The sequence below is a fragment of the Ewingella sp. S1.OA.A_B6 genome (genome assembly GCF_049889095.1).
Lineage (GTDB): Bacteria > Pseudomonadota > Gammaproteobacteria > Enterobacterales > Enterobacteriaceae > Ewingella.
In genome coordinates this window covers 230,687-288,357 of record NZ_JBLJFK010000004.1, presented here as the reverse complement: position 1 = coordinate 288,357, position 57,671 = coordinate 230,687, and the positions used below count along the sequence as shown (strand labels likewise).

The following is a 57,671-nucleotide window of genomic DNA, read 5'->3' as shown; positions in this document are numbered from 1 at the left end:
TCCTGGTAACCGCACAATGGCTTAACAGATATCTGCAGATCATCCTCAAAGACCGCTGACTCGGGCAGCTCGGTTTTACCACGGTACAGAAACTTGAGGTTATTACACAACCGGGGCTGTTGATCATCCGGTTAATAACTGAAGAGTAATTTACTGATATAAAGTAATGTCACGCCAACAAGGGCGGGATTTCTGTTTGGATTAAGCCAAAAGACTCGGGCAGTTTTTTAATGAATTCGCATTTATCTCCAGTATATTCTCTTGATATATCTTGGAAGATCTTCGTAATATTATTCCTATCGTCATCATTTAATGATTGCAACTCTGAGGCCATTTGTTCCATCATTTCTACCGCTAAATCTGGATCGAGTTGCCCCTCATCTGTGAACTCTAAAAATATAGCAAGATTAGCTATGATTTGTACTAGTTTAACACTGCTATTCTTTGACAACTTTCACCTCTATGTTTCTGATTCCTAAATCATCAAACATCTTTTGTGCTCGATTGGCCTGTGTTTGACTTCTTACTTCCCAGCGACCAGTCATTACATTATTTTTCAAAATATCAGATTGCCGTAATGCTTGATTTTTGGCTTTCTGAGTTGTAACAACAGATATTTTTCTATCTATCATTACATTTCCATCTATACCATCAAACCGAACAGGTTTGCTTTTCCCGTTGGCATCAATACGGTCAATGCTCGGAGCCTGCCCTTTCTGTGTTTCAATATTGGAATGAGCTTCCGATGCCGAATCATTATAATCCCTTGCCCTAGGGCTCATGCTTGCATTTTCATCAACCCATTTTACTTTTATCTCATCGCTGGCTTTGTTGATCAACTTCGATTCTTCAGCAACATCTCCTTTAGCCAGTGCTTTCTCTGCCGCTTTCAGTACACCTGCTGCAACACGCTCTCCCGGTATCAGGGAAGCGGCCACGTTGAGATAATCCAGTGCTGACTGTGCCTCCGCTGCACTTTTCATAGTACCCACCACTGGCACAAAATCTAAGCCAGCAATCGCAAAACCTTTCAGCAACTCATCACGATTTGCATCTATTATTGCTCCACAGGCTTCAGCACTCAGCCCGGCGCAGTTCTTCGCTTGAAATTCCTCCACGGCTTTTACAAGAGATTTTTGCGCTTTGTCGTACTTCTCTTCTTGCGACATTCCCGAGGCTTTGTTTTCGAAAATGTCGCTCAGCGCATTATTCTCCACGTTTAGGAAACCCAGCCAGTAAACCAGGGTTCTGATCTCAGTTCAAAATATCTACTGATACATTGCCAGTGTCGAAAAACTCTTTAAATATTCTGACAACAAGATCAAAGTCTTTTATTATTTGTCGCTCAGGCCAATAATCACCTAAAAGCAATATTTGCTCATTCGGTAGAGATGAATCCCAGTAAAAACGGACCTTATAGTCATCGTCAGTTTCTTCACCAAGAGTTAGTATATAATTGTCGTTCTGTGCTCTTACCTGAAGCATATCAGGTCCTATATTCCCGCCATCAAGGATATCAAGAGTCAGAGTTCCAGCATTACCTTTTAGTTTACTTAGGCATTCCTTAACCTCTTCCCATGAAGGAGATTTTTTTTTCCCGCCTTGACTATTAAGAGTCCATTTTAGGGATAAGTTCATTTCTATTTTTTCTCCTTGATGGATTTCATACCAGGCTGCCAATATAGGATCGTATTGGTTTTTTCTTCAACTATTGTTAAAGATTTCAAACCCGCTTTATCTGCCATTGCGGCAATATCACCTTTGCAAAAACCACATACAGGCTCTAATGATACGGTTAATGTCATATCACGGCCTTTCGTGATACCTTGTTCAAAAGCTTGCTGAATAACCCCAATTTCTGCATGAGCTGTCGCCATATTTCCATTTGGGAAGGTTCTACCTTCACTTTCAATTTTTGCTACAATCCTGCCGTTAATAAGTGTTGGTCGACTTGCATCACCAAGGAAAAAGTCAGGCCTACCGCCTTGGTTCGTATCAGCAAAGACTGTACCTGTTTGAGGGTCAGTCAACTCTGCCGTCACTTTAGGATTTGCAGAAGGTGTTCTGGGATCAAGAGGTTGAGAATTCTCTGCCCACCCAGTACCTTTATTTGGAGAAACAATACCTGTCTCTCCTTTCGATATAACGCTATTCCCAGCTACACCACCAAAGATTGCCGCAGTACCCAGCCCGAGATTAAGTGCACCTTCTCCGTACTTGCCGTCAATGACCTGACCAATGCCCGTTCCCGTCTGATAAGCCCCACCTACGGCTAATGCTCCACGAGCAATTGCACCCGGGCCTCCTGGTAAAGCCAGTAAAGCGTCAGTGCCAATAGCAGCCTGACCAGACTGAATACTGTACCCTTGCAGATAACGAACAGCTTCATTATAGGCCTGTACATTATTCGTAGACGCCATAAACGCTCCTCCACTAACAAGTACTTTTATAGCCTCAGCAGCCTTTTGCGGTGAATATCCGTACATTGTCTGTAATTCAAGACCATATTGGTTGAGTAAACCGGCTAGTTCTTGCTTTTGCTCGTCACTTAGTGGCTGACCTTGCTGGTATTTATCCAACAAAAGATTGCTGGCACGGTCTTCATTGGTCAACCTCACGATCGTCTGCGAAGCTTCTACCAGGTTCTTACCGGTTTTCTGGTCTTCGATCGCTTTATTCAGCGTTTCAGCTTTGTGTGGACTAAGGAAATTATTCTCAACTCAACCGACTGACTTATAAATAACCCCTCCAGATTTTTGTAAGCTGGGGGGGCAGTTATTTTAATCTCTTCCTATTCACTATATCCAAAAGCGTCTCAAGCTCTTTACCATACTCACTTGGTTCAAAGTCTTCAGTTATGCCATTTAGCATAAATTCATTTGAGATCAAGCCACATAGATCTTCGATCTCATTCGGTGTGAGCAAATTATTCATTATTTTCGATGCAATCATTGAATGATCTGAACCGCATAAAGTGGCGATTATTTGTTGATGACGTAGAGTTAAAATATTACTCATTTTGCTGTCCCCGATGATGATTTCGCCCAGCCAGTAACGACTTTACCTTCGGCATTGATAACAATAACTGCATCATTTCCTGTATATCGGAATGTAGGACCATATTTTGATGGAACATATTCAATCTTCAAAGGATTTGACCAAGCACTATTCAGCGCTGATTGACTTACCCCTATGCCTCCATCTCGACCAGCAACTTGATCTAATGCATGTTGTGAATAGCTAGTGATCTTTGTTGGTGCTTTAGCCCCTGCGGCTTGTTCAGCACTTAATTGCATATTCAGCCTTGCACCATTAAATGCACTTTCTGCCGGGCTACTAGGAATAGTCCCTTTCGCTCCAGTCGTCGGAACTTCCGGCGTTACTGTCTGGCCTGGTTTCGGTAAACTTCCCACACCCAGCGCACCATAGGCGGCATTTGATAATCCGTCCGCACCCGTCTTCAACAGTGACGCTTCCAACCAACCACACTTCCCGGCGCAGTTATCAATGATATCAGCATACCATTTTGCTGAGTCTTCATAGGCCCGGCCAACCATATTATCCTGTACCCGTAGCTCTGTATAAGCCGCTTCATTCAGGTCAATCGTCGCCCGCATTTGCGTCACACACGCACTGTCCCCCGCATCCCAGCAAGATTTCAGCTTCTGGATATTATCAGCCGATTCTTTGGCTAAATACTTCCTAACACCTTGTTCACAATCGGTATTTCCATCACAGGATTTCAACTTTTCGGTATACGCTTTTGGTCTTCCTTCGCTAAGGAAGTTATTCTCCACCGTCGTCTTACCCGACTGCGCACCTGTAACCGCATCAGCAGTGCTGTCTCCCGTCAGACCACCTGCAAGGCCCGCTGCTAATGTGGCCAACGCACTCACCGTTTGCTTCTCGGTCTCAGACAGCTCGCTCACCGGTTTGCCGTAAGCATTAAGCGCTATCATCCCCATCATTTCTGCCGTCGCGGCCCCCGCAGCACCCACCAGCGCGTTATTTCCCTGTGCCGCTGCCAGCGCCGCATTCACCGCGGCATGTGCCAGAACTTTACCTGCATCGTCAAGGCCGCTGCTGCCGATAATGTTCGCAATATAAGGTGCCGCTCCTCCCGCCGCCGCCCTGGCGATATCACCACCCGCCAGACCCTGCACCGCAGCGGTAGCCGCCTGGAGCGCCTGCTGAACCTTACCGCCCGTTCCGAATCCGCTGTCGGTGAAGGCCTGATTATAGAAATTCTGGTAAGCCTGACTGCTGATATCGTCGGTGGTGGGCTCTTTGCCCGGATTTGCTTTCCGCCACTCTGCTTCCGCCGTTTTTAGTTGGTCCGGTGAGACATCCTTCATTTTCTCATTTGCGGCTTTCGTCGCGATTATCTGCCCCTGCGTCCTGGCAATATCTATTGTCTGGCTGCCAATTTCCCCAATCAGCTGCGCCTCTTTCAGCCGGCTCTGCTCCTTCTCTTTATCAAAAATAGGGGAGAGGGTCTGGTTGGCGTGCTCGACGTCGCGGCTCAGCTCACCCACGTCTTGCTTCTGATTGTCCTTATCGCGGATTGTTATCGTGCCATCAGACACTGCGGCTTTGGTCGTGGAACTATCGCTTCCGCTGCCGTTAACGCCCACCAGCAGGCCGTTGGCCATATTCCCCACGAACTGCCCGCCGATGTTTCCACCCGAGCTAATCCCAACGCTTTGATGTTCGACTTCATATTCAGCGCTGTTTTTGATATCGCTGAACCCTAACGTACCGGTGTCGAGTTTGTTCAGGTTGCTGTCCGCCGTTGAGCCGATAACCGCACCGTTAAGCTGCGTATGCTCACCGACGGTGATATCAAAGCCGCCCTTACCGGCAAAGATACCCGTTTGCTCCTGCACACTCTCGTAAGTGCTGTGCATTTTGTCCCGGCTCAGGTTAAGCGAACCGCTGCCGCCGCTCATGCTCACACTGCCGCCTGCGCTGGCATTCTGCTGTTTTGAGTCGTACTTGTCGCTGTCCTGCTCGCTGGTCAGGGTCAGGTTACGGCCCACGTCCAGCGTGACTTTTTCGCCATTGGCCTGCGCACCGGTCAGCGTCGTGTCGCGACCGCTGCTGATGGTCAGGTTATTCCCGGCATTGACGGTGGTTTCATTATGACTGGTGCCGTTGCCGCTCTCGGAGCCTTTGCCTTTATTGGCGCTGGCGTTCAGGGATAATCCATTCGCCCCCTGACCGAAGTTAATGCCCACGCCCACTGACGCGCCGTGGCTTTCATTTTTGCCTTCAAGCGTCTGGCTGTTCAGCCCGGAGAAAAGATTCACGTCCCGCACAGCACTCAGGTCCACATCTTTCCCTGCCTGCAGCTGGCTGCCCTGAACGTTAATATCGGTTCCGGTCGCGTGAATGTTAAGGTTATTGCCCGCCGTCAGTGTGCTGCCCTGGCTCTGATTCTGCGTGCTGGTCTGCGTTGATTTTGAAGACTGGCTGCCGTACGAAAGGTTGACGCCTATCATGCTGCCTTCACTGCCGCCCGCTTCCGCCAGAGACGCCGCCTGCGCGGCCTGCACGCCGCTGAGTGCCGATTTCATTCCCTGCAGGGCGGCCAGACGACCGCTGCTTTCCGTACTGGCATCGTTGGCGCTCGACACAGCCGTATTAATTGCGCTGCCCACCGTACCGGACAGGGCGAGGGTCAGGCCGCTCTGTTTTTGTTCCAACGTATGCGTCTGCGAACTCTGGTTATCTGCCGCCAGAATGTTCACGCCTTTACCGATCAGGTTCAGGTCTTTTCCTGCCAGCACGTCTGAACCTTTCACGGTCAGGCCGTTACCGGCCGTCAGGTTAACATTGCCCTGTGTACTGCCGACGGTGCTGCCCGTGCTGCTCAGGGTTTTGCCATCGTCGGTGGTTTTCAGGCTGTTGGTTCCTATGCTCACGCCAATGCCACCGGTGCCGGAAAGGCCCGATTTTTTCTCGCTGTAGAGGTGTGATTCTTGCTGCGCAGTGGTAGCAGCGAGAATGCTCAGGTCATTGCCTGCGGCAAGGCTGACATCCTGCGTACCGACCACGTTGCTGCCTGTGACGGTCAGGTCATGCCCGGCCTTCACGTTTACGCTGTCTCCGCTCAGCTGGCTGCCGCTGGCGGTCTGGTTATTGAAGCTGTCCCGCACTTCGGTGGTGGTTTTGGAACCCAGGCTGCTGCTGCCCGTGGCTTTATAATGCTGATCGAAGGTCTCAGTATCGGTGCCGTGCTGAATGCTGATGTCATTGCCTGCGGCCACGCTGAGCTGCTGGCCGGCGGAGATATTACCTGCCGTCACATTCACATTATGTCCGGCGACCATTTGTACATCACCCGCGCCAATCACCTGACTGCCAACTTGCTTGCTGGTGGACTGGTGCAGCCAGTTATCTCCCCAGTTGAGGTTATCCGTGCTGCCGGTGGTCACCGTGTTTAGATTAAGATCACGGGCTGCCACAATGGACGTCGTACCGCCATCGCCGCTATTGATAACCTGCGCACCCGTCAGGTTGACATCGCGACCGGCCTGCAACGCGAGGGAGCCATCCGGCTGCTGAACGTAGAAACCGGCCACGCGGTCAATGGTGTTGCGGGCAAAGTCGCCACCCGCACTCTCTGCGCTGCGCGTGGTGGTGAGGGCGTTAATATCACGACCGGCAAGAACGGACAGACTATCGTTGCCTGAGAGCATGCCGCCCACGTTGTTGATGTCCGTGCGCGCCTGCACGGCGACATCATTCCCCTGGATAAGCCCGCCCAGGTTATTGATATTGTCCGCCAGGATTTGAGTGTTTTGCTGTCCGGTGATCTGGCCGCTGTTGGTCAGATCGCCGCTCAGGTTCAGACTGACATTTTTACCGGCCAGCAGTGCGCCGCTGCCATCCACATCGCCCGCCTGAACCATGGCGTACACCTGCGGAACAAGCACCTGCTGTGTACTACCATCGGCAAGCCGGAGGGTCTGAGCAACCATCCAGACCATGTCGCCGGTCATATGACTCATCTGTTCGGCGGTCAGCGCCACGCCCAACGTCAGGTTATATTTTTGACCAAAAGCGATGCCTTCATTCATCAACGCTTTGTACTGTTCTTCATCACTCTGCGCGCCATTAAGATAGCGCTGTCCCGTCAGGGCAATGACCTGTTCGCGGATAAGTCGCTGCTCGTAATACCCGTCGCCCAGACGTTTAAGCACATTGTCAGTATTGCGGGTAAAGGCATCCATCATGTAGTCGGAGCCCAGCCATTTTTTCTGGTCAGTAAAGCGCGGATCGGTTTCGACCAGATAGGGACTGGTACTTTCCGGATGCGTGCGGAACAGGCTGTTATCCGGCAGGCGGGTGTTTGGCCCGATGGCGCGAACAACGCTTTCCGAACCCCCAGTTTTCACTTCGAATGTTTTACCAGCGGGCAGGGTAACCGCGCCTGGCATGACCGTGATTAAACTGCCTGCATTGGGCCCCGAATTGGGCAGAATATTCAGGCTGTCTGCGCGTTGAATATTGCCGTTAATATCACCGTTCTGGTGATCCGTAATGCTCAACCCACTGCCTTGCCCCTGAGTATATTCCTGCACCGTGCTGGGTTTAAGGGTGATGGCCTGGATCACCGTCGGCGGTACATAATCTCTGGTATCAACGTTTGAAGAGTCGCCGCCTTTGCTTTGATGACGGGAATAGAAAATCGCTTTACCCACATCGTTTGTCTGCCGGTTTGCTTCAACCTCCACATTATTGACGGTGGTTCCCTGAAGTGCCAGTGCGCCGCCGGCCACAATCTGGCTTTTGTCGTTGAGTACATCATTGGCATTGATGCTGAGGTTGCCACCCGCAATGATCTTCGCCGGGTCTGTTTCTTTGACCCGGTCTTCCGTGATGGTGCGGGTGTAGGCGTAGTGGGTGAAGCGGTCACCGTCGGTGGTGTGACAGATAACGCCTTCAATACAAAGAATATTAACCTCATCCTGATAGATGTAGATGGTGTAATCTTTGTCGTTATAGCGCACGCCATTTTTCAGACGCGAGACCTCATACTCAGAAATGTCTTCCTGAGAAACCAGTACATTCTCCAGTGAGAAGTGGTCATTGATATTGTTGATGCTGGCAATGTTCAGCGCCATATCCCCCGCAGATTCGAGGGTCGCGCTGTGGTTGTTCAGCGTCGTGGCCTGACCTGTGGCCTGATAGTCACCATTGAGTGCGCCGCCGACGGCCATCAGACCGTCGCTGTAGATCAGTGCATGATCGCGGTTATTGATGGTAGTCGCGCCGATATCCAGCCGCTGCCGTGCCGCAATAGTCGCTGCCTGCCCATTCTCCGCCAGATTGTTCAGCGTGCCGGTGCCAATGGCCAGCGCGTCACCGTAGATGCGCCCGCTGCCGATATTACTGACGGTCTGTCCGTTGATGCGGGTGTAAAAACCGTCAATAAGCCCGTAGTTGGTGACCGTCTGCGCCGCATTCACCTGCGTGGTGCCTGCGTTGATTTCCGCCGCCGCGCCATTGAAGATGTTATTTGCCGACAAGGTGAGGGCGCTGCCAGCCTGGATCAATGACTGGTTGGTCAGATCGCCTTGTGTCGTCAGGCTCAGATTGTTATTGGCCTGGAGGCTGCCGGTGTTGAGGAAGTCTTGCGCCAGATTGAGCGTCAGGTCGCCCAGCGATAAGAGTTTACCGTCTCCGGTCATTGCGTCGCCGGACAGGCTGATAAGTTTGCCCGCCTCAATATCCCCGGCGCTGTTAATAATTTGCTGAGCCTGTGCGTCCAGATTGTTTTGCGAACTGAGCAGGCCGGTGCTGTTATTGAGTACGCCGCCGAGGTTCAGATTAAGGCCGTCATCGGCCAGCATTTGCCCGTTGCTGTTGTCCAGATCGGTGCCATTGAGAGTCAGCGTGTTGCCCTGGATCCCCAGACCGGCGGCGCGGGTATTTTGATTGAGCACTTGTACTGCGTTGAGGGTGACATTGGCTGCACCGTGAATGAGGCCTGCACCGTTATCAATCACCGATTGCGCCGCGCTGAGGACCATATCCCCCAGTGACTGGATTTGTCCCTGCTGGTTATTAATGTCGCCCGCCGTAAGACTCAGCGCACCTTTGCTGGCAACTTGCCCCTGCTGGCTGTTATCGAAAGCGGCAGTGGTGAGTGACATTGCACCGCCGGATGCCAGTAACCCATGCTGATTGTTGAAATTAGCAGTATCCAGTGACACCCGATTTTGTGCACTCAGCGTGCCGTCCCGATTATCCAAGGCAAAACCCTGCGTATTCCACTGGACGTTTTGCCCGGACTGTAATGTGCCCCATTGATTGTCCAGCGCGTGGCTCATGGCAACGATATCGCCCAGCGCCATAATCTGCCCCTGCTGATTATTTACATTCTCCGCATTGAGGGTCATTTGCCCGTTGCCAATCATCGCGCCTTGCTGGTTGTCCAGCGCACCGGCTTTTACGGTCAGATTGCCCTGGCTGGTGATGCCGCCCGTGCTGCCGCTGCGGTTGTTACTCAGGGTTGCCCCCTGCGTATCTATCAGCAGATTTTTAGCGCTCTGAATAAGCCCGCCGTCGTTGTTTTGCAGGCCGCGGTTGGTCAGTGAAAGATCGCCCAGAGCGGAGATCTGACCGCCATTATTATTGAGCAACGACGTTTGCAGCGAGGTATCGCCGCCAGCCACAACTTTGCCGCTTTGATTTTCAAATGCGCCGCTGTCAGCCGACAACGCCCCCGTGGCGACAATTTGCCCCGATGAGGTGTTATCGATGCGCTGGCCGTGGGTATTCAGCGTTAATGCTTCGCCGGACTGCAGTAAGCCCCCCTGATTGTTCAGCGCGCCGCTGCTCAGGGAAATAGCCTTATCGGCCAGCCATTTTCCCGCCTGATTATTCACATTGCCGGTGGTAGCCGTCAGCGATTGCGCCGCAATTTGCCCGTTGTGGTTATCAATGTCACCCGTCGCAAGCCGCATGCTGCCCGCGCTGATGATGCCGCCCTGAGCACCGCTGTCGGCATTGAGTACGGCTGCTCCCCGGCTATTGAGATTTAACTCATCCCCTGACTGGATAAGGCCGCCGCTGTTATCAACCGCGCCGCTCAGTGAGGTTAAACCCCCACCGGCGGCAATAATGCCTGCGCTGTTGTTGAGTGTACCGTCGAGCGTCAGTTGCAGGTTATTTTGGTCAGATGCAATCAGCCGCCCTTGCTGGTTATTCAGCTGCGCGGCGTTAAGCGACAATGTGCCTTTTGAGGTGACAGCACCATTCTGGTTATCGAACAGGCCGGTGACGTTCAGATTCATCGGCCCGCTGCCGCTTTGCGTCATCTGACCTGAGTGGTGTGAAACCGTATCGGCATTCAGCGTAATTCCTGCTGCCTGCGTCACCGCATTATCAAGGTTCAGTGCCGAACCGTTCAGGCCTAATGCACCGTTGCTGACCAACGTGCCCTGTGCGCCATCCATCTGGCCGGTATTCACCGTAAGCTGGCCGTCTCCGGCATGCAAAATTGTTCCCTGCTGGTTATCCAGCGTGGCGCTGGTTAAGGTCAGATTTTTGCTGTTACTGGCGAGTGTGCCTTCACGGTTGTTAATCCCCCCGGCATGAGAGAGCTGCAGGTCCTGTTGCCCCAGCTGCTGCACCGTGCCTTTCTGGTTCGAAAGGCGGTTCGCTGTCAGGTTAAGCTGATCGGCGGCGATCTTGCCACCGTCGTTATTGAGCATTCTTTCTGTGCTGGCTGTCAGCTGATGCGTGGCGGAAAGATTGGCGTTTGCTGTGCTGATATCACCGGTGCTGGCCTGCAACGTAATCGTGTCGCCATAGGTCTGGCTGCCGCTGAGATCAACGGACGTGGCACTGGCGTTCAGCTGACCACCGGCCATATTTTGCCCGCCTGCCTTTAATTCACCACGGCTGGTCAGCGTTAAATTCCCTGCAGATGTCAGCTTACCGTCGCCTGTGATACCGGCCGCGAGTATGCTTTGCGCGCCGCTGTTAATACCGGCAGCTGCAATGCGGGTGTCAGTACCTGCGGCAATAATGCCGGTGTTAATGAGGCTTGCCTGAGTCGTGATATTCGTATTGTTTGCCGCATAAACTTTCCCCTGGTTATCCACCGTCGACGATGCGGCCAGTTGGATATTTTGCGACGCATTAATTGCGCCGCTGTTGGTCAGCGTGCCGTCGGCATTGACCACCACATCACCGGCCGACGCGCCCAGCGCCCCGGCGTTATGTACACCGACGCCGGATTCCGTCCCCATCAGGCGAATTTTGTTGGCATACATGCCGCCAAGCTGCGAAACGTCAACGGCCAGTTGTGGGCGGACGCTGCCGTCATCCGCTTTTTTATCAATGCGCTGGTACGTTGCATCGACCTGATTACGCCCGGTCGTCACGTTCAGTTCCTTCGCCCAGATACCGGCGTTCACTTTAACGGCGCGGGAAATCAGGTCGGTGCTGTCCTGCTGGCTGCTGTCGAGCCCATTGCCCTGAATAACAATTTCGCCCCGGTCAACGTTGTATCCCGTCAGCTGACCATTACTCATCTGCACCTGACCGGTGGTCAGCGTGGCGCGGTTCGCGTTAATAAAGCCGCAGCCGTTACAGGTAATGCCCGAGGGGTTGGCAATCACCACCTGCGCCTTTCGCCCGGCGACTTCAATAAAGCCGTTCAGTTGGCTGGGGTCGCGTGCATTCACTTCATTGAGAATGACCTTCGCTTCGCCCTTTGCCAGCCACGGGTTGCCGTTAACCATTCCGGCAATTTGCGTTTGGGCGTTGGCGTGTGAGTTATTGAGCACCACGCCTTTTTTATCCACATCGAACTGGCTGTAGACATTGCGTGACACACCGGCCGCGCTGGGGGTCTGGATATTGACCTGCGGGGTGCCGTTGGCGCTGTTAATAATGGTGGGTTGCTGGCCGCCCGGCGCACTGCCATCAGCGACGATTCCCGCCTGCACCGGCTGGACAGCCCCCAGCGCAAGCAGCACGGCAAAACTCACGCCATGAACTTTACCAATCAGCTGGCTGAGGGTATGACCTGTCCCGGATGAAGACGACGACGCGCCTGCCCGGCCTGAACCGGCAATATCCGCCACGACCATCAACAGGCCACGCGCTTTGTTGAAAACAATACGGTAGAGATTCTTATTCATGACAGCGTCCTTGCTAAAAAATAAAGTTTTGCAGCGTTATGAAGTTTTGTTTTCTTCTTCCCCGGAGCCGATGCAGCACTGCAACCTTTTCAGGGAATAAGAAAATGAAACTCAACATCCCGGTATTAACCGGGATGTGTCAGGTTAGAAACGGTAGCCCACGCCGATATTGAACCCGTTAATGGCATGAGATTTATTGCCATCGTCGATGCTGGAACCTTCGTAACCAATATCGACAGCAACATTCTCAATCGGGTTAATCTGCACACCAGCACCATACATAAAGGATGTCTTGGACTGACTACCGTTTTGATCGCCCATATAACGGTAACTTCCTGACTCATAATTGGTCCAGGAAGAGGTGTAATCGACTTTGTTATAATTGAGTCCGAGCAGGCCATAGAGGCTGATATAGGAATTAAACCGGTAAGCGGGACCTACAGACAGGGAGTAATACTTAATGTCCACCTTGTTCTTGATAATATCTTTGGTCAGCTGATAAGAATAATCATCATTGCCGCTCATATACGTGAATGAACCGATAACGCTCAGCGGTGAATCCCACTCATAACGGTATTTGATGTTCACCCCGTTAAGGTTGTTAACATCTTGAATTTTACTGTGCGCATAGCCCAAAGTGACCGTTTGCTGACTTGCATGTGTCAGGGTACTCAAGCCGAGAAAGGCTGCAATCGCAGAGGTCATCAATAATGCTTTCATAAACAAATCCTTTTATTTCTGATGGTTAATAGTAGTTTCATAAAATTCCCGGCTCAGGCCAGGAAGTAAAGTGCCCTTATTTATCCGTATTTATCCGTTGGATATTCAGGAAGAGAAACAGATAATGGATTGCCCATACGCCAGGCAATGGCCTGTTGATGGCTGACACGGTCGCCTTTGAAATTGATGACTCGCTGGCCTTTTTCAGCCCCTCGGTGATAGAGCGCCCGGAAGCAGCGCTCGGGGAAAAGGGCATTCACCACCAGGCGACGCATGGCCATCGTCTCGCCAAAAGGGGCGATCCAGTCGCGGATCCACATTCGTTCGCCGCTGGCCCAGTCACGGTCCTGCACCCTGATCGCCGGTTGTGTCAGATATCGCCGCTCGGCAATATCGTCCAGCCACATCCAACTGAGGAAAAACAGCGGCTTCGTGTCGCGGCTGACTAAGGCATACTGCTGCCTTTTAATAATGGGCAGAAGCACCGTCGGCAGCGCATGAAGGGGTAAATCGCGATGCTGTGGTGAGTGCATCCATAACCAAACGGCAGCACCGAAAGCTTCAGCTTCGCTCATTTCCCCACCAATGATCATGGGTGAATGAACGTCATAGGGCCCTATTTGCATCCCCGCCTCTCAGTATTGCCAGTTGAGGTTAAAACCAAGTGAAACCGGATCGGTTTTGAAACCATCAGGTTTGGAGAATGGCACGGCGGCAAACAGGTCATAGCCTGTTTTAAATGCTGAACCGCGAATACCGATAGCGCCCCCGGCCAGGTGGTTACCCACCAGATATTGCGTGCCATTGCCGCCAACTTCACCGTAGTCAACGCCCAGATAAAGTTCCTGCGCAAGAACCGGCGTGGCCCAGGCGATATCATTGCGCACGAACCAGCCGCGGTCGGCATTCAGCGTGCGTTCGCCATCAAAACCGCGCACCGTCCAGCGGTTGCCAATAGCAAACTGATCCTGCGGCGTCAGTGGTGTATTACTGAACTGCCGCTGGTATTGCACGTTGTAATGGAATTTTTGATTAGCCAGCGTGAATGGGATATCGAGCTGAGACGAAATTTGTACGATTTTGCTCAGTGCCGTGGCATCGCCAAAATTTTCTTCAGGCGCAGGCATCGCACCGAACCAGCGGGTACCGCGCTGGTAACTGATGCCCGCATCCAACGTGGCCTGAGCAATATAGTGGCGATGCTGCAGACCCACGCGCCATGCCGAGGTGCGGCGACGCTGTACCTCGACTTCCGTATCATCGATGTAGTTTTTCGACTCGCGGGCCAGCACATCGTAACTCAGAGTGGTTTTCTGACTGCCGTTACGATGCAGAACGCGGCTTACCTGGAAATTGACGTTGTTGCTTTTGCCGCTGTAGCGGTAATCACTGTTTAGACCGGCCACCGTCTGGTGATAGTTATAGCTGTTGGCTGTCATGCCAAACATCCAGTAACCGACCGGTACGGAATAGTGGCCGGTGATATTATCCGAGCCTTTTCCGTCTTTACTGTCCAGGCTGCTGCTGCCGGAGAGATAGAACAAGTCGCTGAGCGAGAAGGGATTATCCAGTGACAGCGTCAGGCCCCCCTGATAGCGCCCGGTGCTGCGGGTACCAGAATCATCCAGTGAAGCGCCAACCCGCCACATGCGTTGCTGTTGCCAGTGCAAGGCAATACCACTTTCCCCCGGTTGGCTGCCGGGCAAGATTTCCATGTTGGCCTGCACTGTTGGCAACCGCTGTAAATTCTCCAGCCCCTGTTCGATGTCGCGCAGATCTAACAGCTTGCCTTCATGGGCGGGAAACGCGCTATATAGCCTGATGTAGTGACCGCTGTCCGGCGTCAGTTTTACCTGCCGGACATTACCCGGCACCACAACCAGTTTAAGTTCGCCACTGTTGAGATCCTGCTGCGGGGCCAGCACGCGGGTGGTGATGTAGCCGTGATCAATCAATCGGTTTTGCAATGTGCTCATCAGCAAGTTAATGCCTTTTCCACCCAGACATTTGCCTGCTGCTTGATTCGCGAGATGCTGTAATGGCAGCCAGTGTGGCAACGGATCCATGCCCGTCAGCGTCACCTGCGAAATAGCAAAACACGGTGTCTCAGTAGGAAAAGTGGTGCGGCCGAAACTGCTTGATGGCGGGGAGAGTCGAACATCGGGTTTTTGCGGGTTTAGCTGCTGCTCAAGCGCACGCTGCTGTTCTTGCTGGTGAATAAGCTGCCGGTCACCGGCGTTCAGGGCTCGTTCAGGGTTATTCCCCGCAATATTTGGCACCGCTGAGTTAATCAGCGGGGGCGGAACCTCCGGGGCGGCAAACAAAGGCAATGACCATAATGCCAGCAGGGCAAAACATGGGCGGAAACGCGCTAGACGCTAGATTAGCATGGTAAATCACTACATATCCTTATGTATGGAACGCAAAAACATCCGTTTTATGTCTTACTTACTTTCATAAATTTACACTTTCCGTACAAAATTTCAATGAAATGGCCAGGGACTATATAAAAATTTTAGAATTGAGATTGGTCGACCATTTCCCCCTTCGTGCGGATACCGGGCACCACACTGATCCCTGATGATGTGAGCGCTGAGGATTATGAAAAGGGTCCGCCATGAGAGCGGAGAATTTCTACCGGAATGAGTTATGTTCAGGAATGAAATGCAAAAAAAGAGTTCGAGTTTGCGATCCATTATCAAATTTTTGCTCTACATCTTAGTTTGCAACCTAATCAGATGTGGGGTCTCCTTCCGATCGGGGGGACCACGAGTCGGCCAATTAAAGAAGCGTAATAGTTAATTTCAACAGGAAAAAACCATCGTTGATACTGTTTACCCTGCGAGCCAGACTGACCTTAGATATCCTGTGCCTGAACGCCACTTTCAACCCAGACTGGTCATACGCATGATTTCGGTACAACCCAAAAAATGCCTGGTCTCCCTGAGCGCATGACGATACAGAAATAAACGAACCGCTTTATTAGACTTCAGCTCCGCCAGGCGAATTATTTCAGCAATGACATCGATATAGCTGTGTGCACGGATAGCCATAACGGTGTTGTACTGAGATGGCTTTGTACCCGTTGGTAGTGTCTGATTTTTGTACGGATTTTCGTTTGTGGGTACAAGTGCGGGTACAAGATCTAAGTGTTAATAATAAATCATATTGAAATCAGTTGGTTGATTGGCGAGTTCGGCCTTCGCACCATTAGTAAGTAAATAGACCTCAACTGAGGTCTTTTTTTATGCCTAAAATTCAGTAGATTAGCTGCTTTTAGCGCGTCATGGCTCAATCTGATTCTACGGACATCAACCTACATCAAGTACTCTCTGTTGGTACATGTGTTGGAATGCACTTGATGGTACACAGTCAAAACGAGCGGCTAACCTGCGCCCACACCCGAGGCGTGCGATCCACGTCGCTTTGTGCATCGGCATTACCCAGCTTCCATGCCGCGACCGCCATCAAATGCCAGTTGCCGGCAGACAATGTCGAGCCCACACCCGTAGCAGAAAGGCTGCGATGATTTTCGCCGTCAACCCACGTGTTTTTGTTAAGCCGCACTTCGCCATGGTCGACGAAGGTGAACAACTGCACGATCTCGGTCAGTGCGTAACGCAGTTCGGCGTTGGCCACATACCCCTGGTCGCCCTGTGCTTCGCCTTCTGGATAAGCCCGCACGCCATACGCGCCGCCGAGGCTGATTTTTTCAGAGGAATCAAGGTTGCCGTCAGCCCATTGGCCTTGGATCTGACCATAAAAACTGAGCCTATCCGTCAGGCGCTGTAGGCGCACGACGCTAGAATTGATCTTCTGAAAGGTGCCGCGAGTCTTGGCAGTTAGATCATCCAGCACTTTGTCTTGCGGATTATCCAGCGTCAGGCTGCCTTGGCTCCAGGCCAACGAGAATGCATTTGAACCGCCGCCCAAAAAATTGTCGCGGGCGTTGCCGTTGAGGCTGGCGGTCACGACACGCGAGTGTTTGTTACTTTTATAGTCGTAAAGATCGATGTCATCTTTTAAGCGTTTGTCATCGAATTGCAGTTGCGCAGTCAGGCTGAAATCCCGGAGGCGAATCAATGGCTGCTGCATAAACACGCTGGCAATCTTCGCGTTACCCGAGGCATCAAGATTGTTAAAGTTCCTGGCTAACTGATAATTCATGTACGAGTAAGCGACACCGACTTGCGTCGCCCACGGACCGATCGGCAACTGATATGCTGCCCGGAAGTAATGCTGATCTTCATCAGAGCCCATGATCCGCATGCTGGCCTGATCACCAATGCCTAACGGGCTGGCGAGGTTCAGCGTACTGCCCAGACGGTATTCACCGGTGAAGCGGTTACCATAGTTGTCCAGATCGACTTGACCCGAAACCATCGGCGCCGAGTGGGCATCGACCACCAGGTCGCTGGCACCAACGGCTGTGCCGGGTTTCAGCGTGGACTGGACTTCGACGCCGGGGATTTCCTGAAGCAACAACAGACTGCGTTCCAGGGTGCCCGCGCGCACCGCTCCACCGTTTTTCAGCGCGTGGAGCGGCGCAGCCAACGTGCCGTCGCTGATGCGCGAAGCGTTATTAAGCTTCACTTCGCCAAAATGACCTTCGAGGATGGCGATGGTGACGACGCCATTTTCCACGTCCTGGGCTGGCAAATAAGCCCGCGCCAGCGGGTAACCTTTCTGTCGATAAAATAGGGTGATACGCCCAGCCGCTGCCTGCAACTGACCAAAGCTGACCGTGCGATTTTGCAGGTCAGCCAGCAATGGCAGCAGATCGGCACTGTTGATCGCCTGATTGCCGCTCAACTTGAATTGCACGACCTGCATCGTTGGCCCGCGGGTCGTCGGGTTGGTGTCCGGCGTGTCGGGAAGGTTCAGTTCCAGCGTCTGGCGCGGCGGTAAAGCCGGCGGTTTAGTTTGGATCTCACGGATCGATTGACCAGCGTCCGGCACAATTTCAGCCTTGGCCGCACCTGCAGTTAACGTCAGGAGAGCCAGGGCAACTGGAGTAAGACGGATACGCATAAATCAAAGTCCTTCTGGAAGGCGCAAGCCTTGCTCAATTACGCTATAGAGGCTGTTGGACGGCAGCTGCACCGCCAGAGACGTGGTGGGGGTCGGCAATTTACGCAGAGGCTTGGTGGTCACCGCCGCTACGTTTTCGGGGGCGCTGAGCAATTGGTTTAGCGGTGTTACACCGATGTTGAACGTACCGTCAGTGAAAGCGATGGCGTAATTGCTGTTGTTTAGCGAGCCTTGTTCAATCCTGTATTGACCGACTGTTTCGCCAGCACTGCGCGTCAGATTGCCGTTGAGGTGGTCACCGTTAACCAGATTTTCATTGGTGATCCAAGTCAGTGCTGGGTCGCTGGCGTTGACGATTTTTCCAAGGTTGTTAGCGGTAACGACCAAGGCGCGGGGATCGACGATCCATTGGCCATCGGATGTTTGAGTCACGGTGTAGTTGCCATTGGTTAGGACGCCCTGCACGCTCAACACATGGGTGCCGACGTTGGTGGTGCCGCTAATGCCTGTGCTGCTCAAACCGCTCAATACCGATGCATCTTGGCCGTTGACCAAGCCGATGGCGCTTAGGGTCGGCTGGACATTGGTCGCGCCGTACGTTGAGCTGCCACTGCTGGCAGTGACCGTGACGTGTTTGGAATTGACGGTTAAGTTTCCGGGGCTTGCAAGTGCGACCAGGTAACCCCCCAGGCCGCTTAAAGTACCTTGGCTTGCCTGGATGGCGTAACTGCCTACACTCGCAATAGCCGCTGTTCCCGTCGAAGAAATCGCTAAAGTGCCGGCTACCACGTTAGCCAAGGTATCTGCTGCAAATGCTCCTGCAACACCTGCACTCACTCCAGACGTTGTATACGCAGATCTGACATCTACCGTGTCACCGTAGGTCTTGCTGACGTTTGCCGCGGTGTAGGTGACCGTCGGTTGATAGCGAAACACGTACCGGTTACCGATTACGGAGCTCGCTGGACGGATATTAATGTTGGCATTCCAGATAGCAGTATTGTTGCTGTTCAGCCCAGCAAAAGTATCGGTGGTTGGGGTATTGGAATAAATCACCCAGTGGTGTCCGGCGACCGTTGAGGCGGTAACGGCGTTACTGCCAGCGTTGTTGATAAAGGCACCCGTGGCGGACAGCACCACATCAGACCCGCTGACATGCTCGCCCAATGCGATGGTCAAATCACCTGCGACACTCACGGTACTGCTGCCGACAGCGCTCAGGGACTGGTCAAAAATGAAACCCCCAGCCTGAGTGAATTGCACATTATCGGTGGCGTTCAGACCACTGGCATTGAGGGTAAACAACTTGTGGGAACTGTCTACGCTGCCGCTGGCCGCGTTCAAATCAGTCAGCAGCGAGGACAGAGAGTTTTCATTGCCAATCAGTAGCAGCGTGTTAGCCGTCAGATTGATGTTACTGGTAGTCCCCGTAATACCCTGCGTGAAGGTATTAGCCAAACTGCCGCCGCTTTGCGCGTAGGTGAACACATCAGTGTTCGCCAAGGTGCCGGGCGCGAGCAGACTGTAGTAGTAACCCCCGGCGCCGATGGAGGAGGTACCGACTACCAGACCGTTAATCACGGTGGAGACCTGGCCAGCCGCATCGCTGTTTTGAGCGAAGCCGGAAATGGCTTGCGGTGTGCCGTTCGGATATTGGGATTTCAAATAGGGGTAAAGACCGCTGGCTGTGCCCCAAACGGTATTATCGAAAGAAGACGGTAATACGCCCTGTAACTGTGCGAGGGTTAAACCGGTGACACCAGAAATGACACCGCCGCCAATCCCAACAGTATTGCCACTGGTGACGCTATTCCAGTAAACGTTTGTCACCGTGCTATTGGCTTGATTGTAGCCAATAGCACCGCCAGCGTTACTGCCCGTCGCCCCCCGCACCTGACCGGTGGAATAACTGGAGAAAATAGCACTGTCGTTATAGCCTGCGACCCCGCCAACATTATAGTCAGCCTGGACATTTCCGAAATTGTAGCTATTTGCGAGCGAACTGGCAGTATCGTTAAGACCAACAACACCGCCAACAAAACTGTTGCCCGATATGTTGCCCGTATTGTAGCTGTTAGAAATTGAACCATGGTAGCTGTTGCCTGCTACCCCGCCAACACGCGTATTGCCCGACACGTTGCCGGTACTATAGCTGTCAGTGATGGTGGCGCTTTCGTTAGCGCCCACGACCCCGCCAACGTAGTCACCAATACCGCCATTTACGTTGCTGGAGCTGTGACTGTTTGTAACCAAGGCACTACCGTTATAGCCCGTTATTCCCCCCGTCCAACGGGTGCCCGTTACCGTGCCCATGCTATAGCTGTTTGCAATCGTCGAGTTATTTCCATTAAAGCCGGCGATCCCCCCGACCATCATGCCGGAGGATGACGTTGACACCGTGCCGCTGAAATAGCTGTTTAATATAGAGGAGGAACTCTCGTTCATAGAGACGATACCGCCGACGTAAGAGCCGCCGCTGATCGCGCCATTAACTACACCCAGATCCCGAACCGTAGCCCCCTGATTGTCGCCAAACAGCCCCGTGTTGTTTGCGTCCGGAGCCGTGATGGTCAAGTTCGATATGGTATGACCCAGGCCTTCAAAGGTGCCGGAGAAGGGCGAATCATAATCATAATTGCTCCCCACGAGTGCGTTCGTATATGTGACGCCACTGGCATCCTGGTTACGGGCCAGCGCGTAATGCCCTGCCAATCCGCCTGCCGCTGTTTGGTCTGTAATTGCGCCAGACGAAGCCGGATCCCCGTCGATTCCGTCGATGTCGGCCATGCTGTAAACCAGCGTGTAAGCCGAACCGTTGATGTTCAAACGCTGCCCAGTGCCTTTCGGTGCCGTGAAACTGGCCGAGACGCCTTTGGCAAACGTGAGATCACCGCTGCCACTGCTGGTGCCGTTGCTGTTGTTATTAGTCACCAGCACCAAGCCACCTGCACCGGTGACGGAGACGTTGGCATTGATCGCAATGGAGTGGAACGAGTCCAGCGTTAGGGTATTTGGCGAACTCCAGCTCAAGGCTGAATTAACGGAAATATCACCGAGGCCTGTTGCCGTGGAGGCAATGGTGCCGGTGGTTTGCAGGGTGACGTCGGTGTTCAGGAGAGCGGCGTTGATCGTGGCCGCTGAAGCGTCATCAACATTCAGGTCTTCAGGATCCACCAGCCAATTACCCGTTTTGCCTTTCGTCGCCGAGGTGCTCACCTGGATGCCAGTGAAGTCAACGCGATGGCCGGAGGTTTCTACGGATCCTCCGTCACCGCTTTGCGTACCGCCCCTGGCCGAGAAGTTGCCCTTGGCCACGGTCGTTCCGTTGGACCAAACTACGATGTTGCCGCCTTTTCCCGTGGTTCCGGCGTCAGCCTTGAGGCTGCTGCCAGCATCCACGCTGACACCTTGTGCGTTAGCCAGGGTGCCTTTGCCTTGAGCGTCGCCGCCGACCTTGATGCTGCCGCCACCGCTGGCACCTGAGACATTCAGAGTGGCAGATGTGAGCGCAATGTTCTGACCGGTGATTTGAATCGCGCCGCCCGACACCTGGGTTGAAGAGGCATCCAGGGTGCCGGCGACGTGCACCAGACCGCTGTCACTGCCACCGAGGGAGATCTTACCGTTCTTGTTCTGCAAGCCTCGCGCTTCAATCACACCGGTGTTGTTGACCACCGTCCTGAGCAGCGCATTGCTGGCCGCCGCGGTCATAATGACTTGGCCACCGTCGGCTTGAATCAACTGGCGGTTTTCCGCCAACGCATTCTTGGTCGCTTCATCGACCTGGACGTTAAGCAAGCCATCACCAGCGAAGTCCAACGTCACCGCATTGCCAGCGGCCAATGCTACGGTGCCCAGTTTCGCAACAATCACGCCCTGGTTGCTGACGGTGCCGCCGAGTAACACCACGGCTCCACCGTCGGCTGTGGTAATCGTGCCCTGGTTGATGACGCTGGCGTTGCTGCCATCACCTTTGAACGTGTACTTGCCGTTGGCAAAATCCTGGTTAGAGATATTGAGTGTCGAAGCCACCAACCCGCCGACACTGACGGAGGCGCCTTGACCAAACAGCACGCCATTGGGGTTGATCAAGAACACCCGGCCATTGGCGTTGAGTTGGCCCATGATCTTTGAGCCATCAGCACCGATCACCCGGTTCAGGGCAATCGAATCAGCGCCGGGCTGAACAAAGGTCACTTTGTTGTCTTTGCCAATATCAAAACTCTGCCAGTCAATCGCCATTTTTTGGCTGGACTGGTTGACCGTCAGTTGATGATCGGCCGCCGTGCCAATCTGACCGCTGCCGAGAACGACATTACCGCCAGTGGGCAAATCTGCGGCCATGCTGATAACCGGCATGAAGGAAATAATGCATGAGATAAGGGCAATGGCAAACGGTGGCGGCTTGACCACCCCGTTGAAGGGGGGGGGAATGATCATCAACCTGAATCGCACCGACGTCACTGCGTTTGCCACGGCGAGTGGCCAGCTCACTGACGACCACAAAGGCATTACTGCTGTGGTTCCAGATCACGCTGAAGATGCAATTCATATGTACGCCTTTCTTAAGTGGGTAGAAACACATGTTGACTAAGTGGTATCAGCGGCAGGGTTTGCGCTATTGCTGGCGCACATTGGAACGACAGGCGGTGCTGCCGCCTACATTAGAGATATCGGCAGGGATGAGGAGAATCTTTATCAATAAAAACGTTTAACGACGTGGCAGAGATTATATTTGCGAGTTGCGTCAAAGAGAGAGAGAAATCAGGCGGCTAAAACCTCTTGCAAATTTACCCCAGTCGGGATTTATGGCGAAAATGTGATCACTATTTTGGTGGTAGTGACCGGCTTTGTTGAATAAATCGGATTTAGACAAATGATCTCCCAGTCATTCACTTTCTCATGCAATCCGCACACTTTCTGGCATGCCTGCGCGCTCAGCGGATCGCCATATTGGAGCCGTCAGTTGTCATTGCGCATCAGATGATGCTTTGTTTTTCCGCCGTAGGTTTCACATTCAATCACCAACTGAATTAATCTCACATCAGGCCGACTGGCCAAAATCAGTGACAACAAGACCGTTACAGTAATATCTGCACCCATCAAACAAGCCCAAAAATTACCTGTTGAACTGTATAAAACATTAACCCGAGACAGAGGGGGTGAAATGACCAATCACACCATTGTTCGGACAGTTTTTGGTATTGGGCAGACATGTAAATCTTCCTGACGTATACCTTTTAAATCATAGAAATAAGTATAGCGGCTCAGGAGGAGGCGTCTCTCATACAGCACTGAGTGACACAGATCGCAAAGTGGAATGTCATACGTTCACAATCACAAGGCCGGTGAGTAGACTGAGTCATCACTGGCTTAATGATTAAGGATGAAGGGATGTCTACACGCGAAAAGATGAATATAGGCGAGCTGTATGCGGACATGGGGGAAGGGCTGCCGGAGGAGCGCCGCGCCGGAAAAGAGCGGGTGTACGATTACAACCTGACGCCCCCCTCGGAAGAAGAGAAACGTCAACGGATGCTGAAAGAGATGATGGGCAGCATCGGTGAGAACGGCTGGATTGAACCACCGCTGCGCGTGGCTTACGGCACGCATACGCACATCGGCAAGAACTTCTACGCTAACTTCAATCTCACGCTGGTGGATGACGCCACGGTGACCATCGGCGATAACGTGATGATCGCGCCGAACGTTACCCTCGCCACCGCCGGGCACCCGATCGACCCGGAAATTCGCATCAGCGGGCAACAATTCTCCCTGCCGATCGTGATTGAAGATAACGTCTGGCTGGGCGCGGGCGTGATTGTGAATCCGGGCGTGACCATTGGCCGCAACAGCGTGATCGGCGCAGGTAGCGTGGTCACAAAATCCATTCCTGCGAATGTGGTCGCGGCGGGTGTCCCGTGCCGCGTCATGCGGGCGATCGGACCGGAGGATCGTGAGGCGTTTTTGATATAAGAACGTTAATCGAGTGACGAACTCACATATTCGGCTTTCCGCATAGCATTACACCGTTGCCGACGTGAGGCTTTGTTGAATAAATAAGATTTAGATAACAGATCCTCCTGTCAGTCATTTTCTCAGACAATCCGTACACTTTCTGGCATGCCTGCATGCCTGCATGCCTGCATGTGTCATTTTGTCCAATGCACGGATCATGGCCATAACCTCGTGGTTACCAGCGCTGATGTTTACGTTGCTGGTGTTCTCACTCTTTATACAGCCTCATGCCTATGGCGCTGAGATGCTGGGCAAGTATAAAAAGCTACTGTATGTCCTGCCGCTGGCACTGCTTTTTTATTAGTTGCCATAAACGAATTTCATCCGAGCTGTCATCCTGGTTTAGCTCGTTTGCTTACAGATACGGAAAACAAATCATGCAGACAGAACCCTAAAACTAATAGTCCGTGCAGTTTTGGAAAGGATGCTATTTCAGTTGGACGGAAAACCTATTCCTGACAACCGAGGCGATATAACTACCCGACTGATGGAACATGTACGTGATAACCCTGGCCAACAGTCATACGAAGATAATTATTTTAGTATTCGATATTTTCAAAAGGGGACAGGGCATTTGACGTTTAAGTGCCCTGGTTTGATAGATAAGATGAATGACATTATCGCGAAACACTACCCCGGAATGTTAGCGCAAAGCATCTAATCCCAGCATTTCTAAAATCTGTTTTTCTTCAGAGAAATCACGTAAAATCTCAAAATCAGAAATCCACTAATTTATTGATTTTATGTCAAAATAAATTGTGTATGCAAGGTGGTGGTGTCTTAATTTACTTATAATTCAGATGGTTGAAATTGATTGGCGAGCCCGGCCTTCACCATTAGTAACGTATGAAAAAAAAGACACCCGCTGAGGTGTCTTTTTTTGCCTGAAATTTGGGTTTTCTGCCATTACCTTACTGGAAGCCCTTTGCTCATCACACGACTTTATTTAATCTTCAAAAAACGCTTCTTAAGGAAACGATCTCATGGCACTAGAACCCGCAATCGCCGAACTTGTTAACGAGTTTATCGCCGCTGGTCGTCCTTCATCGCGGGATAATACCTATGAAGAGCGCCGTGCCGGATATGTTGCCAGCATCATTCTGGCGGGGGATGTTGAGCGGAGGGTGAACGTTGAGGATGTGGTTATCGAGGGTATTTCATTGCGTGTGGTATCGCCTTTGAATGCCAAAGGTAGATTGCCTGCAGTTATCTATTATCACGGTGGCTGCTTCGTCAGCGGTGGTTTTGCGACGCATGATAATCAGCTTCGACAGCTCGCCTTTTTGAGCGGCTGCCGGGTGATTGCGGTGCAATATCGTTTAGCGCCGGAACATACTTATCCGGCTGCTCATGACGACGCTGAACTTGCTGCAAAACTTATCTGGTCACATGCCGATGCGTTGGGTGTTGACCGTAGCGGTATAACATTAGCTGGCGACAGTGCGGGCGGACATCTTGCTCTGATAACGGCCCTGCGCTTACGCGATGAGAGACAATGGTTACCCTTGCACCTTGTTCTGATTTATCCGATGCTCGATGCTACCGCCTCATCCGACAGCCATAAATATAATGGTGCAGATTATGTGCTTACCAGCGATACGCTGCTCAGCGGTTTTGAAGCCTACTTTCCTGAAACTGAATTAAGGCACCCGGAAGCCAGCCCGCTATGGCGAGATGACTTCACAGGTTTGCCGCCGGTTCACATTATCACCGCCGAATACGATCCGTTGTGTGACGAGGGCGAAGTACTGTTTGCCCGCCTGACGGAGCAGGGCGTCAATTGCAGCGCTCAGCGTTATCTCGGTGTGATCCATGGTTTCTTCCAGCTTGGCGGCATCAGCCAGACAGCGCGTAATGCGATGCGCGATATCGCCGGGCGGGTTAGATGGTTGGATATGCCGTGATATTTTTCACTTTTTCGATGGCACTATTTCACTGGTTATCCATTAATTTAATTCGCTGATAAACAGAGCAAAACATGGTATTGGTCTTTTTGCTAATGGCATAACTTAAATGCGATACCGAAAGATCGATAATTTTAAAGCGATAGACACTGACGCTAAATCAATCCCTTATGTGCTACTATTGGTTAAATAATGCTCTAAACGTACAAAAATGCCCGTTTTCCAAACCGACCCCAAGAAAGAAGTCGCATTGCTAAGGGAGGTTTTGGCTGAGAAGGATAAACGTAACGAAGACCTGAAACATGCCCTGTTACTGATCGTAGTCCAAGCTTCCGACGAAACCGGAATTTATCGCGCAACCGGCAGCGAAAAAATCGTGGCAACTCTGGAAAAAATAGTAACTTCAGCCAGTAAACTTCCTCAAACCAAAATCGCCGCTTTAATAACGAACCGGCAACGTCAAACTGCCGGTTTTGGAGAGAGCAAACAACTCCTTTTGCGCGTTGCGGCGGGGTTTCGCGATGAGTGCCTAGGCGGCGGTGCGCCTAAAAGGCGTATTAGGGGTTTGAAACCCTAATACTTAACCTGTTTCAGCATGGGAGTAGATTTTAATTTTCAATTAAAACATTATATTTAACTTCGTTTTAAATTGGAAAATTATTTACATTTGAATAATTTAGTTACTGTGATAAATCTATAACTTCCACACTATTAATTAGTTGATTTTGTATAACTTGAGCCAAGCTATTAGCCGTGTGCATTGATAAGTGATTATCATCAAAAGATATAGGGTATCCTTTATAAATCATATTACACACCAATTCACTGCATAAATTTTTTTCATAATGAAAGACTTGAGCATTGGGTGCTAATTTTACCTTGTCGAATGATTTACTGTTATATTTAAATGTTTTATTAATTAATACTCTTGAGTTTGCTAATGTATTTGGAATGTCTACGCCCGGAGAGGGTATCTGATCCAAAACTAATACTCTTTTACCTGATTTTAACAGCAAGGAAATTGTTTTTTGGAAGTCGTTATAAAACTCATTGGACTTATTGTTTTTGTCATATAAGTTATAATTAGCAGCTAAGATGACTGTTTTTATATTTTTTTTGTTTAAAATAAAAGTAATTACATTTTTATTGTGTGTTAAACACTCAGGTCTATCATCCGGATTATACCCTATTGCTGGAGGACACGCTGAGTAAGTTACTGCGTATAGTCTTGAGTATTTAGATAAAGAATTTGATATTTCAGCCCCATGGCTATCACCCCAAACAATTGTATTTGTGGTTTTCATTTCGTCGCCAAGAATACAATAACTAGAAGGATCTGGAATCCCTTTATTAAAGTGGCATTTTACTCTTGTTGGGCTGTAATCATGCGCGGACTTTAAAACATCCAACTGCCCGTCACTTAGTCGTTTAGGCCATCCCTTTAACGTTAAAACTAAAATTGAAATAAAGAATATGACAAGGTAGGAATAAATCGCATATGTGAATATTTTTTTTCTGGTATATTTTGTTTTATTTCTGAACTTAGATTCAATAAACTTAGTTGAAAGCCATGCTAGCAGAAAGGATAGGGCTATTACTCCAAAATTCCCTAGATGTGTATTTATAATGTATTTATCTCGGGAAAATACTATCAGAGGCCAATGCCATAAGTAAAGTGAATAAGATATTGAACCTATTAATACTAATGGCTTCGATGATAACACATTACCAATTAATGTTTCTTCTGCACTTAAAATTAATAAAGTGGCACCTAGCACTGGGACTATAGCTATGTACCCAGGGAAAATATCACTTGAAGTGAAGCTTGTAATTGAATATGTAATTAATATTACACCAATTATTGATAGTGTTTCATTGAGTGGTTTACTCTTGGGTTTTACAAAAAAACCGGCAGCAATTAACGCTCCAAAAGACAACTCCCAATATCTCGTTGGGAGCATATAAAAAGCCCCAGAGATGTGACTACTTGTGAAGTACGCACTCAAAGCGAATGATATAATGGTTGTTATTAATAGGATGTGCTTGAGATGTTTTTTGAAGTATTTAAACGTAAGAATAATTAATACTGGAAATATGATATAGAACTGTTCTTCTATTCCTAATGACCACGTATGCAGCAATGGCCTTTGCTCAGAGTTATTCGAAAAATAATCTGATTTTAGCCAGCTAACAATATTTGAAGAAAACAAAAGAGTGCCAATTATTTCTTTAGGTAAAAAATAATAATTATCTGGCGTTAGAAAGAATGGTGACGCAACTAAAATAAAAACCATGACACATATTAATGTCGGAATTATTCGCCTTATTCTTCTTTCATAAAATTCGAGTAAGCTATACGTCCCATTATTCATTGAATTTAGAAGTATAGTTGTTATTAAATAGCCACTAATAACAAAGAAAACATCGACGCCAACATACCCACCCTTGAAAAACTCATAACCTACATGAAAAAAAACCACTGGGATTATGGCAACTGCCCTTAGCCCATCAATATCACTTCTATATTTAATCTCACTCATTTATAAACTCCATTTTTACTATATCGTCAGCTATCTGCAATGAAAAATTTGGTTCATATTATTTTCCATCTAACAAAAATAATGTTAATGTATTTTAAATATTAAGTAATCATGTGTGAAATTGTCTACATAATGTATGGAGTTTGCATTTAATTTTTTCAGATAGTTAAGTGTTTTTTGAGTTTATTAAAAAATGAAGTGGGCTTTGTTTTGAAGGCACTGTTGTAAACAGGCTCATAAAACCGAACTTTCTCTTTGCCACCTCCGTTAAGTGTCAATGAAATTGTCGCTCCGGGTTAATTTATGCTGCCTGCTTTTCCCGCTCCGGATTGAGCGTGACGCTATCCTGCCATTGCCAGTTTCGCGTCTGCCGTGACCAGCGTTTCGGGTTTGCTGTCCTCGCGGCTTCATAGACTTTCTCCCGGCGGGCCAATAACGCCTTGTCCTCGCCCGTATGTCGCTGCTGCGGCATCACAAACCTATCCCACTGTGCCGGTGCTCTTCGTTATACCAGCGGGTAAATTTATCCACCCAGACTCGAGCATCCTTCACGCTTTTAAAGCCGGAGGACGGCCATTGAGGCACATATTTCAGCGTCCGGAACAACGACTCCACATACGCATTATCATTACTCACACGCGGTCGGCTGTGCGACGGTGAGATGTTCAGTTCCGTCAGCTTCACCTGCAGCATCTGTGACTTCATCGACGCACCGTTATCCGCATGCAGCACCAGCGGCTGACGGTAACAGCGCTCACGCAGAACCGTGCGTTGCATCAGCGCTGCCGCCAGTTCCCCACTTTCGGTTTCATGCACTTCGACACCGGTAATTTTTCGGCTGAACACATCTTCCACGGGGTACAGATAATACCAGCGGGCGCGCACCACCGAAGGTAACCAGGTGATGTCCCAGGTCCACACCTGACAGGGTCCGCAGGCGGTGAACGTGGTCGGCGGTTTTACCCGATTTGGCTTAACTTGCCGGCCACGGTGATGAACCTCCCTGTGGCGATGCAGCACACGGTAAAAGGTCGATTCACTCGCGAGGTAAATTCCGTTGTCCGCCAGTCGTGATATATTCCGGCTGGTGACAGAGGGCTCGTATCTGCTGCTTTTCTTCAACACTCAGGCGATTTGCGGGGGCCGGGCGAACCACATCCGCTCTGCGGTCTTCCGGGGATTTTTGCCACCGTTTCCCCGTAATAGTCGCTGAGCTTTTTTCGTGGGTAAGATCAAAGAACGCTTGTTTTCACTGGATTATTTGCGCGGGATAGAGCCCCTTTTTACGGTAGTATTCAGAGATTTCCGTTTCACTTAACGTGGCCGTTTCCACGATAACGGCCAGCCGCGCTTCGGCGGGCCATGGTTGACTGTTTTTGTCTGCACCTGGCACCGGTTTCCCCCCTGTTGTAGCCTGGTTGCGCCAACTATAAAGAGTCGCTTCCGATATGCCATCCCTCTGCGCCACGGCCGCGACGGTCATGTTGTAAGGAGGCAGCCATTTCGCTAATACGCTGGCTTTACGTTCTGAGGAAATACGTTTCATTTGTCACTCCATCGCCCTCTGGATCTATTTTCAGAAAGGGGTGACAACTATACTGACACTGAGGGATGGCTGGATATGCCATGATATTGTTCACTTTTTCGATGGCACTATTTCACTGGTTATCCAGCAATTAGCTGATAAACAGAGTAAACCATGGTATTGGTCTTTTTGCTGCTGCCCGTCTCATCCATACATTTTTAGTCGTGCCAGTTCCTTAGCTGATGCTAAATCTGCTTGCACCATCTCGATCACCAGATCCTGTAATGATGTTTCTGGTACCCAGCCCAATTTACTTCGCGCCTTGGTTGGGTTCGCCGGCACTTTGCATTTTTCCGCAGGACGGATATAGCGAGGATCAACAGCAACCACCACATCCCCCACTTTTAGCGCTGCCGCAATCGGACTGATAATTGCGGCAATCACACCTTTTTCATCCATACCCTTACCGACAAAACGGAGCTTTATACCTAACTCCAGTGCAGCAAACGTCACAAACTGGCGCACCGTATACTGTACGCCAGTGGCAATGACGTAATCCTCAGGTTCATGCTGCTGCAACATGGACCACTGCATTTTGACGTAATCCCGGGCATGCCCCCAATCTCGCAGTGCGTTAAGATTTCCTAAATGAAGGCATCGTTCTAATCCCTGAGTAATATTCGCGAGGCCAATAGAAATTTTACGGGTCACGAAATGTTCGCTGCGGCGCGGTGATTCATGATTGAAAAGTATACCGTTGCAGGCATACATCCCAAAAGTTTCACGGTAATTAACCACCGTCCAAAAATCGGAAACCAGCGCGACTGTTTCTGATTGACAGGGGGTAGATGTCACCATTTCATTGATGGTCAAACCGTTAACCACACCGCACAGTTCTGAAGGTGAAGCATGGTAGTAACGGGTTTTATGTTCTAACCCCTGAGAGCGTAGGGCTTCAAGTATTCTCAGGGCGCTGATGCCGTTCGCCGCCAAAGAATCGTGCGGGCGTATACACTCAGCATTGGGATGATTAAATCCGCCCAGATTATAAATTTCGTCTGGACGAAGGGTGGCTAATAAATCATTAAGACAGGAAGCATCAGATAAATTTTCATCGTGAATATGCAAATTGGGGGATTTTACACAGAATTTATCATTGACGAATTCCGAGTACTCACGCGCTACTAAAGGAGTATGTCGATTAATACCATGGACTGTATAGCCTTTTTTTAATAAAAGCTCAGCCAAATAAGAACCATCTTGTCCGGCTATACTGGTAATAAGTGCAACTTTAGACATGTATGACCCTTGGTTACAATTAAAAAACGTATCGCAACAGATGCACGATTAGAATTGTAAGGTTATTCGGAATAACTAGGTACAACCCAGATGTAAGATGTGAAATAGAACAATGTAATAAAGCGTTGTCGAATAATTTAATACGTTATTTTTTTGCGATCGATAAAATCATTCCATTTATCTTTGATATACTCATCCAACTCACTATGAAAACGTTCAGCAGAAAATCTCAATGCATTTTCGCGGCAATCTTTCGGAAGAATAGACTCTTTGATTATCTCGAATTTCTGGACAACCGCCAGCAGTGATGCAACCGTCTGTTCTAAAAAAAATAGTCCCGTGCAATGAGATTCTCCGTAGGGTCTTATCGTTTCAAGAACGCCACCTTTACCAAAAGCGATAACCGGTGTACCGCAGGCCTGTGCTTCTACCGGGGTAATGCCAAAATCCTCTTCAGCCGCAAAGACAAAGGCCTTTGCACGACGCATGTGATCCTGCATCACAGCATCAGACTGATACCCAAGAATTTTAATATTACTTCCTGCTTTGGCCTTAATTTTTGCCATTTCAGAACCATCACCGATCACAACCAGTTTCTTATCCGGCATTTGGCTGAAGGCTTCAACAATCAAATCGATACGTTTGTAAGGCACCATGCGGGAAGCGGTGAAATAAAAATCTTCTTTGTCTTCCTGCAAGGTAAAACGTTCGACATCGACGGGAGGATAAATAACATCAGCGTCTCGTCCATAAACTTTCTTTATTCTGCGGGCAATAAACTGTGAGTTAGCGATGAAGTGATCGACTCCGTTAGCGGTCCGGTAATCCCAAATTCTGATTTTGTGCAAAAACCATCGTGCCAGCTTACCTTTCAAACCCTTGTTTAAACCTGATTCACGGAGATACTGATGTTGAAAATCCCATGCGTAACGAATCGGAGAATGAACATAGCTGATATGGAGCTGATCCGGACCGGTCAACACACCTTTGGCCACGGCATGACTGCTGGAAAGTATTATGTCATGCTTCGTGACATCGAGTTGTTCAATAGCCAATGGCATTAACGGCAGATATTTTTGGTATTTGGTTTTTGCAAAGGGCAAACGCTGAATAAAAGAGGTCGTGGCGTTTTTTCCATGAAATGACTTTCTGGACTCATCTGACAAAAAATCCACTACGGAATAAATTTCAGAATCAGGGTATATTGTTATAAATTCTGCGATTACTTTCTCAGCACCTGCAAATGTCACCAACCAGTCAGCGACAATCCCAACACTCACACCATGTGACATAATGAAAACCTCATGATTTTTATTAATCTTTGCACAGAATTGACAGGATTTTTTTTGTTTGATCTTGCATTAATGCTACGTCAGCCCGAGACTCAACATTCAGACGTACAACAGGTTCAGTATTTGAACTGCGCAGATTGAAACGCCACTCCTTGAACTCAAGACTAATACCATCGGTATAATCAACTTGCAGCGCATCACTTTCATATACCGATAATACCCGACCGATCGCTTCTTTAGGTTGAAGAATAATACTATTAATTTCTCCGGAAGCTGGATAAGCCGTGATTCGGTCATTAATCATACTTCTCAATGACTGACCTTTAACAAGCAGCAGTTCAGCAACCAGCAGCCACGGGATCATGCCGCTGTCACAATAATAAAAGTCACGAAAATAGTGATGGGCACTCATTTCACCACCGTACACAGCATTTTCCAGACGCATACGCTCTTTAATAAAGGCATGTCCTGTTTTAGACATGACGGGTACTCCGCCAGCCTGAGTCACAATATCGATAGTATTCCAGCTTAAGCGAGGGTCATGGATAATTCTTGACCCGGGATTTTTTTCAAGAAAGGCATCTGCAAGCAACCCGACAATATAATAGCCTTCAATAAAATCGCCTGTATTATCGAAAAGAAAACACCTGTCGAAATCACCATCGAAAGCAATACCCATGTCGGCCTTGTGTTCGATAACTGCATCCGTAGTATCCTGTCGGCATTCAGGTAATAAAGGGTTAGGGATACCATTAGGGAAAGTACCATCAGGCTGATGGTGAATTTTAATAAACTCTACAGGCAGGCCTGCCTGTATGAAACGTTGTTCAATAGCATCAATGACATGTCCCGCAGCACCATTACCAGAGTTAAATACTAACTTAAGGGGACGGGAAAAGTGATCAAAGTTGATGTAACTGAGTAGTTTATCAATATAAGCATCCAGAACTGATGCCTTCTCATAAGTCCCACGTTTTGCTTCATCAATGGTTGCAAAATTGTTCGCTTCAGCAAGACGCTGAATGTCCCGAAGACCTGTGTCGCCGCTGATAGGTTTAGAATCTTCGCGAACCAATTTCATGCCGTTGTAATTCATTGGATTATGGCTGGCGGTGACTTCAATCCCTCCATCAAGACAGAGGTAGGAAGTCGCAAAATAAATCTCCTCTGTCCCGGTGACACCAATATCTACAACGTCCGTACCAGAGTCTTGTAAACCCTTTGCCAATGCAAGTTTCAATGCTTCACTGGTTAAACGGACATCACCGCCTAATACCATTTTCGTTGGTTTTAAATACTCGCCGTAAGCACGACCAATTCTATAAGCAATGTCTTCATTTAATTCCGTACCTAGCTCGCCTCTAATATCATAGGCTTTAAAACAGGTTAATTTATCTGACATATATCCTCCCCCGAGTTAACAACGGCCATAATGATCTTTAATATGATTGATGCTGTCTTTTCGCCAGTGAGTACAGGCTTTAATCGCCAGTGCTCGCAGTGGAATACGCACCGTACTTTCCAAGTAATACTATGAGCCGAGAAGAATAAAAATCGGCTGCTGTCGCTATCACGGATAGCATGTAAACCTTGTCATTTTAGATAAAGCTATTCTTCCTCGACGGGATAAATTTTCTGTTAATAACAGACTGCAATTTTCTTTCTATAAAGTAATAACTTAAAATTCCAATAACAACTGAGATGAAAATTGTCGCAACACCGGCAATGAATAAAATTGGTAGAGAGAAATTAAATGTTTTACATACAACACCATATCCCATGACAACAAAACCATGGCTTAGGTACAATGAATATGAAGCATCACCTAATACACTCAATACTTTATAGTTTGAACCTTTAGCGAAAAATAATAAAAATAGACCAACTGATAATAACCCCATGGCTATTTTCTTATATTCTTGCGCAACGCCACTGAACACAAGGAGATAAAAGCAAATAATACAAACAATGACAGATAAATAGATAGTGAGATTTTTAGAATAAAATTCTAGTATTCCACTTTGCCATTTATATATGGCCATTCCCAACACAAAAAAGTAAAAAATCTTAGAGGACATGAAAAAATCCAACGCAGGAAGCGTTGTGGCTGAACTCTTTCCAAGATAAATAACAAAGCTAAATATCAAAGCTAAGATGAATATAGATTGGTTTTTTTTTACGTTCATGAAAATTAGCGCTGTAAATAATAAGTAGTAGAACACCTCATATATTAACGTCCATCCTTGGCCAAGAACAGGATTGATTTTATTTGGAGTGCTATCAGAATATGGAAAAAGAAAGTATGATGCAATTATTTTATTTAAAGAGTAATCATGTTGTTTCAGCGCTAATCCAGAAAGCCAAACAATGATTAGCAATGTTAGCCATATCCAATATGCAGGGTAGATTCTCAATGCTCTTTTCTTTAAAAAAATCCAAGACGATTCTTTATTCCAGCTTTTATTGAAAGTGGTAAATGACATAATATAGCCACTAACAATAAAGAAAATATAAACACCCACCGTTCCTATTCCCTGGATATTGCTAAGTACGTCACCCGTTAACCCCGGGATATGGTGATATAGATTAAACTGTGTGATGGTGTGGTCGAAGATCACGAACAGTGCAGCCGTCGCTCTTAACGCTTGAATGCTATAATTTTTACTGGTGCTATCCCGACTATTTTTCATTTTAACCTCGATATAACAACTGTACACGAGAATATAAGGAAGGAAATATCTCGATTATTTTTTTAAAAATAAAGAATAGCCATGAATTGTATAAGTGATATATATATTGGAAGTATGACAATATGCTGGTGTTCATTGGTGTATAAGAACCATTTTTAGTCATTAAATAATGAAAGGTAAAGGATTAATCGGCAGGGGGATACAGGTCAATAAAATGTTATAAAACGCGACCAACACCAGTCGGATTCACTAATCAAACCATTATCATACTGACATTAATATTATTCGGAAAAAGTGATGTTATTTATACACTAATAGAACGTGTTAATTGAATTTAGTCATATATAGGCATTCATCATCAATGCCCATAGTGATCTTTAAACCTAACTATGTCATCTTCACCCAAATAAGAACCAGAGCCTATTTCAAGTAATTCCAAGGATATTTTTCCTGGATTTTCAAGCATATGAACAGCACCGATAGGTATAAATGTTGATTGGTTTTCAGTTAGAAGGAAAGTCTTATTTTCCAATGTCACCTCAGCGGTCCCTGATAGTACAACCCAATGCTCAGCTCTGTGAAAATGTTTTTGTAATGAAAATTTTCCACCAGGTTTTACTGTAACACGGTTCACATGATAGCGAGGAGTTTCTACAACTTTATCGTGATGACCCCAAGGACGATACGACTCGCGATGCAACTTATATTCACGCCGTTCATTGCTCTTAAGATATTCTACAATTTTTTTAACATCTTGAACTTGTGACTTATCTATTACCAGAACAGCATCTTTAGTGTTAACTACAACTAAATTATCAACACCAATTACAGCGACTAATTTTTCGTCGGTATTAATGTAGCAATTACTCGTATTATGAGTAAAAACATCACCAGTGATGCAATTACTTTTTGTATCTTTTGCGTTAACTTCCCATAAAGCTGACCATGAGCCAACATCATTCCATCCGGCATCTAGAGGAATTACAACACTTTGAGTGGTTTTTTCCATGACAGCATAATCAATAGACTCATCAGGACAAGCGAGGAAAGCCTCTTTATCAACGCGTATAAAGTCTTGGCAAGCGTCTTTTTCAATATTAGAGAAAGCATTCTGACAGGCATCGAGTATATCAGGGCGATATTTCGCTAATTCATCTAAGTATGTTTTGGCTCTAAAGATAAACATACCGCTATTCCAATAATACTCACCGCTTGAGATATAATTGTCAGCTGTTTCAAAATCCGGCTTCTCAACAAATCGGTGAACATCAAATGCCATTTTATCTTCACCCAGTGGCTCTCCACGCTGAATATAGCCATAACCGGTTTCTGGTCCGGTAGCAACAATGCCAAAAGTGACGAGTTTTCCTTGGTCGGCATAAGGGATGGCATTCGTGATTGCCTGATGAAATGCATTTTTATCTGCGATAACATGATCTGCTGCCAGTACAAGTAACAGTGGATTCTCACCATGAGTTGTTGCGCTAAGTGCTGCTAAAGCAATCGCTGGTGCAGTATTTCTTCCAACCGGTTCTAGAATAATATTGCCTGCAGCTAAATCTAGCTGACGCAATTGCTCTGCGGCTAAAAAACGATGTTGTTCATTACAAATGAGAATAGGTGGAACGATCTTTAGCCCATCAAGACGAGAGATCGTTTCCTGGAGCATAGATTTATCACCATTCAGGCGTAAATATTGCTTTGGGTAGAGTTCTCTCGACATTGGCCATAACCGACTACCGGTTCCGCCGGCCATCACTACAGGAATAATCATAAGTTCACTCAATGTATATACGTATTAATAATAAAATTCTACACATAAGATAATTATCTAATTAAAGTGTAAAATCTTGGCATTTTTTGATCAGATCGTTAGCAAACGGGACATGCAAATCTTTATTTTTAAGAACTGTTCTAATGTTAATTTTTTCGCCAGAAAATGAGAAGTTACACTTTGAGTTACCTGAACCATCAACATCGATACGATTGAAAAAATCGAATAAGCCATCGAAACGGCAGTTGTCGACTTTGGTTTTAAAGCCACCATTGACAAAAATAACGGGAGTCCCCATAGCTAAGCAGGGTAATGCAGTGTGAATTCTTGATGTAACCACAAATCGTGCGGACGATAATCGTTTTAAATATGTATCAGCCATTTCAAATCCAATATCTGCATTAATATACGGAACCATTTGGTCGATATATACAGCTCTATTCAAGACATCTTCATCAAAATATTTTTGCAAAACCTCACGTTTAATCGACAACTCTTTAATTCTACCATTAAGAATCCGTTTCCCTAATCGCAGTGGTTGTTTGAGAAGCTGCTTCATAGATAAAGAATCATGCATAATATCAGCAAAAATAACCTCGTCGCTGATATTTTTTCTTTTATAAGTGTGTCCAAGAGTGAGTGTCATGCATCCTGAGTAATAAGCATCAACACCTTTTGCACGAAGTAAATCTCTTGTGTGATTATCCCTACATCCAATAGGCTGATGCTTTTTAAAATGCTCGATAACTTCAGGTCTGAAAATGCGATCTATGATTGAAGAATTCAAATGAACAGATACATATAGTGGGTCAATTTTATTAGAGGGTGGAAAATTTTCTGGGTTTGCCATGTACCATGCATTCATAATCATCTTAATACTTTCATCATTATATAAATGCATACCTTCGCGAGTTACATGATGATTTACTTCTGGAAGGAATTGCTTGGCTGCAGTACTTTGAACATAATCTCCCAGATTTAAAAGGTTTTGTTCTTTAAATTTCCCACCTTCATATACAATAACACCATATTTGTTCATTTTTCACCTTAATAATTTAACTAAAGAGTTTTTTATATAAAAACTTGGTTTTCTGTTTGCAAAATGTCTTTTCATCATTAGAAATCACAATCATGTAGAAAAGAGAAATAATAGTAAAACTTGATATCAATAATAATACAAACAGTCCCAAAAAACTTTCAGGTAAAAACATGTTTGCGTAGTAAATTGAAACAAATGACAGTAATGAAACAAAAATTAATCGTGAAAGTATGTTAAAAACATATTCTTTCACGTTAAAGCTAATTAAGTATCCTAACATATTTAATCGATATGCTAATAAAAACACAGTACTACTAACCCGGGCCATCACCACGACATACAATGGACAATGGCTATAGACAAGTAAAAATGCGAGAGCTAAGTTGAGGAGTATGATTACACTGATTGTGATTTGATAACGTTTTAACTTACCCACAGCATATATAGCAGTAACAAATGGTCCGGAGATACAATCGATTAGAACATACAGGGTAACCACACGCACGAGTGATACTAAATATTCAGGTACAGTACCAAGCCAAACAGAGAGAACAAACTGTGTGTCAGCAAACAGAGGAACAACCGCTAACAAAACTAAAGCAAATGATAGCTTGCTTGACTGACCAATTAATTTTTTTAGATACTCTAAATCTCCCGCGGCATATGATTTAATGATTTGTGGGTTAAATGCGGTTTGAAAGTTCCCTGTAACTCGGTTAATTGCGGCTAAAACCTGGTCTGATAAACCGAGAGAAGCATTAGCAATGACACCAAAGAAGATATTTACTAATATTGCGATCCCTTGAGATAAAGCGACAACGCTCATGGAACCCATTAATGTCCAACTTGAAAAAGAAAACATTTCCCTTAAAATTCCCTTTTCTATTTTTAGATTTAATTTGCAAATATTAAATTTTTTAACACAGAATATAAAATAGCAAATAAAAATAAATAAATAGCCACATAAAACCAGAACACCGTAAGCTTTTAATTTGTCACTGAAGTCGAAGTAGGTTAATAGAAAAACAATAAACCAGCGTTGAAAAGCGTCCAGAATACCAATTTTTGCATAAACCTCCATACGCTCACAGGCTATTATTGAAGCAATATAGGGGGTTTGTACGATCTGTACCATCAATGCCAAAAGTGAAAATTGGAAAACCCAACTTACATCCTGGATTCTATCTGGCGGTATACTTAAATGAGTATTCACAAACCAAAGGCCAATTGTCTCACCAGCCAAAAATATAAATAGTGCAATGCCGACATGAACGAGGATGCTGGTATTAAATGCTTTGTTGGTCCAGGAAATATCATTCTTACCCAGACCCATGGAAAGAAAGCGTTGGGTTGCGAGTGTGGTGACATTCTGAATAAATCCGAAAAGAACGATCACGCCAGCGATAATACTATAAACACCGAGATCTTCAACACCTAAGGCATGAAGTAGAATTCGTGATGTATATAAAGAAACGACCATTATCATGATCATTCTTGAGTAAAGCATTAATGTATTTTTTGCTATTCTCTTATTGTTAGCGTTAGACAATTTCACTTACCTTTATATCTTGCGATAATGTAGTTAATAGGTCAATTATTTAATCAGCTCTAACATTTTTCGTGTTCTTTCGTGATAGGTAAATTGCTTCGCCAGTTCCAATCTCTTCTCTAGTGGAATGCTGTGGCCTAATAAAATGTTATCGACATCAGCGATAAAATCATCGTTAGTTAGGCTTATGCTCACGTACTCCTTAAAGTCTTGTATCGCTTTCAGATTGACAGAGACTACGTTTTTTCCAGCGGCAAGATATTCAAAAAACTTCATAGGGAACATACTGTCCGTATAAGAGTTAATCATATTAGGCAGCAAAGCCACATCGAAATACTTCAAATACACAGGTAACTCATTATAACTTTTAGGTCCAATAAGATGTATGTTTTTATGATTTTTCAATAAAGATATATCAGTCTCTGGATCTCCCTCACCGACTAATCCGATAAGCACAATTTGATAATCTGGTCTACTGGTGGCAATATAACTCAGAAGCTTGAAATTAACCTTATAACTACTTATTGCACCAATGAACCCCAAAATAGGCCCTTGGATATCTTTAATATCTGTTGGCCGAGGGAAATCCTCAGTTAAACTTCGATTAAAATGATTAAAATCTGCAACATTTGAATGATAGTATGTGTTCGAATTTATTTTTTTACGACTTTCATATAAATTGGGCGAAGTAACGAAAACAATATCTGCGTCTTTAATTAATTCACTTTCTGCTTCCTCTAAGATAGTAACCGGCATTCCTGGTTGTGCTTTTATTTCATCGACGCAGTGATAAATTAGAGTGTTATAGTCGCTGACATCGACTAAGCGTTTCGTTAAAGGATTATATGTCCACATCACTTTATCTTTAAATTTAAGATAACGAGTCCAGAAGTTAATCATGCCTTTTAAATATAATTTATTAAAGATTCTAATTATCTTATATTTGTTCCACGGAAGTGTAACAGGAGACCATACCCAAAGATTATCTCTTTTCTTCTTTGGGGCGGCAAATAGTTTAGATACTCGTTTGAAAACGCGTGACATGTCTTTTTTATTAAAGGACGGCGCTCTTAAACCAAGTGAGTCAATATAAAAAACCTTATAACCAAGACGGGATAATTCTACAGCCACATGTTGCTTATTAGTCCAAAACGGATTATCCCAATCAGCTGTAGAGAGTAATACAATGTCTTTATTTTTCATTATAGAATCCTATTCATTAAATTTCTTTAAACAACTCTCAAGATAATTCATTCAGTACTTTGCAAAAATCAGTTGTAAATATGTCCTCATTCCGGGAAAGAAGACGTTCAAGATTTTCATTGTATATAGATTTGGTGGCGTCTTTTCGCAGTTTTAATATTATTTTATTAGCCAGTGAATCAGGATTATTTGGTAAAAAAACATCATTCGTTGAGATGTAGTTCTTAAAACCAATAATGTCGGAAGCAATAATATCTTTATCTAATATAGCTGCTTCTAACAATACTAAAGGAACACCTTCAAATAGAGAGGGGAGAACGACTAAGTCACATTCATACATAATGCTTAATAAATCACTTCTATTACCCAGCATGAAAATGTTATGGCTAAGGTCGAGATTTTTAATTTTATTATTGATTAGGCTATCATCTGGTCCATCACCGACTATATAGCATAATATATTTTGAGGTGTTTTTTTACTAACAATTTTCAACGCTCTTACTAAGTCTAATTGTCCTTTCTGCTTGTTAAGCAAGCGTCCAGGGAGTATTAATTTGTAATAGCTTTTGTCATAAAATAATGGTGGAACATCTTCGACTTTAACTAATGGCTTTCGTTGGGCAAAATTTTCTACAACCTTGATTGTCGCGCTGCAATTTTCTCTTAACTCAATCGCCACTTCATTACTTATTGTTATAAATGAGTCTGGTAACCGATATAATGGAGAGCATAATAGATCCTTTATTGTACCACTCAACTTACCTGATCCCATTTCAATATGACTATGTACCATGGGGATGTAAGAAATAATACTCATTCTTGCAACTTTTCCAGCAAGGACGCCTATATTACCAGACTCTATTCGCCCCTGAGATACACATATTATTGGATATTTACCTCTCTTTTCTTTCAAATATTGAGCTAAAGAGTATATCCTGCTCCAGCGAAACCATATAAACAGTGATGAAAACTTTTGATCAAAGTTATCTATTAACTTAATTTCACTAAAATGACCGTTGCTTTTGGAGAATTTTATCGCAGCGTCATTAGTGCTGTTAACAATGAGAATGCATTCTTTTTGATGTGACCATGCACAAGCTGCTGTTAAAAACATTCTTTCCTGGCCACTGAATATTCTAGATTCACAATAGAAGATCATCGGCAGTCCTTCGATGTTATGATGCTTTTATATAGCTCATCGTATTTACGCGTAGAAACCGCTATATCAAAGTTTTCTAGTACATATTTTTCAGCATTATCGCGTATTTCATTATGAGGCATGTTGTTAAGTGCTTCACTAAGGCTCTTTTCCAGTTCCGGTACTGTTACAGCCTTACATAAGAAACCCGTATTCTTATCGAAAATTTTATCTGGAATACCACCTACTGGCATGGCGACAATGAGTGCACCATGTGTCATCGCCTCTAGTGTTGTAAGACTGCTTCCTTCATATCTTGACGGTTGGACAAAAATACTACTATTAGCAATAGCAGACTGTACCTCTTCATCCGATGCTCCCATGTGTACTTTCAACGGGATATTGTTTTTGTTGCTGTATTCAATGATTTTATCTTTCATTTTACCATTACCATAATGATCCCATGAAAAATGTGCATCAATTTTGTTTTTGGATTTTAATTTCCCCAAGGCTGCTGCAAGTAAGTCATAGCCTTTGTTATGCTCCATTCGGCCCACGCTTACAATACAAAGGCCTTTAGTCTCATTTCTTCTTTTAGCTTTCTTTTTTAATTTTTCAATATCAATTGTATTCGGAACTACATGGATTTTTTCTGGGGGAATTTTTAAATTATCTTCAACATTTTTTATCAAAATAGTATCTGTTGCTATTACAAAATCAGCGAGATGAGATTTTCTTAACAATGATCTGGTAAATAAGCGATTAGCCAGTCGTAAAATAGAACCAGAACCAAATTCCTCCATTCCATGAGGATTAACAACCGTTGCTTTATTATCGAGTAAGTTTTTTTTTAAAAAGGATAACGTTCCTGCTGATGCGCCATGAAAGTGAATGATATCTATATCGTCTTCCATGATTTTTATTTTGTTAGCTACATGCTTACACCATTGATAGTAGGCCAGTCCCATCGTCATGAGTATTTTATATTTATCCCAATAAGGCCAGCGAACATCAATGAAATTGATAAATGAGGGTATATTCCCTTTCACTTTATTACCTGGTGCAATCAGATGGATTTTATATCCCTTATCATGCATTTCATATATATGTTGATTGGCGGCTTTCTCCATCCCACCAACACCAATGCCAAATGAAATAGATCGTACAACGACTAATATATTTTTCATATTATTCTCTAAAGGAGTTTTATTTCAAAAATACATCACCACTTAGATTGTTTTTATCATAAATAACCGGCGTGGAACTATTGTTTTTCTTCATTAGATTTAGAGATTTTAATCGACCATTTTGTTTCAACTGATTTTCATTCCAGTTTATCTTATAGTTTTTATTACTTGCAGTGTCTTTCAACGAAACTGTCACTTGCCGGGTGTTATTATTCGTATTGACCGACACACCATCGATAATCATGTTTTTTAATGTATTATGCATATTAGTAAATGCTAAGGCTGCCTGCTTAGGATTAAAACTATTATCATAAAATCCGAAATTATGTTCTTGATTGTCTGAATCTGTTCCATCGTCACGTAAGTCGTACCACCAGACACCTTTAATATAAGGTTTTGATTTAGCAAGTATTGTATATTTCACAATAAAGTCTGCAGCTTGTTCCTGGCTCACTCCACCTAAGCCTGCATGTGTTGATACACCCATTTCTGTAATATAAATTGGGATGTCTTTATTGTTTTTAGGCTTAATTTTATTATAGAAATCATCAATTTTTTGTATATTTAACTCTGGGTTTCTCAATGATTTATCAGGATTAAGGAAGGAGTAAGGGTGGATTGAAATTCCGTCGATATAATTAAGGATCCCTTCATTTATTAGTTGATTGAACCATACTGTATCCGAAATATTCAAACGCCTGCCATTTGTGCTGATTGGGTTCAGTGAGCCAGCAAGGACTTTAGCTGTTGGATCAACTGATTTTATTGCAATGCTTGTTGCTTTAACTAATTGTAGATATACATCCGAAGGTGGAATATCACCTTTCCCTTTCATTCCGGTACCAACAGTCCATTCATTCCATACTTCATAGTATGGAACCTTACCTTTATAGCGTGCGGCTACCCATTTAGCATAGTCCGCAAATGCTTTAATATCTTGAGCACTAGTAGGGTATCCGCCATTGTTGTAATTCTTATTGCCATAGTCCAGTATAACTAATGGCGAAATATTATGGCTTTCTGCGGTTTTAATTAATGTATCATTGATTTCTAACTTCTTCGGAATTGAATAATGATTTTTTATAACTTCTATATCATTCCATGTAAGATCTTGCCTGAATGAATCAAACCCTGATTGCTTAATTAAACCAAGAATGCTCTCAGCAGACTTGCTATATTTATTTGCATGTATACCTATTCCTTGTATCTGGTCAGCAGCACTTACATTCATACTCAGTAATGCTGACAAAAAACACGGGAAAAAGGATATTTTCATTTTGCACATTTTCAGTTACCTCTGCATACAGGGTGTTATTTTTATACTTCCTTGTACTGATGTATTAGGTGAATTTCAAGCTTAATTTTTTGGAAAAAACAACACCAATGATCACTCCACCATAAACCGAGTAGAATGCTGCCTCGATGAGGTTTGACGTTATACCACCGGTTAGAATGACTAAAGCCATAATGAAAAATTGTTTACTATCTTTGGATGACTCAAACTTAAAATATAAAAATTTTATCATCCCGTAAAATACTAATATAACGCTCGCTATGCCAAATATAATATATAAGTACACGAAAATATTATCTGCAGAATTTGCCTCGGCGGGTGTAAAGTAATATGTTGGAACACCAATCGAACCAAACCCTTTACCTATGAAATATTGTGTTGAATTTTCAAGTAATAACATGGCGTTTGGCCATGTCTGATAAATTCTAATTAGCATTGTATTGGTCAGCATTCCCGTTGATACATTATTGATATTGAACATGCAATAATACGAAAACAGGCTTAGCAGTAGAAAAGTTATTTTTACTGTATATCTCGTAATCAAAGATGTACAGAATGCCAACATAAAGACAAAGCCGAGAGTAGCCATTGTTGTTTTAGTTGTTGTTAAGTAGATGAGATAACCTGACATTGCAAACAATGCAGCAAAACTGATAAGGCGCCTTTTACTAATTAAATAAAAACCAATAAAAGTACAGGTTATGATAACTAATGTGGCCGAACCAACAGAGGTACCAGTAAAACCTGGATTTCTCATCATTCCATCTGATATCCAATCGCGCGATACCACTTTGGTAACACCGCCAATTTCTTGTTCTGCACCAATCCATGCCGCACCAAATTGGTTTACATAAAATATTCCTGCCGCACAACTCAAAAAATAGAAAAAGTTGAATCTGGCATTATTAAAGAAAATACGTTCATACAGTACTGATGAGTAGAAAAATGCAAATAAAAACGGAACGAAAATGTACAGCCCAAAAACAGAACCAATGAGTGAATTATTAATAATACCTATTGCTACATATAGTAATAAGAAAACTAACAGTAGGACTATTTTCTTTCCATTTAAAACATCCGTGTATATTCTATATCCCAATAAAACAACCATCATCGCTATTGGCAGAAAACGGATATAAGGGAGGTATAATGTTAATGGGCCGGTAAAAGCTTTGATAAATATAAAGATATGAAATGTATACCACGCAATATTATCTACATTTATTCTTAATTTTTTCATATATTCTTTAGCCGGCTTAAATGACAATGTTTTGATGGTTAGATTAATTCTTAATTCTTGTCAGCATATGAATACCCATAGCCATTATATCCATATCCGTATCGACTACTCGCTCTTCTAACGATACCATTCAACACACAGCCTTTAACTTCAACATTGCTTTGCTCCAATTTTCTTATGCTAATATCTATTTCTTTCGCAGTGTTTTCTTCAAATCGAGCAACAAGCAATGTAGTACCTGAATAAGACCCAATAATAACTGCATCTGTGACAGCTAATACAGGAGGCGTATCAATGACAATAAGGTCATAGTTATCATTTGCCCATATGACTAACGCGTGCATTCGGGGATGCATTAGAAGCTCGGCAGGATTCGGAGGAATTGATCCTCTTGATATAAAATCAAAGCCTGACTCTTTTATTGCTTTAACTATGTTAGGCAGTCCTTCACGACCAGATAAGTAATCCGATAGACCACACTCTACGGGGACGCCTAAAACTCTATGAACGTATCCTTTACGCATATCCGCATCTATATATAATACTTTTTTTCCTGAATTTGCGATAGTGGCTGACAAGTTAGAGCTAATGAACGTTTTACCCGCCTTAGGGCTTGCCCCGGAAATCATTAACACCTTGTTTTTCGCTTCCATCATCGCGAAGTGTAAGCTAGTTCTTAAACCTCTTATTGCTTCTATCGAAATATCAGCTGGATTCGTTAAGAACAATAAACTGTTTTTTTCGTCAACTGTATTCCTTCTAATTCCTAATTGCCGGGCTTTGTTGTTATTTTTATTTAGCCATTCTGATATTGGAACGTTAGCGTAGACATTAATCCCCAGATTTTCTAACTCTTCAGAAGACTCAATGCCATGTCGCAATGAGATTTTTAGAATAATGGATCCTATTGCAATAAAACCACCAATAAACATCCCTATAAGGATGCCAAGTAACTTCCTTGGTTGAACAGGTTTAGGATCGGTAATCGCCTGGTCAATAATCCTTACATTACCGATAGCACTCGATTTAGAGATGCTGAGTTCTTGCTGGCGATTAAGCAACTGCATGTATACCGCTCTTCCTGATTCAACATCCCTGCTTAGCTTCAGGATTCCTTGCTGTGTCGATGGCATTGACGATACTTGTTTATTAAGTTTCGCTTGCTCATTCTCTAATGTCGCTCTTTTCTCGAGTAATGCTTTATAAGTCGGATGCTCTTTTGTATATAACTGTGAGATCTCTGCTTCTTTGAATGTTAATTCATTTAGCTGATTGTCGACATTGACTATTTGGTCTAATACAGACTTAGCCTCTAATGACAGATCAACCGAATTTTTCTGTTTTCTATAATCATTTAATTTGTCTTCAGCAGTATCAAGTTCCTGCCTAACCTCTGGCAACTGTCGATTTAAAAAGTCGAGACTTTTCGCATCTTGCGCAGCCTGGCGTTCAATATTCTGATTCAAATAATTTGTACTGATTTTATCTAATATTTTAGTAATTAGTGCTGGATTCTCACCTATTAATGTGAGGCTTAACATCCCGGAGTCTTTCCCTTGTTCATTTACTGCAAATGCTTTCGATAAATTATTAATTGCATCTAGTCTTGATAATTCTTTAACCTCAAACTCAGTACCTGCATCAGCGTTTATTTTAGAGACTAATAATGATATATACGGTTTATTTAAAATGACACCAACGTGGCCATCATATTTAAAACCTTCGCCTTCAACGGTGAATGTATTTTTATCAATGATGGTGACGACTACTGTATTTGAACCGATCACATCACTTGACAACTTCATATCAGAGATTGCCAAAGTCCCTTCGCTTTGACCGGTAAGTCTTGACCAGCCTTTGCCAAACAATGGGAAATAGCTCTGCTTTACAACATGTCGTAGGTCAAGTTGATCAACCGTTTTACCTAAAATCATTCGAGACTGTAATAGCGATATTTCAGGCGCTGACTGTGGAGCGGTATCAGGGAGAACCTGACTCAAACTACTTAATATGCTGTTTCCTTGTTTTTGCTCAACCTGAACGAGTGAACTCGCTTGATAAATGGGAGTTGAGAAAAAAACATAAATTATTGCAATAATCGTTGTAAACGACACTATTGCGATAATCATTTTCCAATGATCAACGAGTTCCCCAATGAGACGGCCGACATTGATCTCGTCTGAATCATTGAAAACAGTATTTTTGGTTACGCCAGATCCCATTTTTTTATCCTGATAATCATTTGTTCAATTTGCCAATCCAACTTTGACATGCGAGGTCAATAGTCCCGTACACAAACTCAAACGCTTCATAACTCTTGCGATAAGGGTCAGGTATCTCTTTTTGTCCTAACCAATAGCCCAAAAGCATGGTTTTACCCCTTGCTTCGGGCGCTATTTTTGAGATTTGCTCAATATGATCTTTTTCCATCACAAGAATAAGGTCATATTTCCTCGCTAAGGATGCACTGAACTGCTGTCCTACATGCCCTTCCAGCGATAGACCATTCTGCTCAGAGATTAAGCATGCGGTATCATCTGCCGCATGTCCGACTAATGCGCTGACACCGGCAGAATCTATTTTTTTTACTGGCAGATGATTTCTTAACAGTCTTTCAGCAATAGGGGATCTGCATATGTTTCCAGTACAAACAACGAGAATGGAATTAAACATATTCTCACCAGTTCCTGATATAGCGAACGTTTTCTGTCATATCATGCAGACCTGTGATGGTCGGCACCAGTTGTGAAATAACGCGATTCCAACGAACAACAGGGGCAGTGGTGACATAGACAATATCGTACGGTTGCAGTTGGAATTCAGTACTCAGCACCATCGCGGAGGCATCTTGTGCATTCAACTGATAGATATTTGCAATCTTGCCGGTTTTATCATTTTTCAACTGACGCACTACAAAGATACCGCTGGCATCACTCATTGCCTGCGAAATGCCTTCTGCATGGCCCAATGCTTCAGCCAGCGTCATACCACTGCGATCCATCTTCAGCGTCGCCTGCTTACCGACTTCACCCATTACAAATACTTTCAGGTCATCATTACGCGGAATAAACAGAATATCCCCGGGATAGAGCAATTTATTCTGTGTCAGGTCGCCCCTTTGCATCAGGGCATATAATGAGATTTTGGAATCCTGGCCGTTGTGGGTCAGCACGACATTACGCCAGTCGGCATCAGGAGCCAGGCCACCCGCGGCATTGATCGCATCCATTACGGTCAATGGAATATTGGTAATCGCCTGCTGGCCAGATTTCGCCACTTCACCCGTAATGTAGGTTTTTTGTGAGCGGAATGCCGCGATGCTGACATCGACCTGCGGGCTTTCAATATAGGTAGTCAGCCGGCGGCTGATATCTTTACGGATCTCGCTCAATGTTTTACCTGCAACCGCGACCTTGCCGATATAGGGATAGAATATAGTGCCATCTGCATTGACCCAGTTTCCTGTATCGCTGGCGCTGCGATATTGCCCTGCCGGCGTCGTCAATTCCGGGTGTTCCCACACTGTCACCATGAGCACGTCACCCACACCAACACGGTATTCATAGCGGCTGAGGAGAGCATCCAACTGCGGATTGGAACGGGCGGTAACAGGTACCGGACGCAGCTTGTCGATCAAACCTGGTGTCATCGGTAATACGTTAACCATTTTATCCAGATCAAAATCACTGTCCTGCGCTTTGATGATGTCTTTACCTGAAGTGCTAAGATCCTGTCCAGGTAGCACGCTACAGCCACTTAATAGCCCTAATGCAACGGCAATCACCGAAAATTTCAAATATTTTTTCGTCATAAGTTCATATCATCAATGAAGAAGAGAGTAATCTGTCAGTGTTAGTGTCAGTGAATGGTGCTAATAAACAGAAGTGGTCACTTTGATAAAGCGGGGCAATAAAGCCCGCTAGACAACCTCCGTTTTGGTAAAAAAGAAGAGCACATCAAGAGTTATCAAAAAACACCTGAACAATTTTATCCGTTTGAAATGAATATTATTCATTTCACTTATTTAATTGGAGAGACTCCAATAAATGAGTCATACACTCAAAACTATTTCACCCTGAGCTCTCACAATTGCAAGACTCCTTTTAACCCAAGGAGTCTATGTACGAAGCGAAGGGGCACACCTGATGCTTAAGGCATACTGCATTAATTTTTCATTGTATTTGAAGGGTTTTTTAGCGCCATAATATCCTGGGTAAAAAATGTAATAAGGTTGACGATATTTCAACTTAACCAGTAATAAAGGGACCAAAAGAGTCTGTATAATATTAATATGCAGTCTTACTAACAAAGCCTTTGAAGAATGTTAAGAATATAATCTCAAGATCCAACCAAATGCTCCAGCCACGAATATATAACAGGTCAAAGTCTACACGTTTTTGCATCTTGTCGAGTGTATCAGTCTCACCCCGGAAGCCATTAATTTGAGCCAATCCTGTAATGCCGGGTTTGACTTTATGGCGAAGCATATAGCCTTCGATCAGAGAACGATATTGTTCATTATGAGCGACCGCATGTGGTCTGGGGCCGACAACTGACATCTGACCGAAGAGTACGTTAAAAAATTGCGGTAACTCATCGAGAGAGGTGTTTCGCAGGAATTTCCCTAGCTTAGTGACCCGGGGATCATTTTGCTTTGCCTGTATCACTAATCCACCATTTTCCATGACCGTCATCGTACGGAATTTCCATACTATAATAGGCTTCCCATCCATGCCATAGCGAACCTGGCGGAAAATAGCCGGTCCCGGGGAGGTCAGTTTAATAGCACAAGCAATTATCACGAGTGGAACGGAAATCAACAGAAGGATAATAGATGAAACAGCGATATCTTCGATACGTTTGAACACCATGTTAATACCGTTTAATGGTGTGTCAAACAGCGGCACAACAGGTATTCCATTGATTTCTTCAGTGCGTGACTGGAGGATGTTGAATGTAAATACATCAGGAATCAGCAGTACAGAACAGGTCGTATCCGTGAGTTTCCGTACAATATTTTTTATTTTTAACTCATCCTTCATACTCATCGCAATATAGATGCGATCCAGTTTTCCGCCGCGTGCATCTTCAATAAGTTGGTCGAAATCTCCAGCGTAATTGATACCGGTGATACCCTCTAAAGGCTTTTCATCGTAAATGCCTGTCACAACGAAACCCATCCATGGTTCATCAATAAAACTACTGATGAGGTTAATGCCTGCGGGCATTGTACCGACGACTGCAACCCGTCGAACATTGTATCCCATCTTGCGTAAAAGACCGGATCCAACCCGAATGCCAATGCGACATAAAAAGAATCCAGCTAAAACGGCAAAATACCACTCAATGAAAATCTTGAAGCCTAAATAAAAATCACTTAAGACTGAAATTAATCCCAGAGTGACAATCAAGCTTAGTGTCCAGTTCTTAGAGATGAGAACCAACTCAGCAGACATTTTCACTCCACGCCAAGAGCGATAAAAATCTGTAATTCCGCCAATCATTTGGAATGCACCCAGAACGACCAATGCTGTCAGTACATGTTTATAGTTAAATGAAAGCTTGTTAAGTAAAATTACAATATACAGACTGAAGAATATTATTGAGATATCAGAAAACCGCTGAACCATTGAAATCAATGACGCATTGGCATTAGAGCGTGTGCGATTGTGTGGAGTTTTCATTCTGGTTTCACTCTTATTAGGGTTTTATTGAATGAATCATATTTAGATAAATATTCCCCCGGCAGTCACCTTTTCAATCAATCCAGCAACTCCTGCATATTCTGTAAAGGCGCAGTGTTGAAAATGGATTTTTTATCCCTCCACAACTAACAACAATAAACAACCCTGGTTAAATTAAAAAAAAAGGCTTTATTATAGTTAATGAAGTGGTGTCAGCATGGTTGTTTTTAATAATTAAAAATTTAGTTTTCAATATGGCTTCAGCTATTGTAGCGACGCTACCGCCCCTGGTTTACGGCTACCAATTTGCCAGAATAAGGGGAGCAATAGTCAGGGCGATAGAAAATCTTGCCATACTATGCAAGGTTGTTAGTTTTTCACTTTTATAAGCATGTGAAATTATTGTTATAATTTTTATTAGTTAGAAAAAAGCTTCAGTTAGCTTCTTCTGGTTATAAGATAGCCATAATAACCCCTGCATAGCTTTAATCTCGCTGCCCTTTAAATATTCTATGTGGCCATGATTCTCGACGCCGCATATAATGACGCCATTACAATAGGGCTTTAGGTGCTCAATAATTTTACGGAATGATAAGGTTCCCTGATGTTTCCAAAAAAAAATTTTACTTATTTTTATGTACTCAAAATTTTCATTCATGACGAGGGAAAGATTGGTGCTCCCTTCCCCAAAGTGATCTAGCCATAAAGTGCAGTATTTGCTAAGGGCATGAAGGACCGGGCGTGCATCCCCGGTCTTAAATTCCTCGAAATGCTCGTTCAATGTGAGTCTTATATAAGTGTGCTGTTGCAATATCTTTTGCATCGCAGTGTTACTCACGATATGCAGAGCAATTTCGTAATCGATAGCGATTGATAACAAAAAAGCATTATTAATAAAAACATCTTCGTTAACACAGGCGATAGTGACCTGGTCAAAGAATGCTTTGATTCTATCTTCTACAGCGAAAGAAGACTGGTCTTCTTCAGGTTCAAAATGGTGTTCATTTTTTTCTACTTTCTTCACCAATTCAAAACCTAGCATTCCACCCGCTACTGTGACTATGGGCTCAAAGATATATCCGGAATCATTTCTTTTAACCGATTGCATCCCTTACCCCATGAATAAAAATGTAAACATACTGACTGAAAAAATAGCAACAGGAGCCAGTCATACTATTTTCTTATGCAGTAACTCTATTTCCCACAGCATGTTTATGTAGAAAGAACAGAGCTGAACTGCTTTTGGCATCTACGCCTATTTTTCTTAGTGAGTTACATTTATGTACACTTATGGTCTTCACACTTAGCTTTAATATATTTGAAATGCTCTTAACTGAAAGGCCTAACATCATCATAACTAAGATTTTTTCTTCCATTTTTGTGATCTTGTAATTAAAAACATCTTCTTTATTCATTATGTTCTGAAGCTGTATAAACTGTTGTACTGCACTGACTAGCTCTGATAGCTCTCTCCTCTTCTTAAGGAACTTGAATTCTTTCTTAAGAAGAAACTCCAACATCAGCATGTCTATCTCAGAAGAAAATATAAGTATTCGTTCTGGGTCTACTATGTTGATACTCTCGTTCAAAAACTCGTAACACTGGTTAAAACACCCTCCAGATGGGTCAATGATCAGATAATCTTTTGTATACAAATTCACCTTGTCATCAGGAGCCAAAAAAATAATCTCGTTAACGTAAGGTAGTTTCTTAAATATGATTTCCTTTAACGCAAGCTTAGTGAACTGGCATTCACTCCAGATTATTAACCGAGGCATTGGACCGCCTAATAGTGTGGGTTTAAAAACACTCAGAGACTTCTCTAAGATGCATGGAGAAGAATTGAGCACTTTCAGAAAGATATAGAAAATGGAACTTTTTATAATGCTTGTTTCATATTTAATTGTTCTCCGTGGATGTATCTAGAATAATACGCAGCCTAAACTCTTCCAATCGTTTATCTCACTCACTATTACATTTAACAATAGGTTTTATCGATCGATTTACAATTTTCTATCGTTTTGTTCACACTTTTTACTAGGCGTAATCCTAATAAAAATCCTCACTCTCGGCGAAACTGTGAGCAATGTAACGCTTTAGCTTTATTGATCAATCAAATCTAGGCATTTTCTTATCTTGAAGTTTCTCATTTCAAGAGTTTTATCTTGTAGGTTATTGTTCTTTTTATTTCTATTAATGTGGGATTTTATGCTTACTTTTGTAAAAAAATAGATACATTTTTACGACAAATAAAAATGATAATGTTAAAACTAAGGAGTTTTCTGAAAATATTTATATTAAATAAAAGCTATTGGTTTTTTTAACGCATTTGTGATCTGCAATTGAACAACTGCATTCGCCCATTATTCTCTAGGGCAAGGACTAGTTCGATTATTTAATATTATTATGCTTTATTTTCAATGCTGTAATAAGGTTCTGTCAGGGTTTTACATATCGTAAATACTAAGCATGTTCTTAATTAAAAAAATCTGCTGAGGAATCAAGTTATTGTCTTTAATGTACTATTGCGTGAGCTGAAATTTTGGCGAAAAACAGAAACTAAGTATTATCTTATTGGCGTCAATTGCCGCTGAAAGAGTAAATGTTCCAGAATAGAGCGGAGAATCGCAGAGATACATGTCGTGGTGCAGATTACGTGTTTACTTACACCTACCTTGCACCGAGGCTTCGAAGCCTTCTTTCTTCAAACTGGACAGGCACCCAAAAGCCAGGCCGCTATTGCCAGATGATTTCCCAGTCTTGCCAGCGAATACCGTACGTGGCGTGACGAACTGCGTAACGCCATTCCGCGCTAACCTATCTCAAACTGGGTGGGATAGAATTTTTAAGATGATCGCCAGTGTGCAAAGGCAACCTGGATTACCATTTTCTATGATGTTTAATCCCACATCCCTCGTGAGTTATAAAGCCAGCTCCAGTGCTCTGGTTTTACCTATAGTAGCCTTAACGCAACAATGCATCTCCTTGCTGCTCGCATATCACGTCGTCTTCGGTAAAGGGCATCTCAAGCGCCCGATATAACACTTCCAGCCGTTCCCACAGAATAAAATTCAGCAGGTTTTTTGCTGGATCGAAGCTCAACGTGCAATCGGGTTGCTTGGTTAAAAGGGATTCATCGGAGCGTGATGTTTTATCACGGGAAATTTATTTAGAAACTTCTTTTTGTATTTTGTTTTTAAACCGGCATAGAGAGTAGAATCGATAACTCGAACTCATACTCTCTGGATAACAAGCACATGGCTGGTGTGAACCATTGGACTCGAGATCAACTTCTCGTCGCTTTCACTCTTTATAGTCAAATTCCCTTTGGAAGGCTGCATTCAAAAAATCGCGATATTATTCACTATGCAAATCTAATTGGCCGCACTCCCTCTGCATTAGCCATGAAGTTGGTTAATTTTGCCAGCCTTGACCCCTTTATTATTGAGTCAGGCCGTACTGGGTTGAAAGGTGTCTCTAATGCTGACCGTGCTTTGTGGCAAGAAATGACGGAAGACACCACGTCCTTCGGCGCACAATGCGAGCTAGCGATGGAAAAACTTGAACCGCCTGCGGTGGAAATGCAAGACAGTGAAGTTCATGATTTTAGCGGCAGAGAAAGAACGACAATCGTTAAGGCTCGCGTGGATCAGCAACTGTTCCGCAAAAACGTTCTAGCTGCCTACGAATATCGCTGCTGCCTGACCGAACTCGAAGAACCTGCCTTATTGATCGCAAGCCATATCCGTCCGTGGAGCCATGCTGTTGAACATCGCTTAAATCCGAGTAATGGTTTATGCCTTTCAAGTCTGCATGACAAAGCCTTTGATCGTGGTTTGATCTCGTTTAATGACAATCTAGAGATGCTGCTTTCGCCACAAATTAAGAAACTAAAAAGCACAATTTACATTGAAAATTTTGCCAATTATGAAGGGAAAAAACTTCGTCTGCCGCTCAGTTATCCACCTGATATAAGCCAATTAAAATATCACCGCAATAAAATATTTATCGCGGAATAATTAAGGGCGCAATCCTCGCGCCCTCCCAAATATTTAATTTGTTTTTCCTAAAACATCTCCCCCATATTCAGCTGTCCCATCAATAACGCGTTATCACTGTAATCCACTGGGACAGCAACGACGGCGGGGCCTTGTACGTCCATGGCGGCGCGCAGGGTACTTTCGAGGGTGTCGGAGGAGATGACGGCGAAGCCTTTGGCACCGAAGGATTCGGCGTAGGCTTTGAAGTCTATCGGACCGAATTTTACGCCGGAGGTGCGCTGGTATTTCTTCTGTTCCTGAATCGCCACCATGTTGTAGCTGTCATCCACCCAGATGATGTGCAGCAGGTTAACACCAAGACGTACCGCGGTTTCCAGCTCCATGCTCGACTGCATAAAACCACCGTCGCCGGAGACAGACACGACTTTACGGCTCGGTTCGACCAGCGCTGCACCAATCGCCCACGGCAGCGCGACGCCCATGGTCTGCTGACCATTGGAGATAAGCACCTGACGTGCACGGAAGCTATAAAGATAGCGGGCGATCCAGATATGGAAACTTCCCATGTCCACGCACAGCGTCACGTCACTGTTAACGATATCCTGCATGGCGCGCACCAGGCGCAATGGGTGAATGGCAAACTGGTTCAGGCTGCGGCCTTTTTGAGCCAGCAGTTCGCGCTGCTGGCGGCGGTCATCAAGGATCGACAGCGTCGCGGGGCTGAGGTCAAAATGTTGATGCACCTGTTCGGTCAGCAGATCCAGCGTATCGGCGATGTCACCGACCAGTTCTATATCGGGGGAATAATCACTGTCGGTCTCGGCGGGCACCACGTCGATGTGCACCAACTCGGCCTGGCCGTTACTCCATTGTGCCGGTTCGTACTCAACCGGACTGTAACCGATGGTGATCACTAAATCGGCATTTCGCAGCAGGCGGTCGCCGGCCTGATTATTGAACAGACCGACGCGACCTGCGAAACGGTGGAAGTGCGCCTGATCGATAACGCCCGCCGCCTGATAGGTGCTGGTGACCGGCAGATCGCTTTTATTGAGCAACCGCCGGATGGCTGCCGTGTTGCGTGGTTGGCTGGCCATCAGGCCGAGCAGCAACACCGGGTTTTTGGCTTTTTGCAGACAGGCGGCAACTTGATGGATGGCGTCCTGCGGTGCGCTGCCGAGCGTTGGCGATTGCGAACTGAGTAAACGGCCCTGTGCTGGCTCGTTGATAATGTCCATCGGCAGGCTGATGAATGACGCACCGGGACGGCCAAACTCAGCGGCCCGAAAACCGTTGGCCAGCACTTCGGAAAGTGCTGACGAGGAGGTGACTTCGGCGGAAAATTTGGTTACCGGGCGGAACATTGCCACCGTATCCATGGTCTGGTGGACCTGTTTAACGTGGTCAGCACGCTTCACCGCGCCGCCGATGGCGACCAGCGGATCACCTTCTGATGTGGCGGTAGCGACGCCGGTGATGAGGTTCGAGCAGCCGGGGCCTGATGTCACCAGTGCGACGCCCGCTTTGCCGGTCAGACGGCCAACCGCGCCGGCCATAAACGCGGCGTTGGCTTCGTGGCGTACCGGAATGGTGATGATCGACGAGTCGACCAGTGAATCGAATACCCGGTCAATTTTCGCGCCAGGGATGCCAAATACATGCTTCACGCCCTGTTGTTCCAGCTGCGCAACGACCAGATCCGCGCCGCAGTTCCACGTATTTTTGTTGTCTAAATGGTTCATGAATCACACTCCTTTATTCGCTGGCTCAGTGGCGGTTAACTTTCAACGGAACGGATGGCGTCATCTAGGTTGCCGGGGTTGAGATCGGCCTGCTTAAAGTCGCGGTCGGTCGGGAAATCAATCAGTAATTTGTCGACGGTGCCGAAGGTCAGTACGCCGCTCTCCAACTGGTAGTCCAGCACGTGACCCCCGCTGCTGCGTTCGCGGTTGATAAAGTGCTCGTGATAGCCGGCGACGTTGATGCCCTGCATGTATTCAGGGGTCAGAAAACCAATCAGCACACCTTCGCTATGCTCAATGTGGAAGGTCGGCTGCGCCTCGATGGCCTCCAGCATCGGTTTGTACGGGCGTTGCTGCTCCGGCACGGTGCGCGTGTCCACGCGGGTGAATACGCCGTCGATGCGCAGGGCGCAGAAGGTGTTTTTGCTGGCGACCACGCGGTCGATGATTGTATGGATATCGTCGCGGCTGTGCGGTTTATCGAGAGGATATTCATTAGTCGGGTTGAAGAATGTCATTACGGCAAACGGCGTTTTTTGTTCGGGGCTGGCACGGCGAGCGGTACCATCGCCGCGCAGCTGGAATATGTTGCTGTTAAAGGCAATCAGTTCGCCGTCGAGATGGTTGAACGTACCTAAGC

At 45.4% G+C, this 57,671-nt stretch carries 38 protein-coding genes and 4 pseudogenes (1 of these 42 cut by a window edge); 8 read left to right on the top strand and 34 right to left on the bottom strand.

Features of this window, described 5'->3' with window-relative positions:
- Nucleotides 1–169: 169 nt before the first annotated feature.
- The 12 genes from ACMV8I_RS12385 to ACMV8I_RS12330 all read right to left on the bottom strand — a co-directional run bounded on the left by ACMV8I_RS12385 (nt 170) and on the right by ACMV8I_RS12330 (nt 22,416).
- On the bottom strand, nt 170–451 hold the full coding sequence (locus tag ACMV8I_RS12385) for a hypothetical protein (protein WP_498865508.1): 282 nt from the start codon (nt 449–451) through the stop codon (nt 170–172).
- Nucleotides 438–1,217: a hypothetical protein gene (locus ACMV8I_RS12380; protein ID WP_498865507.1), complete on the bottom strand. Its 780-nt coding sequence runs from the start codon at nt 1,215–1,217 to the stop codon at nt 438–440. Before ACMV8I_RS12380 ends, ACMV8I_RS12385 begins: the two co-directional genes overlap by 14 nt.
- 37 nt (nt 1,218–1,254) lie before the next feature.
- The gene (locus ACMV8I_RS12375; RefSeq protein ID WP_463735664.1) at nt 1,255–1,638 is read right to left on the bottom strand and encodes a DUF6911 family protein; all 384 of its coding nucleotides are present in this window, start codon (nt 1,636–1,638) and stop codon (nt 1,255–1,257) included.
- Between the two features lie 2 nt (nt 1,639–1,640).
- The gene (locus ACMV8I_RS12370; RefSeq protein WP_498865506.1) at nt 1,641–2,612 is read right to left on the bottom strand and encodes a cytidine deaminase-like fold-containing protein; all 972 of its coding nucleotides are present in this window, start codon (nt 2,610–2,612) and stop codon (nt 1,641–1,643) included.
- 163 nt (nt 2,613–2,775) lie between these two features.
- Nucleotides 2,776–3,018 (bottom strand): hypothetical protein, encoded by a 243-nt coding sequence (locus tag ACMV8I_RS12365; RefSeq protein ID WP_497233898.1) that lies wholly within the window; start codon nt 3,016–3,018, stop codon nt 2,776–2,778.
- Nucleotides 3,015–12,161, bottom strand: coding sequence for a hemagglutinin repeat-containing protein (locus tag ACMV8I_RS12360; protein WP_498865505.1), 9,147 nt, complete (start codon nt 12,159–12,161; stop codon nt 3,015–3,017). The genes ACMV8I_RS12365 and ACMV8I_RS12360 overlap by 4 nt, the downstream gene beginning before the upstream one ends.
- A gap of 144 nt (nt 12,162–12,305) precedes the next feature.
- Nucleotides 12,306–12,881, bottom strand: a complete 576-nt coding sequence (locus tag ACMV8I_RS12355) for an Ail/Lom family outer membrane beta-barrel protein (RefSeq protein ID WP_498865504.1) — start codon at nt 12,879–12,881, stop codon at nt 12,306–12,308.
- 80 nt (nt 12,882–12,961) lie between these two features.
- Nucleotides 12,962–13,507, bottom strand: coding sequence for a toxin-activating lysine-acyltransferase (locus ACMV8I_RS12350; protein ID WP_498865503.1), 546 nt, complete (start codon nt 13,505–13,507; stop codon nt 12,962–12,964).
- Between the two features lie 9 nt (nt 13,508–13,516).
- On the bottom strand, nt 13,517–15,160 hold the full coding sequence (locus ACMV8I_RS12345) for a ShlB/FhaC/HecB family hemolysin secretion/activation protein (RefSeq protein WP_498865521.1): 1,644 nt from the start codon (nt 15,158–15,160) through the stop codon (nt 13,517–13,519).
- 1,093 nt (nt 15,161–16,253) lie between these two features.
- Nucleotides 16,254–17,912 (bottom strand): ShlB/FhaC/HecB family hemolysin secretion/activation protein, encoded by a 1,659-nt coding sequence (locus ACMV8I_RS12340; protein WP_498865502.1) that lies wholly within the window; start codon nt 17,910–17,912, stop codon nt 16,254–16,256.
- A gap of 3 nt (nt 17,913–17,915) precedes the next feature.
- Nucleotides 17,916–22,154, bottom strand: a complete 4,239-nt coding sequence (locus tag ACMV8I_RS12335; RefSeq protein ID WP_498865520.1) for a beta strand repeat-containing protein — start codon at nt 22,152–22,154, stop codon at nt 17,916–17,918.
- A 73-nt stretch (nt 22,155–22,227) separates the two neighbouring features.
- Nucleotides 22,228–22,416 carry a hypothetical protein gene (locus ACMV8I_RS12330; RefSeq protein WP_498865519.1) on the bottom strand — a complete coding sequence of 63 codons (189 nt, stop codon included), beginning with the start codon at nt 22,414–22,416 and terminating at the stop codon, nt 22,228–22,230.
- Between ACMV8I_RS12330 and ACMV8I_RS12325 the strand changes: the two genes are divergently transcribed.
- From ACMV8I_RS12325 to ACMV8I_RS12295, 7 genes and pseudogenes are all read left to right on the top strand, one after another.
- Nucleotides 22,345–22,506 (top strand): hypothetical protein, encoded by a 162-nt coding sequence (locus ACMV8I_RS12325; protein WP_498865524.1) that lies wholly within the window; start codon nt 22,345–22,347, stop codon nt 22,504–22,506. The two genes, ACMV8I_RS12330 and ACMV8I_RS12325, sit on opposite strands and share 72 nt — an antisense overlap.
- A 459-nt stretch (nt 22,507–22,965) precedes the next feature.
- A pseudogene (locus tag ACMV8I_RS12320) lies at nt 22,966–23,094 on the top strand (IS30 family transposase); the annotation flags it as partial.
- Nucleotides 23,095–23,306: 212 nt separating this feature from the next.
- A complete protein-coding gene (locus ACMV8I_RS12315; RefSeq protein ID WP_498865501.1) occupies nt 23,307–23,888 on the top strand; it encodes a maltose acetyltransferase domain-containing protein in 582 nt (193 codons plus the stop codon).
- Between the two features lie 214 nt (nt 23,889–24,102).
- A pseudogene (locus tag ACMV8I_RS12310) lies at nt 24,103–24,228 on the top strand (O-antigen ligase family protein); the annotation flags it as partial.
- A gap of 111 nt (nt 24,229–24,339) precedes the next feature.
- A pseudogene (locus tag ACMV8I_RS12305) lies at nt 24,340–24,591 on the top strand (DUF4942 domain-containing protein); the annotation flags it as partial.
- A 322-nt stretch (nt 24,592–24,913) separates the two neighbouring features.
- Nucleotides 24,914–25,834, top strand: a complete 921-nt coding sequence (locus ACMV8I_RS12300) for an alpha/beta hydrolase (RefSeq protein WP_498865500.1) — start codon at nt 24,914–24,916, stop codon at nt 25,832–25,834.
- A gap of 265 nt (nt 25,835–26,099) precedes the next feature.
- Nucleotides 26,100–26,411 carry a hypothetical protein gene (locus tag ACMV8I_RS12295; protein ID WP_498865499.1) on the top strand — a complete coding sequence of 104 codons (312 nt, stop codon included), beginning with the start codon at nt 26,100–26,102 and terminating at the stop codon, nt 26,409–26,411.
- Nucleotides 26,412–26,514: 103 nt separating this feature from the next.
- Here the strand turns inward: ACMV8I_RS12295 and ACMV8I_RS12290 are convergent, their stop codons facing one another.
- From ACMV8I_RS12290 to ACMV8I_RS12195, 20 genes and pseudogenes are all read right to left on the bottom strand, one after another.
- Nucleotides 26,515–28,374 (bottom strand): acyltransferase family protein, encoded by a 1,860-nt coding sequence (locus ACMV8I_RS12290; protein WP_498865498.1) that lies wholly within the window; start codon nt 28,372–28,374, stop codon nt 26,515–26,517.
- A 301-nt stretch (nt 28,375–28,675) separates the two neighbouring features.
- Nucleotides 28,676–29,920 (bottom strand): annotated as a pseudogene (locus ACMV8I_RS12285) (IS3 family transposase).
- A 183-nt stretch (nt 29,921–30,103) separates the two neighbouring features.
- The gene (locus ACMV8I_RS12280; RefSeq protein ID WP_498865497.1) at nt 30,104–31,198 is read right to left on the bottom strand and encodes a GDP-mannose 4,6-dehydratase; all 1,095 of its coding nucleotides are present in this window, start codon (nt 31,196–31,198) and stop codon (nt 30,104–30,106) included.
- Nucleotides 31,199–31,335: 137 nt separating this feature from the next.
- Nucleotides 31,336–32,490 (bottom strand): glycosyltransferase family 4 protein, encoded by a 1,155-nt coding sequence (locus ACMV8I_RS12275; RefSeq protein WP_498865496.1) that lies wholly within the window; start codon nt 32,488–32,490, stop codon nt 31,336–31,338.
- 22 nt (nt 32,491–32,512) lie between these two features.
- Complete coding sequence (gene cpsG, locus ACMV8I_RS12270; RefSeq protein WP_498865495.1) at nt 32,513–33,892, bottom strand: phosphomannomutase CpsG; 1,380 nt, start codon at nt 33,890–33,892, stop codon at nt 32,513–32,515.
- 196 nt (nt 33,893–34,088) lie between these two features.
- Nucleotides 34,089–35,180 (bottom strand): acyltransferase family protein, encoded by a 1,092-nt coding sequence (locus tag ACMV8I_RS12265; protein ID WP_498865494.1) that lies wholly within the window; start codon nt 35,178–35,180, stop codon nt 34,089–34,091.
- Nucleotides 35,181–35,538: 358 nt separating this feature from the next.
- Nucleotides 35,539–36,954 (bottom strand): mannose-1-phosphate guanylyltransferase/mannose-6-phosphate isomerase, encoded by a 1,416-nt coding sequence (locus tag ACMV8I_RS12260; RefSeq protein WP_498865493.1) that lies wholly within the window; start codon nt 36,952–36,954, stop codon nt 35,539–35,541.
- A gap of 61 nt (nt 36,955–37,015) precedes the next feature.
- The gene (locus ACMV8I_RS12255; RefSeq protein ID WP_498865492.1) at nt 37,016–37,993 is read right to left on the bottom strand and encodes a polysaccharide pyruvyl transferase family protein; all 978 of its coding nucleotides are present in this window, start codon (nt 37,991–37,993) and stop codon (nt 37,016–37,018) included.
- A gap of 16 nt (nt 37,994–38,009) precedes the next feature.
- Nucleotides 38,010–39,479, bottom strand: a complete 1,470-nt coding sequence (locus ACMV8I_RS12250; protein ID WP_498865491.1) for an MATE family efflux transporter — start codon at nt 39,477–39,479, stop codon at nt 38,010–38,012.
- 108 nt (nt 39,480–39,587) lie between these two features.
- Nucleotides 39,588–40,745: a glycosyltransferase gene (locus ACMV8I_RS12245; RefSeq protein WP_498865490.1), complete on the bottom strand. Its 1,158-nt coding sequence runs from the start codon at nt 40,743–40,745 to the stop codon at nt 39,588–39,590.
- Nucleotides 40,746–40,782: 37 nt separating this feature from the next.
- A complete protein-coding gene (locus ACMV8I_RS12240; protein ID WP_498865489.1) occupies nt 40,783–41,859 on the bottom strand; it encodes a glycosyltransferase in 1,077 nt (358 codons plus the stop codon).
- 41 nt (nt 41,860–41,900) lie between these two features.
- Nucleotides 41,901–43,070, bottom strand: coding sequence for a glycosyltransferase family 4 protein (locus ACMV8I_RS12235; RefSeq protein ID WP_498865488.1), 1,170 nt, complete (start codon nt 43,068–43,070; stop codon nt 41,901–41,903).
- A gap of 19 nt (nt 43,071–43,089) precedes the next feature.
- Complete coding sequence (locus ACMV8I_RS12230; RefSeq protein ID WP_498865487.1) at nt 43,090–44,355, bottom strand: cellulase family glycosylhydrolase; 1,266 nt, start codon at nt 44,353–44,355, stop codon at nt 43,090–43,092.
- A 55-nt stretch (nt 44,356–44,410) separates the two neighbouring features.
- On the bottom strand, nt 44,411–45,604 hold the full coding sequence (locus tag ACMV8I_RS12225) for a hypothetical protein (protein WP_498865486.1): 1,194 nt from the start codon (nt 45,602–45,604) through the stop codon (nt 44,411–44,413).
- A 50-nt stretch (nt 45,605–45,654) separates the two neighbouring features.
- A complete protein-coding gene (locus ACMV8I_RS12220) occupies nt 45,655–47,826 on the bottom strand; it encodes a polysaccharide biosynthesis tyrosine autokinase (RefSeq protein WP_498865485.1) in 2,172 nt (723 codons plus the stop codon).
- A gap of 16 nt (nt 47,827–47,842) precedes the next feature.
- Complete coding sequence (locus ACMV8I_RS12215; protein ID WP_498865484.1) at nt 47,843–48,277, bottom strand: arsenate reductase/protein-tyrosine-phosphatase family protein; 435 nt, start codon at nt 48,275–48,277, stop codon at nt 47,843–47,845.
- 4 nt (nt 48,278–48,281) lie between these two features.
- Complete coding sequence (locus ACMV8I_RS12210; RefSeq protein ID WP_498865483.1) at nt 48,282–49,415, bottom strand: polysaccharide export protein; 1,134 nt, start codon at nt 49,413–49,415, stop codon at nt 48,282–48,284.
- A gap of 475 nt (nt 49,416–49,890) precedes the next feature.
- Nucleotides 49,891–51,288 carry an undecaprenyl-phosphate glucose phosphotransferase gene (wcaJ, locus tag ACMV8I_RS12205; protein ID WP_498865482.1) on the bottom strand — a complete coding sequence of 466 codons (1,398 nt, stop codon included), beginning with the start codon at nt 51,286–51,288 and terminating at the stop codon, nt 49,891–49,893.
- Nucleotides 51,289–51,709: 421 nt separating this feature from the next.
- Nucleotides 51,710–52,396, bottom strand: coding sequence for an EAL domain-containing protein (locus ACMV8I_RS12200; protein ID WP_498865481.1), 687 nt, complete (start codon nt 52,394–52,396; stop codon nt 51,710–51,712).
- 73 nt (nt 52,397–52,469) lie between these two features.
- Nucleotides 52,470–53,066 (bottom strand): helix-turn-helix domain-containing protein, encoded by a 597-nt coding sequence (locus ACMV8I_RS12195; protein WP_498865480.1) that lies wholly within the window; start codon nt 53,064–53,066, stop codon nt 52,470–52,472.
- Between the two features lie 1,479 nt (nt 53,067–54,545).
- Here ACMV8I_RS12195 and ACMV8I_RS12190 point away from each other — a divergent pair.
- On the top strand, nt 54,546–55,307 hold the full coding sequence (locus ACMV8I_RS12190; protein ID WP_498865479.1) for an HNH endonuclease: 762 nt from the start codon (nt 54,546–54,548) through the stop codon (nt 55,305–55,307).
- Between the two features lie 47 nt (nt 55,308–55,354).
- Here ACMV8I_RS12190 and alsS read toward each other — a convergent pair whose 3' ends face one another.
- A complete protein-coding gene (gene alsS, locus ACMV8I_RS12185) occupies nt 55,355–57,031 on the bottom strand; it encodes an acetolactate synthase AlsS (protein ID WP_498865478.1) in 1,677 nt (558 codons plus the stop codon).
- 35 nt (nt 57,032–57,066) lie between these two features.
- Nucleotides 57,067–57,671, bottom strand: partial view of an acetolactate decarboxylase gene (gene budA / locus ACMV8I_RS12180; protein WP_498865477.1) — the 3' portion only. It continues 199 nt past the right edge of the window; 605 of the gene's 804 nt are visible here — the last part of the coding sequence; the start codon falls outside the window, past its right edge — the gene reads right to left on this strand; the stop codon is at nt 57,067–57,069.

Bases quoted from the DNA above. Each gene is read 5' to 3' on its own strand.
- ACMV8I_RS12375 (WP_463735664.1), bottom strand. From the start codon at position 1,638: ATGAACTTATCCCTAAAATGGACTCTTAATAGTCAAGGCGGGAAAAAA.
- ACMV8I_RS12365 (WP_497233898.1), bottom strand. From the start codon at position 3,018: ATGAGTAATATTTTAACTCTACGTCATCAACAAATAATCGCCACTTTA.
- ACMV8I_RS12360 (WP_498865505.1), bottom strand. From the start codon at position 12,161: ATGAATAAGAATCTCTACCGTATTGTTTTCAACAAAGCGCGTGGCCTG.
- ACMV8I_RS12355 (WP_498865504.1), bottom strand. From the start codon at position 12,881: ATGAAAGCATTATTGATGACCTCTGCGATTGCAGCCTTTCTCGGCTTG.
- ACMV8I_RS12350 (WP_498865503.1), bottom strand. From the start codon at position 13,507: ATGCAAATAGGGCCCTATGACGTTCATTCACCCATGATCATTGGTGGG.
- ACMV8I_RS12340 (WP_498865502.1), bottom strand. From the start codon at position 17,912: ATGCGTATCCGTCTTACTCCAGTTGCCCTGGCTCTCCTGACGTTAACT.
- ACMV8I_RS12335 (WP_498865520.1), bottom strand. From the start codon at position 22,154: ATGGCGATTGACTGGCAGAGTTTTGATATTGGCAAAGACAACAAAGTG.
- ACMV8I_RS12325 (WP_498865524.1), top strand. From the start codon at position 22,345: ATGATCATCAACCTGAATCGCACCGACGTCACTGCGTTTGCCACGGCG.
- ACMV8I_RS12315 (WP_498865501.1), top strand. From the start codon at position 23,307: ATGTCTACACGCGAAAAGATGAATATAGGCGAGCTGTATGCGGACATG.
- ACMV8I_RS12300 (WP_498865500.1), top strand. From the start codon at position 24,914: ATGGCACTAGAACCCGCAATCGCCGAACTTGTTAACGAGTTTATCGCC.
- ACMV8I_RS12290 (WP_498865498.1), bottom strand. From the start codon at position 28,374: ATGAGTGAGATTAAATATAGAAGTGATATTGATGGGCTAAGGGCAGTT.
- ACMV8I_RS12280 (WP_498865497.1), bottom strand. From the start codon at position 31,198: ATGTCTAAAGTTGCACTTATTACCAGTATAGCCGGACAAGATGGTTCT.
- ACMV8I_RS12275 (WP_498865496.1), bottom strand. From the start codon at position 32,490: ATGTCACATGGTGTGAGTGTTGGGATTGTCGCTGACTGGTTGGTGACA.
- cpsG (WP_498865495.1), bottom strand. From the start codon at position 33,892: ATGTCAGATAAATTAACCTGTTTTAAAGCCTATGATATTAGAGGCGAG.
- ACMV8I_RS12265 (WP_498865494.1), bottom strand. From the start codon at position 35,180: ATGAAAAATAGTCGGGATAGCACCAGTAAAAATTATAGCATTCAAGCG.
- ACMV8I_RS12260 (WP_498865493.1), bottom strand. From the start codon at position 36,954: ATGATTATTCCTGTAGTGATGGCCGGCGGAACCGGTAGTCGGTTATGG.
- ACMV8I_RS12255 (WP_498865492.1), bottom strand. From the start codon at position 37,993: ATGAACAAATATGGTGTTATTGTATATGAAGGTGGGAAATTTAAAGAA.
- ACMV8I_RS12250 (WP_498865491.1), bottom strand. From the start codon at position 39,479: ATGATAATGGTCGTTTCTTTATATACATCACGAATTCTACTTCATGCC.
- ACMV8I_RS12245 (WP_498865490.1), bottom strand. From the start codon at position 40,745: ATGAAAAATAAAGACATTGTATTACTCTCTACAGCTGATTGGGATAAT.
- ACMV8I_RS12240 (WP_498865489.1), bottom strand. From the start codon at position 41,859: ATGTTTTTAACAGCAGCTTGTGCATGGTCACATCAAAAAGAATGCATT.
- ACMV8I_RS12235 (WP_498865488.1), bottom strand. From the start codon at position 43,070: ATGAAAAATATATTAGTCGTTGTACGATCTATTTCATTTGGCATTGGT.
- ACMV8I_RS12230 (WP_498865487.1), bottom strand. From the start codon at position 44,355: ATGTGCAAAATGAAAATATCCTTTTTCCCGTGTTTTTTGTCAGCATTA.
- ACMV8I_RS12225 (WP_498865486.1), bottom strand. From the start codon at position 45,604: ATGAAAAAATTAAGAATAAATGTAGATAATATTGCGTGGTATACATTT.
- ACMV8I_RS12220 (WP_498865485.1), bottom strand. From the start codon at position 47,826: ATGGGATCTGGCGTAACCAAAAATACTGTTTTCAATGATTCAGACGAG.
- ACMV8I_RS12215 (WP_498865484.1), bottom strand. From the start codon at position 48,277: ATGTTTAATTCCATTCTCGTTGTTTGTACTGGAAACATATGCAGATCC.
- ACMV8I_RS12210 (WP_498865483.1), bottom strand. From the start codon at position 49,415: ATGACGAAAAAATATTTGAAATTTTCGGTGATTGCCGTTGCATTAGGG.
- wcaJ (WP_498865482.1), bottom strand. From the start codon at position 51,288: ATGAAAACTCCACACAATCGCACACGCTCTAATGCCAATGCGTCATTG.
- ACMV8I_RS12200 (WP_498865481.1), bottom strand. From the start codon at position 52,396: ATGCAATCGGTTAAAAGAAATGATTCCGGATATATCTTTGAGCCCATA.
- ACMV8I_RS12195 (WP_498865480.1), bottom strand. From the start codon at position 53,066: ATGCCTCGGTTAATAATCTGGAGTGAATGCCAGTTCACTAAGCTTGCG.
- ACMV8I_RS12190 (WP_498865479.1), top strand. From the start codon at position 54,546: ATGGCTGGTGTGAACCATTGGACTCGAGATCAACTTCTCGTCGCTTTC.
- alsS (WP_498865478.1), bottom strand. From the start codon at position 57,031: ATGAACCATTTAGACAACAAAAATACGTGGAACTGCGGCGCGGATCTG.